Source organism: Sinorhizobium fredii USDA 205, from assembly GCF_001461695.1.
Lineage (GTDB): Bacteria > Pseudomonadota > Alphaproteobacteria > Rhizobiales > Rhizobiaceae > Sinorhizobium > Sinorhizobium fredii.
In genome coordinates this window covers 1-57,671 of the sequence record NZ_AUTC01000120.1, presented here as the reverse complement: position 1 = coordinate 57,671, position 57,671 = coordinate 1, and the positions used below count along the sequence as shown (strand labels likewise).

At 63.3% G+C, this 57,671-nt stretch carries 49 protein-coding genes, 1 pseudogene and 1 riboswitch (1 of these 51 running past the window's edge); of the genes and pseudogenes, 32 read left to right on the top strand and 18 right to left on the bottom strand.

Annotation, left to right across the window (positions count from 1 at the left end; all coding sequences use genetic code 11):
• On the top strand, positions 1-241 hold the end of the coding sequence (locus tag N181_RS12510) for a DMT family transporter (protein WP_014328971.1). 698 nt of this gene lie to the left of the window's left edge; 241 of the gene's 939 nt are visible here — the last part of the coding sequence; its start codon lies off the left edge, out of view; the stop codon is at positions 239-241.
• Between the two features lie 495 nt (positions 242-736).
• Here the strand turns inward: N181_RS12510 and metF are convergent, their stop codons facing one another.
• The 4 genes from metF to N181_RS12490 all read right to left on the bottom strand — a co-directional run bounded on the left by metF (position 737) and on the right by N181_RS12490 (position 5,526).
• Positions 737-1,669, bottom strand: coding sequence for a methylenetetrahydrofolate reductase [NAD(P)H] (metF, locus tag N181_RS12505; protein ID WP_037396990.1), 933 nt, complete (start codon positions 1,667-1,669; stop codon positions 737-739).
• Positions 1,670-1,671: 2 nt separating this feature from the next.
• A complete protein-coding gene (locus N181_RS12500) occupies positions 1,672-2,691 on the bottom strand; it encodes an ArsR/SmtB family transcription factor (RefSeq protein WP_014328973.1) in 1,020 nt (339 codons plus the stop codon).
• A gap of 293 nt (positions 2,692-2,984) precedes the next feature.
• Positions 2,985-4,634 (bottom strand): energy-dependent translational throttle protein EttA, encoded by a 1,650-nt coding sequence (gene ettA / locus N181_RS12495; protein WP_014328974.1) that lies wholly within the window; start codon positions 4,632-4,634, stop codon positions 2,985-2,987.
• 118 nt (positions 4,635-4,752) lie between these two features.
• Positions 4,753-5,526 (bottom strand): ribonuclease T2, encoded by a 774-nt coding sequence (locus tag N181_RS12490; protein ID WP_014328975.1) that lies wholly within the window; start codon positions 5,524-5,526, stop codon positions 4,753-4,755.
• Positions 5,527-5,785: 259 nt separating this feature from the next.
• On the opposite strand from N181_RS12490, the gene N181_RS12485 reads away from it, so the two are divergent.
• Both N181_RS12485 and N181_RS12480 read left to right on the top strand, forming a co-directional pair.
• Positions 5,786-6,739, top strand: coding sequence for an alpha/beta hydrolase (locus tag N181_RS12485; RefSeq protein WP_014328976.1), 954 nt, complete (start codon positions 5,786-5,788; stop codon positions 6,737-6,739).
• A gap of 61 nt (positions 6,740-6,800) precedes the next feature.
• Positions 6,801-8,447, top strand: a complete 1,647-nt coding sequence (locus N181_RS12480) for a thiamine pyrophosphate-binding protein (RefSeq protein ID WP_037396997.1) — start codon at positions 6,801-6,803, stop codon at positions 8,445-8,447.
• 88 nt (positions 8,448-8,535) lie between these two features.
• On the opposite strand, the gene N181_RS12475 is transcribed toward N181_RS12480, so the two are convergent.
• The 3 genes from N181_RS12475 to N181_RS12465 form a co-directional block, all read right to left on the bottom strand.
• The gene (locus N181_RS12475; RefSeq protein ID WP_037397000.1) at positions 8,536-8,742 is read right to left on the bottom strand and encodes a hypothetical protein; all 207 of its coding nucleotides are present in this window, start codon (positions 8,740-8,742) and stop codon (positions 8,536-8,538) included.
• 356 nt (positions 8,743-9,098) lie between these two features.
• Positions 9,099-9,437: a protein tyrosine phosphatase family protein gene (locus tag N181_RS12470; protein ID WP_037397002.1), complete on the bottom strand. Its 339-nt coding sequence runs from the start codon at positions 9,435-9,437 to the stop codon at positions 9,099-9,101.
• 72 nt (positions 9,438-9,509) lie between these two features.
• Positions 9,510-10,352: a DUF4432 family protein gene (locus N181_RS12465; RefSeq protein WP_037397005.1), complete on the bottom strand. Its 843-nt coding sequence runs from the start codon at positions 10,350-10,352 to the stop codon at positions 9,510-9,512.
• 250 nt (positions 10,353-10,602) lie between these two features.
• On the opposite strand from N181_RS12465, the gene N181_RS12460 reads away from it, so the two are divergent.
• The gene (locus N181_RS12460) at positions 10,603-12,024 is read left to right on the top strand and encodes a L,D-transpeptidase family protein (RefSeq protein WP_060563410.1); all 1,422 of its coding nucleotides are present in this window, start codon (positions 10,603-10,605) and stop codon (positions 12,022-12,024) included.
• A 165-nt stretch (positions 12,025-12,189) separates the two neighbouring features.
• Complete coding sequence (locus N181_RS12455; RefSeq protein WP_014328982.1) at positions 12,190-13,479, top strand: NAD(P)/FAD-dependent oxidoreductase; 1,290 nt, start codon at positions 12,190-12,192, stop codon at positions 13,477-13,479.
• A gap of 72 nt (positions 13,480-13,551) precedes the next feature.
• On the opposite strand, the gene N181_RS12450 is transcribed toward N181_RS12455, so the two are convergent.
• The 6 genes from N181_RS12450 to N181_RS12425 form a co-directional block, all read right to left on the bottom strand.
• On the bottom strand, positions 13,552-14,268 hold the full coding sequence (locus N181_RS12450) for a ParA family protein (RefSeq protein WP_037397009.1): 717 nt from the start codon (positions 14,266-14,268) through the stop codon (positions 13,552-13,554).
• A 199-nt stretch (positions 14,269-14,467) separates the two neighbouring features.
• Positions 14,468-15,613, bottom strand: coding sequence for an iron-containing alcohol dehydrogenase (locus N181_RS12445; RefSeq protein WP_037397012.1), 1,146 nt, complete (start codon positions 15,611-15,613; stop codon positions 14,468-14,470).
• Entirely contained in the window at positions 15,610-16,995 is a 1,386-nt protein-coding gene (locus N181_RS12440) for an aldehyde dehydrogenase family protein (protein ID WP_037397014.1), read from the bottom strand. Before N181_RS12440 ends, N181_RS12445 begins: the two co-directional genes overlap by 4 nt.
• 195 nt (positions 16,996-17,190) lie before the next feature.
• Positions 17,191-18,555, bottom strand: a complete 1,365-nt coding sequence (locus N181_RS12435) for a glutamine synthetase family protein (RefSeq protein WP_037397017.1) — start codon at positions 18,553-18,555, stop codon at positions 17,191-17,193.
• A gap of 91 nt (positions 18,556-18,646) precedes the next feature.
• Positions 18,647-20,194, bottom strand: coding sequence for an amino acid permease (locus tag N181_RS12430; RefSeq protein WP_037397083.1), 1,548 nt, complete (start codon positions 20,192-20,194; stop codon positions 18,647-18,649).
• Positions 20,195-20,301: 107 nt separating this feature from the next.
• Positions 20,302-21,075, bottom strand: coding sequence for an N-formylglutamate amidohydrolase (locus N181_RS12425; RefSeq protein WP_037397019.1), 774 nt, complete (start codon positions 21,073-21,075; stop codon positions 20,302-20,304).
• Between the two features lie 168 nt (positions 21,076-21,243).
• On the opposite strand from N181_RS12425, the gene N181_RS12420 reads away from it, so the two are divergent.
• The 6 genes and pseudogenes from N181_RS12420 to N181_RS12395 all read left to right on the top strand — a co-directional run bounded on the left by N181_RS12420 (position 21,244) and on the right by N181_RS12395 (position 27,203).
• On the top strand, positions 21,244-22,122 hold the full coding sequence (locus tag N181_RS12420) for a MurR/RpiR family transcriptional regulator (protein ID WP_014328989.1): 879 nt from the start codon (positions 21,244-21,246) through the stop codon (positions 22,120-22,122).
• A gap of 193 nt (positions 22,123-22,315) precedes the next feature.
• The gene (locus N181_RS12415; RefSeq protein WP_014328990.1) at positions 22,316-23,422 is read left to right on the top strand and encodes an ABC transporter substrate-binding protein; all 1,107 of its coding nucleotides are present in this window, start codon (positions 22,316-22,318) and stop codon (positions 23,420-23,422) included.
• Between the two features lie 113 nt (positions 23,423-23,535).
• Positions 23,536-24,417 (top strand): ABC transporter permease, encoded by an 882-nt coding sequence (locus N181_RS12410; RefSeq protein WP_014328991.1) that lies wholly within the window; start codon positions 23,536-23,538, stop codon positions 24,415-24,417.
• Positions 24,414-25,195: pseudogene (locus N181_RS12405) on the top strand (ABC transporter permease). The gene N181_RS12410 and the pseudogene N181_RS12405 overlap by 4 nt, the downstream one beginning before the upstream one ends.
• An 11-nt stretch (positions 25,196-25,206) precedes the next feature.
• Positions 25,207-26,268, top strand: coding sequence for an ABC transporter ATP-binding protein (locus N181_RS12400; protein ID WP_014328993.1), 1,062 nt, complete (start codon positions 25,207-25,209; stop codon positions 26,266-26,268).
• Positions 26,269-26,487: 219 nt separating this feature from the next.
• A riboswitch (FMN riboswitch) is annotated at positions 26,488-26,639 on the top strand.
• A gap of 90 nt (positions 26,640-26,729) precedes the next feature.
• Positions 26,730-27,203 (top strand): 6,7-dimethyl-8-ribityllumazine synthase, encoded by a 474-nt coding sequence (locus N181_RS12395; protein WP_037397025.1) that lies wholly within the window; start codon positions 26,730-26,732, stop codon positions 27,201-27,203.
• A gap of 91 nt (positions 27,204-27,294) precedes the next feature.
• On the opposite strand, the gene N181_RS12390 is transcribed toward N181_RS12395, so the two are convergent.
• Positions 27,295-28,098, bottom strand: a complete 804-nt coding sequence (locus N181_RS12390; RefSeq protein WP_080577597.1) for a helix-turn-helix domain-containing protein — start codon at positions 28,096-28,098, stop codon at positions 27,295-27,297.
• A 299-nt stretch (positions 28,099-28,397) separates the two neighbouring features.
• On the opposite strand from N181_RS12390, the gene N181_RS12385 reads away from it, so the two are divergent.
• The 5 genes from N181_RS12385 to N181_RS12365 all read left to right on the top strand — a co-directional run bounded on the left by N181_RS12385 (position 28,398) and on the right by N181_RS12365 (position 33,242).
• Entirely contained in the window at positions 28,398-29,477 is a 1,080-nt protein-coding gene (locus N181_RS12385; protein WP_037397031.1) for an ABC transporter ATP-binding protein, read from the top strand.
• Between the two features lie 51 nt (positions 29,478-29,528).
• Positions 29,529-30,689, top strand: coding sequence for a polyamine ABC transporter substrate-binding protein (locus tag N181_RS12380; protein WP_037397033.1), 1,161 nt, complete (start codon positions 29,529-29,531; stop codon positions 30,687-30,689).
• 102 nt (positions 30,690-30,791) lie between these two features.
• Positions 30,792-31,658 carry an ABC transporter permease gene (locus tag N181_RS12375; protein ID WP_037397035.1) on the top strand — a complete coding sequence of 289 codons (867 nt, stop codon included), beginning with the start codon at positions 30,792-30,794 and terminating at the stop codon, positions 31,656-31,658.
• Positions 31,658-32,476, top strand: coding sequence for an ABC transporter permease (locus N181_RS12370; RefSeq protein ID WP_037397037.1), 819 nt, complete (start codon positions 31,658-31,660; stop codon positions 32,474-32,476). The genes N181_RS12375 and N181_RS12370 overlap by 1 nt, the downstream gene beginning before the upstream one ends.
• 4 nt (positions 32,477-32,480) lie before the next feature.
• Positions 32,481-33,242 (top strand): SDR family NAD(P)-dependent oxidoreductase, encoded by a 762-nt coding sequence (locus N181_RS12365; protein ID WP_037397039.1) that lies wholly within the window; start codon positions 32,481-32,483, stop codon positions 33,240-33,242.
• Between the two features lie 52 nt (positions 33,243-33,294).
• On the opposite strand, the gene N181_RS12360 is transcribed toward N181_RS12365, so the two are convergent.
• Both N181_RS12360 and N181_RS12355 read right to left on the bottom strand, forming a co-directional pair.
• Complete coding sequence (locus N181_RS12360) at positions 33,295-33,621, bottom strand: TfoX/Sxy family protein (RefSeq protein WP_037397041.1); 327 nt, start codon at positions 33,619-33,621, stop codon at positions 33,295-33,297.
• Between the two features lie 124 nt (positions 33,622-33,745).
• Positions 33,746-34,717 carry a GlxA family transcriptional regulator gene (locus N181_RS12355; RefSeq protein ID WP_037397044.1) on the bottom strand — a complete coding sequence of 324 codons (972 nt, stop codon included), beginning with the start codon at positions 34,715-34,717 and terminating at the stop codon, positions 33,746-33,748.
• Positions 34,718-34,826: 109 nt separating this feature from the next.
• On the opposite strand from N181_RS12355, the gene bcoG reads away from it, so the two are divergent.
• The 10 genes from bcoG to N181_RS12305 all read left to right on the top strand — a co-directional run bounded on the left by bcoG (position 34,827) and on the right by N181_RS12305 (position 49,454).
• Positions 34,827-35,729: a 3-dehydrocarnitine:acetyl-CoA trimethylamine transferase BcoG gene (bcoG, locus tag N181_RS12350; protein ID WP_037397047.1), complete on the top strand. Its 903-nt coding sequence runs from the start codon at positions 34,827-34,829 to the stop codon at positions 35,727-35,729.
• 234 nt (positions 35,730-35,963) lie between these two features.
• Positions 35,964-37,454, top strand: a complete 1,491-nt coding sequence (locus tag N181_RS12345) for a carnitine 3-dehydrogenase (protein WP_037397048.1) — start codon at positions 35,964-35,966, stop codon at positions 37,452-37,454.
• 227 nt (positions 37,455-37,681) lie between these two features.
• Positions 37,682-38,842 (top strand): acyl-CoA dehydrogenase family protein, encoded by a 1,161-nt coding sequence (locus N181_RS12340; RefSeq protein ID WP_037397051.1) that lies wholly within the window; start codon positions 37,682-37,684, stop codon positions 38,840-38,842.
• Between the two features lie 272 nt (positions 38,843-39,114).
• The gene (locus N181_RS12335) at positions 39,115-41,178 is read left to right on the top strand and encodes an acetate--CoA ligase family protein (RefSeq protein ID WP_037397054.1); all 2,064 of its coding nucleotides are present in this window, start codon (positions 39,115-39,117) and stop codon (positions 41,176-41,178) included.
• 5 nt (positions 41,179-41,183) lie between these two features.
• Complete coding sequence (locus N181_RS12330; RefSeq protein WP_014329001.1) at positions 41,184-41,966, top strand: carnitinyl-CoA dehydratase; 783 nt, start codon at positions 41,184-41,186, stop codon at positions 41,964-41,966.
• A gap of 255 nt (positions 41,967-42,221) precedes the next feature.
• Positions 42,222-43,811: an ABC transporter substrate-binding protein gene (locus N181_RS12325; protein ID WP_014329002.1), complete on the top strand. Its 1,590-nt coding sequence runs from the start codon at positions 42,222-42,224 to the stop codon at positions 43,809-43,811.
• A gap of 2 nt (positions 43,812-43,813) precedes the next feature.
• On the top strand, positions 43,814-44,926 hold the full coding sequence (locus N181_RS12320) for an ABC transporter permease (RefSeq protein WP_037397057.1): 1,113 nt from the start codon (positions 43,814-43,816) through the stop codon (positions 44,924-44,926).
• Positions 44,923-45,750, top strand: coding sequence for an ABC transporter permease (locus tag N181_RS12315; RefSeq protein ID WP_014329004.1), 828 nt, complete (start codon positions 44,923-44,925; stop codon positions 45,748-45,750). The genes N181_RS12320 and N181_RS12315 overlap by 4 nt, the downstream gene beginning before the upstream one ends.
• Positions 45,743-47,374, top strand: coding sequence for an ABC transporter ATP-binding protein (locus N181_RS12310; RefSeq protein ID WP_037397060.1), 1,632 nt, complete (start codon positions 45,743-45,745; stop codon positions 47,372-47,374). The genes N181_RS12315 and N181_RS12310 overlap by 8 nt, the downstream gene beginning before the upstream one ends.
• 82 nt (positions 47,375-47,456) lie before the next feature.
• Positions 47,457-49,454: a CocE/NonD family hydrolase gene (locus N181_RS12305; protein WP_037397063.1), complete on the top strand. Its 1,998-nt coding sequence runs from the start codon at positions 47,457-47,459 to the stop codon at positions 49,452-49,454.
• Between the two features lie 76 nt (positions 49,455-49,530).
• Here the strand turns inward: N181_RS12305 and N181_RS12300 are convergent, their stop codons facing one another.
• Positions 49,531-49,959, bottom strand: coding sequence for an ACT domain-containing protein (locus tag N181_RS12300; RefSeq protein WP_037397066.1), 429 nt, complete (start codon positions 49,957-49,959; stop codon positions 49,531-49,533).
• A gap of 3 nt (positions 49,960-49,962) precedes the next feature.
• On the bottom strand, positions 49,963-50,886 hold the full coding sequence (locus N181_RS12295; protein ID WP_037397068.1) for an alpha/beta hydrolase: 924 nt from the start codon (positions 50,884-50,886) through the stop codon (positions 49,963-49,965).
• A 123-nt stretch (positions 50,887-51,009) separates the two neighbouring features.
• Here N181_RS12295 and N181_RS12290 point away from each other — a divergent pair, with 123 nt between their 5' ends.
• The 6 genes from N181_RS12290 (at position 51,010) to N181_RS12265 (ending at position 57,631) form a co-directional block, all read left to right on the top strand.
• Positions 51,010-51,918 carry a LysR family transcriptional regulator gene (locus N181_RS12290; RefSeq protein WP_037397070.1) on the top strand — a complete coding sequence of 303 codons (909 nt, stop codon included), beginning with the start codon at positions 51,010-51,012 and terminating at the stop codon, positions 51,916-51,918.
• Between the two features lie 144 nt (positions 51,919-52,062).
• The gene (locus N181_RS12285; RefSeq protein ID WP_037397072.1) at positions 52,063-53,223 is read left to right on the top strand and encodes an ABC transporter substrate-binding protein; all 1,161 of its coding nucleotides are present in this window, start codon (positions 52,063-52,065) and stop codon (positions 53,221-53,223) included.
• Positions 53,224-53,427: 204 nt separating this feature from the next.
• On the top strand, positions 53,428-54,426 hold the full coding sequence (locus N181_RS12280; RefSeq protein ID WP_037397075.1) for an ABC transporter ATP-binding protein: 999 nt from the start codon (positions 53,428-53,430) through the stop codon (positions 54,424-54,426).
• Positions 54,423-55,373: an ABC transporter permease gene (locus tag N181_RS12275; RefSeq protein WP_014329012.1), complete on the top strand. Its 951-nt coding sequence runs from the start codon at positions 54,423-54,425 to the stop codon at positions 55,371-55,373. Before N181_RS12280 ends, N181_RS12275 begins: the two co-directional genes overlap by 4 nt.
• Positions 55,363-56,178, top strand: a complete 816-nt coding sequence (locus N181_RS12270) for an ABC transporter permease (protein WP_037397078.1) — start codon at positions 55,363-55,365, stop codon at positions 56,176-56,178. The genes N181_RS12275 and N181_RS12270 overlap by 11 nt, the downstream gene beginning before the upstream one ends.
• A gap of 25 nt (positions 56,179-56,203) precedes the next feature.
• Positions 56,204-57,631, top strand: a complete 1,428-nt coding sequence (locus tag N181_RS12265) for a gamma-aminobutyraldehyde dehydrogenase (protein WP_037397080.1) — start codon at positions 56,204-56,206, stop codon at positions 57,629-57,631.
• Positions 57,632-57,671 lie beyond the last annotated feature (40 nt).

Genomic DNA, 57,671 nt, shown 5'->3' with positions numbered 1-57,671 from the left:
CCTCGGACTGGCGCTCGTCTCCACCGCCTATGCCTACATTCTCTTCTTCCGCATCATGGCGGAGGCCGGCGCCACCAACACGTCGCTCGTCACGCTTCTCGTGCCGCCCAGCGCCATCCTTCTCGGCTATCTCTTCCTCGGTGAGACGCTGCAGGCGGGGGACATTGCCGGAATGGCGCTGATCGCCGCGGGGCTCGCTGTTCTCGATGGGCGCATCCTGCGACCGCGGAAGTCGACCTGACAGCGAATCGGAGACACTGCCCGTACGACTTTGAGACGCTTCACAGACCGTTACACGCGTTTACATTAACCCCATGGAAGCAATTGTGAAAAAAATGTGGCACACGGAATTCTGAAAGAGATTCATATGCTTATGGCTGTGAATATTCGATTCGGAACACACGGATTTCGCGCTGCAGCACAAGTTTCGCTTTGACGCGCCGTTTTTTAGCCCTATGTTTTACCCGTCAACGCAGGGAGGATCCTATGGGACTTACACATTCGTTGAATGTCCTCATGATCAGTGCAGCGTTCGCATTCGTGGCCATCATGCTCTTCGTCTGACGAAAGGCCGCTGAAAGTCCAAGCCGGGGGACTTAAATTTCCGGAAAGTCCAATTCGCAGCAGAACAGGTAAGACAGGCCGCTCCGAGAGCACACGGTCTTGAGCTGCGACATCAGAAAAGCCCGTGAACGACGACCCGTTCATGGGCTTTCCTTTCTCCTGGATCCGAATTTTAAGCCGTCGCTACCGCCCGATAGGACGGTGCGGCCGTATGGTTGGCCGGTCGGCGCCCATAGCCGACCAGGTCACAGACGGCGGCGATGAGTGGCGAGCGGTTCATCGTGTAGAGGTGGAAGTCGCGAACGCCCCGACGCGCCAGATCGACGATCTGTTCGGCAGCTATATGGCTTGCTTCCTTGAAGCGCTCCTCCGGCTGGTCGTCGAGATGGCCGAGCCGCGAGACGATCGCCTCCGGCACCTTTGAACCGCAAAGCCCGGCAAAGCGTATCACCTGGGTGAGATTGTTGATCGGCAGGATGCCCGGCACGACGGGGATCTGGACGCCGGCGCGCCGCACCCGCTCGAGATATCGCTCGAAATCGTCATTGTCGAAGAAGAACTGGGTGATTGCCCGGGTGGCGCCGCTGTCGACCTTGCGCTTCAGCATGTCGATATCGGCCGCGACATCCGAGCTCTCCGGGTGCTTTTCCGGATAGGCGGAGACGGAAATCTCGAAATCGCCGCGGGCGCGGAGCGCGTTCACAAGCGCCGCCGAGCTCTCATAGCCGCCGGGAAAGGGCTGGTAGGCACTGCCGATGCCGCCCTGCGGGTCACCCCTCAGTGCCACGAAATGCCGGACGCCGCAGGCGACGAACTCGTCGATCACCGCATCGACCTCAGCCTTGGGCGCGCCGACGCAGGTCAGGTGCGCTGCCGTGTTCCTCAATCCCATTTCCCCGATCATCCGCTTGACGGTCGTCAGCGAGCGCGCCTTGGTCGAGCCACCGGCGCCATAGGTCACCGTCTGAAACGCCGGCGCGAAGCTCGAGAGATCCGCCACGGTCTGGAAGAGCTGGATTTCCATCTCCTCGTTCTTCGGCGGGAAGTATTCGAACGAAAGCCTGAGATTGCCGCGCTCGGCGGGATAGAGCGTCCGTGCGTTCATTCTCAAATTCCCCCTGCCTGTAGGCGCTGGCGCGGCAAATCGGCCACATCGGCCGCCCGCTGGTCGCGCGCCAACCAAATCGTCACGGTCAGTTTCCCCTCCTCCCCGCCTTCCGGGGCAAGGTCTTTGGTCTTCTCGAGCATCAGGCCGGCCTTCTGCAGCCAATCGGTCATCGTCTGGTGCGCAAAACCAAGGCGGGCGTGAGCGTGATCGTTGCGCAGATATTCAAGACCATGCGGAGCAAAATCGATGATCACGAGCCGCCCACCCGGCACAAGCATACGCGCTGCCTCGGTGATCGCCGCTTCCGGATCTTCCAGGAAGTGCAGCACCTGATGGATCGTCACGAGATCGAAGGAGCGGCCATCGAGCGGCAGATTGAAGATATCGCCGTGGCGGATCGAAGCCTTGGTGATGCCAGCCCGATCGAGATTGGAACGCGCCACCGCCAGCATATCCCGGCTGGCGTCGACGCCGATGCCGCGCCGATAAAGCCCCTCGAAGAGCTGCAGTATGCGCCCGGTGCCGGTGCCGAGGTCGAGCAGGCTGTCGACCGGCTCGTCGCCGACCATCGTCTTCAGAGCCGTCTCGACATCGCCTTCGCTGACGTGAAGACGCCTGAGTTCGTCCCACTCGGCGGCATTGCGGCTGAAATAGGCCTGGGCCTTCTCGGAACGCGCCTTCTTCAAGGCCGCGAGCCGGGTCGAATCCCTGGCAAGAATCGCATCGCCAGGCGCTGCTGCAGCGAGCAGTCCGCGGACCAGCGCGACGCGCCCGCCCTCTTGCCGCAGACGGAAATAGGCCCAGGCGCCTTCCTGGTAGCGATCGATCAGCGCCACTTCGGCGAGCAGCTTCAGGTGCCGGGAAATGCGCGGCTGCGACTGGCCAAGAATTTCGGTAAGGTCGGTAACGGTGAGGTCGCCGGCGGAAAGCAGCGCCAAAAGCCGCATGCGCGTCGGCTCGCCCGCCGCCTTCAAGACGTCGACCAAGGCATCCAAGCCAAGCGATCCAAGGGTAGTCATTGCCGATCCTCATCAACACATAAAGATATGTTTATGTGATTTGAAGACCGCGCGCAAGCGGCATTTGCGCGGAAAGGCAAGGAGATGACGCTGCCGAGACATGAAGGCGGGCGAACCTTCCGGTCCGCCCGCGCAAAGATCAAGCAACCCTGCCATTCCGTCGGCCCCCTCCCTCGAGACGAGGTCAGACGCTGGCCATGAAGCTTCGGTTCACGCCAGTCCGACGACCTCGAACAGCTCCGGAGCGTGCCTAGACCGGCGCCGCAGACGGTGATGCGGCGCCCGGGGATTGTTTATCGCGTCAGGCGCTTATACGTCACCCGCTTCGGATTGACCGAGTCGGGGCCGAGGCGGCGGATCTTGTCCTTCTCATAATCCTCGAAGTTGCCTTCGAACCACTCGACATGGCTATCGCCCTCGAAGGAGAGGATATGGGTGGCCAGGCGGTCGAGGAACATGCGATCGTGGCTGATGATGACCGCGCAGCCGGCGAAGTTTTCGAGCGCATCCTCGAGTGCCGCCAGCGTCTCGGTATCGAGGTCGTTGGTCGGCTCGTCGAGCAGGATGACGTTGCCGCCGGCCTTCAGCATCTTGGCGAGATGTACGCGGTTGCGCTGGCCGCCCGAGAGCGTGCCGACCTTCTGCTGCTGGTCGCCGCCCTTGAAGTTGAAGGACGAGCAATAGGCGCGGGAATTGACCTCGTGCTTGCCGAGTTTGATGACGTCGTTGCCGCCGGAGATTTCCTCCCACACCGTCTTGTTGCCGTCGAGCGCATCGCGGCTCTGGTCGACATAGCCGAGCTGCACGCTCTCGCCGATGCGGAACGCGCCCTCTTCCGGCTGTTCCTGGCCCGTGATCATCCGGAAGAGCGTCGTCTTGCCGGCACCGTTCGGGCCGATGACGCCGACAATGCCGCCCGGCGGCAGCTTGAAGCTCAGCCCCTCGATCAGCAGTTGGTCGTCATAGCCCTTGGAGATGTTCTCGGCTTCGATGACCACCTGGCCGAGCCGCTCGCCGACCGGAATGATGATCTGCGCGTCGCCCGGACGCCGGTCGGCCGCCGCCTTGACGAGCTCGTCATAGGCGCGGATACGCGCCTTGGACTTCGCCTGTCGGGCTTTCGGGCTCGAGGCGATCCACTCCTGCTCACGGCTGATGGCCTTCTGGCGGGTCGCCTCTTCACGGCCTTCCTGAGTCATGCGCTTGGATTTTGCCTGCAGATAGGCGGAATAGTTGCCCTCGTAAGGAATGCCACGGCCGCGGTCGAGCTCGAGAATCCAGCCGGTGACGTTGTCGAGGAAGTAGCGATCGTGCGTGATCATCAGCACGGCGCCCGGATATTCGCGCAGGTGCTTTTCGAGCCAGGCGATCGTCTCGGCGTCGAGGTGGTTGGTCGGTTCGTCGAGAAGCAACAGGTCCGGCTGCGCCAGCAGCAGCTTGCAGAGCGCGACACGGCGCTTCTCACCGCCCGACAGATTGGTGACCTCGGCGTCGCCCGGCGGGCAGCGCAGCGCGTCCATCGCCATCTCGACCTGGCTGTCGAGGTCCCAGAGGTTCTGGCTGTCGATGACGTCCTGGAGCTTCGCGCCTTCTTCCGCCGTCTCGTCGGAATAGTTCATCATCAGCTCGTTGTAGCGGTCGATGATCGCCTTCTTCGCGGCCACCCCTTCCATGACGTTCTCGAGGACGTTCTTCTGCGCGTCGAGTTGCGGCTCCTGCGGCAGATAGCCGACGGTCGCGCCTTCGGCTACCCAGGCCTCGCCGGTATATTCGTGGTCGAGCCCGGCCATGATCCTCAGAACGGTCGACTTACCGGCACCGTTGGGACCGAGAATGCCGATCTTGGCGTCCGGGTAGAACGACAGATGGATGTTCTCCAGGACCTTCTTGTTGCCATAGGCCTTGTTGAGCCCGGCCATGTGGTAGATGAACTGACGTGCCATAAAGGAATGCTCCGCATCGGAAGGAAAATTTGCCCGCTATGTAGGCGAATTATGGTGGCGGGGCAATTGCCAAAGGCCCTGCCCCGCGTCGTTCCTTCGCTGCGATGAGCCTCTCCGTTCAGCCCCGCCCGGCGGCGTCGGCGATCCCTTTGGCGCATTTGAACTCGGTTGGGCCCGCCGCCTTCATGAGGCCCGCGAGGTCCGTCTTACCCGAGAGGTCGCCGGAAAGCCCGATGGTCATTCCCGTGATCACGCTGCGACCGCCAACCGTCTGGCAGCGCATCCGCACCCGGTCGCCGGCCCCCGTCCCAAAACTCCGGTCGAAAGCCGCCTTGATCTGCTGTTCGCCGATCTCCGAACCGATCCTGTCGGCAAAGAGCGCTCTCACCGCCGATGCATTCAGCTCGTCGAGAAGACGAAGCTGTAGGCGGAAATAGTCCTCAGCTTTCCCGGTCTGGCAGGTGCCGCTGCGCAGCCATTGGTGCCGGTCGAGGCCCGATTTCACCCCCGGCATGGCGATGAGCAGCCGCGCCGCGGTCTCGTCCGCCATCACGAGTTTCGGCAGGTCGAGCCAATCGCCCTTGCGGTCTTGCGCCTTCAGCTCCGCCTCCACGCCGCAATAACTCTTCTTCAAAGGCCAAAGGCCGTGGAGCGAGAAATGTGTCGCGTCGAAGCGGTCGGACGTCTGATCCACGCACTCCTTGCGCGTCGGCCGCGTCTCGCAAAAGCCGGGCTGCCAGCTGACTGCCAGCACATATTGCGTCGTGCCGCCATCGGGCACCGTCCTCCTCTCTTCCCCCGAAGCCTCCTCTGCTGCGGCGAGGGACGATAGCCCCAACCCCAGAGCAAGCGTTGCAACTCTCACCACCTGTATCATAGCCCGCACTGCCATAACGGCCTCCCAGTAAAAACAAAACGAGAACAAAATATCAACAAAAGCGGGAAACTTGCAACCCCTAATATGTTTCTCGCGATTCGTTCTGATCTCATGCGCAAGAAGCAACAAGCAGCGATTGCCTTTGCCGGCCAAATCGATTTGATATCTCGCGGGAGTGTTGGGCGGACTGGTGTCGCCCGCCCCGCTCGGAGACGAAACGCCGGCTCGACCTGGCGAGCGCATTTGGGATCTGGCGATTGTTCGGGAGTGAGGCATGTTCGCGCAGGTAAGGACGCTTCAAAGCCCGACGGGCGCGACGCTCGGCTGGCGCCATTGGCCGGCATCCGAGGCGCCGCAGGGCATCCTGCTGATCAGCCACGGGCTTGCCGAACATTCCGGCCGCTACGCCCGCTTCGCCGAAGCCATGGCCAGGCATGGCTTCCATGTCTATGCACACGACCATCGAGGCCATGGCGAGAGCCGCACATCGGATGCGCTGCTCGGGCAATTCGCCCGGCATGGCGGCGTCGAGAAGGTGATCGCCGATCTGCGCATGGTGCGGGAGATGGCCGTTGCCAATCATCCCGGCCTGCCGGTGGTTCTGTTCGGCCACTCGATGGGTGGATTGATCGCGCTCAACGCCGCCGAGACCGATCCTGAACTCTATGACGCGCTGGCCGTCTGGAATTCCAACTTCCGCCCCGGGCTTGCCGGCCGAGGCGCTCAGGCGATCCTCGCGATCGAACGAATGCTGAAAGGCTCGGACGTCCCGAGCCCGCTGCTGTCGAAGCTCACCTTCGGCGCCTGGAGCAAGGCTATCGCCGATCGGAAGACCGACTTCGACTGGCTGTCGCGCGACGCGAGTGAAGTCGCGAAATATATTGCCGATCCGCTTTGCGGCTTCGATGCCAGCGTGTCTCTCTGGATCGACGTTTTCGCGTTCGCCTTTGCCGGCGCGCGGACCGACCGGCTTGCCCGCTTGCCCGCGAAGCTGCCGGTTCACCTGGTCGGCGGCAGCGCCGACCCCTCGACCGTGAATGGCGACGCCATCCGCTGGCTCGGCCAACGCATGAGGGCGCGCGGCATGGCCGACGTGACGGTCACGATCTATCCGGGAATGCGCCACGAGACGCTCAATGAAATCGGCCGCGAGACGGCGACGGAAGATTTCGCCGCCTGGTGCCTTCAGGCGATCGGCTCGAAACGCCGCGTAGGCGAAAGAATATAGTTGCAACCCGGCGTCGGCGCGATCTGAATTCGGTACGAAGAAAGCATTGGGAGGTGCAGGCATGAAAACGGGTGGGCAGCTGGTGGTCGAGGCGCTGGTCGCGAACGGTGTGAAGCGCATCTCCTGCGTGCCGGGCGAAAGCTATCTGGCCGTATTGGATGCGCTCTACGACACCGACATCGACGTCGTCGTCTGCCGCCAGGAGGGCGGTGCGGCGATGATGGCGGACACCTGGGGCAGGCTGACCGGAGAGCCGGGCATTTGCATGGTGACGCGCGGCCCCGGCGCCACCAATGCCTCGGCCGGGCTCCACGTCGCCCGCCAGGATTCGATCCCGATGATCCTTTTCATCGGCCAGGTGCAGCGCGACGCCCGCGAACGCGAGGCCTTCCAGGAGATCGAATATCGCCGCGCCCTCACCGAGGTCGCAAAATGGGTGGGCGAGATCGACGATCCGGCGCGCATCCCCGAATTCGTCACCCGCGCCTTCGCCGTGGCGACCTCCGGCCGTCCCGGACCGGTTGTGCTGACGCTGCCCGAAGACATGCTCACCGAGAGCGCCGAAGCGCCTGCCGCACGCGCCTACCAACCGGTCGAGAGTCATCCGGGACCAGCCCAGATGGCGCGGCTCGCAACGCTCCTTGCCGATGCGAAACGGCCCATCGCCGTTCTCGGCGGCACGCGCTGGTCGGCCGAAAGCGTCGCCGAATTTCAGAGGTTCGCCGAGCGCTGGCAGCTCCCGGTCGGCTGCTCCTTCCGCCGTCAGATGCTCTTCGATCACCTCAATCCGATGTATGCCGGCGATGTCGGCATCGGCATCAATCCGGCACTGGCAAAGGAGATCAAGGAGGCCGACCTCATCCTGCTTCTGGGCGGACGCTTGTCGGAAATGCCGTCCTCCTCCTACACGCTCGTCGACGTGCCCTATCCGAAGCAGACGCTGGTGCATGTCCATCCCGATCCGTCCGAACTCGGTCGTGTCTATCGGCCGGATCTCGCGATCGCCGCGAGCCCGCGCGATTTCGTCGCTTCGCTGGCCGACGTGAAACCAGCCGCCACGCCGGCCTGGGCGCAGCGCACCGACACCATGCACGAGACCTATCTCAGATGGTCGACGCCGCCGGAAACGGGACCCGGTGACGTGCAGATGGGGCCGATCATGAACTGGATCGAGGCGAATACGGCGCCAGACGCGATCTTCACCAACGGCGCGGGCAACTACGCCACATGGCTGCACCGCTTCCACCGTTTCCGCCGTTACGGCACGCAAGCCGCGCCGGCCTCCGGCTCGATGGGCTACGGCCTGCCGGCGGCGGTTGCGGCGAAACGCCTCCATCGCGATCGTGAAGTCATCTGCTTTGCGGGTGATGGCTGTTTCCTGATGCATGGCCAGGAATTCGCGACGGCGGTCCGCTACGACCTGCCGATCATCGTGCTCGTCATCAACAACGGCATCTATGGCACCATCCGCATGCACCAGGAGCGGGACTATCCCGGCCGTGTCAGCGCCACGGACCTGACCAATCCGGATTTTGCGGCGCTCGCCCGCGCCTATGGCGGCCATGGTGAGACAGTCGAGCGTACGGAAGAGTTCGCCGATGCTTTCCTCCGGGCGCGCGCCAGCGGCAGGCCGGCGATCATCGAGATCAAGCTCGACCCGGAGGCGATCACGCCGACGCGCACACTCAGCGAAATTCGCAATGGCTGAGGGGAAGCAAACGGTCAACGCCGGAACTCCACAGGGCGTTCTCGGCACGGATGCGCCGTGGCTCGCTGAACGGGAAGCTCATCGTTCCTTATATTGTCCGGATCATCTCCCACATCCGGCCCGGCTCTCTGACGCCGGTCTGATAGAGCTTGACAATCCTCCTGACGAGTTGGTCGGCCTCCTCGCTGCCGATCGATAAGTTGCGTTCTTCCAGAGCCCTGACGAGAACGCCTTCAAGGATCGCGACGTGGCCGGGAAGGATGGGGTAGTCTCGAAAGCTGTTGAAGGGATCCATGGCCGATCTCCTCTCTACTGCATGTTTCCTTACGTCGGGGGGCCGATCTAAGGTATCAGCAATTCAACGCGCTGCAGGTCTGCCCCTTGAGACGCTCTACGCGCTCTCGAGGGGACTGCGAGCACCAAACAACCATACGACGGGGGCAACAACGGCCTCAGAAACGCGAAAGCGCGCTTGTTTGGGCCAAGCGCGCTCCAAGCGATCGATCTCTTGAGGGTTGCCGGCACCCTCGATCGAACAAATGAATTATAGCACCAATGCCGGCGGCCAACAACAAAATGCGGTGGTTCGGGCTGCGGCCTCCGCTATTGCAGCATAACGCGGAGCGATCGATCGGCAGCCGACGCGCCGCCTCAGCTGCGGATGTGCTGCGTCTGCTGGTAGACGGCCGTCGAGCGGGCGCCGGAACGGCAATAGCCGAGCATCGGGCGCTGGAATTCGTCAAGCGCGTCGACCATGCGGGTCACCGCATCTGCCGTCACGCCCGTCGGACCGACCGGAATATGAGCGATGTCCAGGCCGAGTTCCTGGGCGCGCGCGGCGATCGCGTCGAAGGTCGGCTGGTCGGGAGCTTCGAAATCCGGACGGTGGCAGACGATGGACTTGAAGCCGAGCGCCTTGATCTCGTCGAGGTCCTCGACCGCGATCTGGCCGGAGACCGAGTATTCATCGTTGATCTGGCGAATGTCCATGATGTCGCTTCCTCAAGACTGCGTTGCCTTGGTGTAGGCCGCAGGCCAGGCGGCGTCAATCGCGAAGCGATTTCAGGCGACGCCGAAGGCGAGCGCGTAGTCGTGTGACTGTCCGGGTTCGAGCAGATCGAGCTCGCCGCCGGCCGAGAGGTCCACCCGCTTCGCCAGACGGTGCGATGCCGGCTCGATGCTGACGACATTCGCCGCGCCGCGTTGGCAGCGCCACATCTGCAGGAATGGCAGCGTCTCGGTCAGGAACCGCACATGCAGGGCGCGCCCGTGAAGCCCCGGCAGCGCAGAGAGCGAAACCTCTGCCCAACGGTCTTCGCCGGCGACTGCGGTTCGACAGAAATGGGCGCTCTCCCCTTCCCCGAACCGCCATGCCAGCGAACCGCCCTCCACCGTGGCGCTTTCGATCCGCGTTTCGTCGCCAAGCAACCGTCCGGCGATGTTCATGTGATACATCATCATCGGCGCGAAGGCGGAGGCACCGATATTGACGACGCGGTCCTTGAGCATCACGCCGGCCCCGTTCCCATCCACTTCCCAAACCCGCTCGATCGCCGCTCTGCCACCACAGGCAAGATCGACCTCTGTGAGAGCCGAACAGCGCAAGCCATCAGGCGACATCTCCGTCCGGCTGACCGGCGTCCCGGCGAGCGACCCGTGCAAGGGATAGCGCGTCCCATCATCGCGCCCCTCGACCGGCTCCGGATGACGGATGTGATCGGGACCGCAGGTGAATAAAAAGCCGGCAAGGGCCCGATCGATCCGCGAGTCGCCGTCGGAGGGGATCGCGTCTCCAGGCGACAGGTCGATGCCAGCCGTGACAAAGGCGGCGATGTCAAGCGCCGAGGCGCGGTCGAACAGGATATGGCTGTCCGCGCCGCTATTGGAGTTGATGTTGGTCTGCATTCTCGTCTCCGGCTGCGCCCAGAATCGGGCATGGCGAGAGCATGATAGCGCAGTGACCTACCCTTGGGAGCCGATCCTCAGAGTTGAACCAACTCCGCGGAAAAACGTTATGAATTCAAGGAGGTCTAAGGGCGGTTCCGGTCTTCCAGACGCGATCGAATGTTGCAACGCCTCGCAAGCTCGCCTAACTAGAATTTTAAGGGATCGTTCATGATGAATTCATTTTTTTCACATTAACGTCGGAATCGCTATGTACCGCCGCAAAGCAACCACCATGAAAACAGGTTCTCCCGTGTCAGCGACCCGCACCGGCCTTTCGCTTCTCGCCGCACTCGGCCTTCTGGCCGTGGAGCTCGTGCCTGCACGCGCCCAAGAGGGCTATGGCGGCTATTGGGGAAGCGGCGATGTGATGCTGGTCACTCCCGAAGGCGATATTCTCGACTATATGCCCGGACCGGACGAAGTTCGCGCGGTGCGCGACCGCCGCGGCCGCACGGTGCTTGTCGACCCGTGGGGCAATATCGTCGCCACGGTCGTGCCGAACGACCGACAATACGGCGACGACGGCTATTCCAACCAGCGCGACCGCGGCTACGGCTATTCCGAGCCCGGCGAGTTCACCGGCACCGTGCCGGATTACCGCGACGCCACGCCCGCCCCGGTGGAGCGTGAGGAGCTTCCGAACAGCCTGCCGACACTTGGCGAAGAGCAGGCAGCCTATGATCCGCAATACCAGGAACCGCTGAGCCAGCCGATGCCGCCGGCGATCGAGATGAAGGGCAAATCGCGCGCCGAAATTACCGCCCTTCAGGTTTTCCTCGACCGCGAAGGCTTCTCGCCCGGCGTCATCGACGGAAAGATGGGCTCGAACGTCACCAAGGCGCTCGAGGTTTGGCAGCAGGCGACCGGAGAGAAGCTCGACCCCAACAATACCGAGGACATCCTGGAGCGGCTGCGCTTCAATGGCGGCCTGCCGATCACCACCTACACGATCACCGCCGCCGACGCCGCCGGACCCTATGTCGCCGCGATCCCGGAAGACTATGCCCACAAGGCGCAGCTCCCGCACCTTTCCTTCACCTCGACGACCGAGATGCTCGGCGAGAAATTCCATATGGACGAGGGTTACCTGCGTGAGCTCAACCCGGGCGTCGATTTCTCCATTCCGGGCACCACGATCAAGGTGATCAACCCCGGCCCGAACAAAGCGGGCAAGGTAGCGCGGATCATCGCCGACAAGGGCCGCAAGCAGGTGCTTGCCTACGATGACGCGGGGAAACTTGTTGCAGCCTATCCGGCGACCATCGGGTCGGCCGACACGCCATCACCATCCGGCACCGTGACGGTCGAGCGGATCGCCTTCAATCCGGGATATACCTACAATCCGAAGATCAATTTCCAGCAGGGCGCGAACGACAAGATCCTAACTTTGCAGCCGGGACCGAACGGACCGGTCGGCACCGTCTGGATTGCCCTTTCGAGGCCGACCTACGGCATTCACGGGACACCGGATCCGTCGAAGATCGGCAAGACCCAGAGCCACGGCTGCGTGCGCCTGACGAATTGGGATGCCACCGAACTTGGCAAAAGGGTGAGCCGCGGCGTGACTGTCGAATTCGTCGATGAGCCGGGGGCGCCAATAGCAGCGGATGATTTCGCTCCTTATCAATAGTTCGCCGACGCCCAGTTTAGGCTGAGCCACGCGGGCGGTCGCCCGCCCGTTCGCTTGGCAGTGCCGGTCTTCATGACTTCATGAAACATTGTCATGAAAAACTTTGCTGAGATGGTTTTATCAAAGGCAAGGAACCTCTCAATCATCCGCAAAGGAAGGCCCGCAATGGCGACGGAGCGCCCTCTTCCCAACCTCTGGCACGCAACGGCTCCCGCCGCTCCCGAAACCGGCCCGCTCACGGGCGAAGTGACTAGCGATGTCGCAATCATCGGCGGTGGCTTCACCGGGCTCTCTGCTGCACTTCACCTTGCCGAAATGGGCGTCAGGGCCACGGTGATCGAAGCGCGGATGATCGGTTACGGAGGCTCCGGCCGCAATGTCGGGCTGGTCAATGCCGGCATGTGGGTGAAACCCGACGATCTCATCGCCACGCTCGGCGCCGAGGCCGGAGGGCGCCTTCTGAACGAGTTGGGGGATGGCCCCTCGCTCGTTTACGACCTGGTCGCCCGGCACGGCATTGAGTGCGAAGCGGTCCGCAACGGAACGCTGCATATGGCCGTCGGTCCCGAGGGCTGGAAGGACATCCAGGAGCGCGAGGCCCAGTGGCAGAAGCGCGGCGCGCCGGTGGAGGCGCTTTCGGCCGAAAAGGCACATGGGCTCTCCGGGGCTGAAGGCTTCGCCGGCGCGTTGCTCGACCGGCGGGCCGGCACGATCCAACCGCTCGCCTATGCGCGCGGCCTGGCCCGGGCGGCGCTGGCCGCGGGGGCCGAGATCTACACGGAGACGCCCCTTGTTGCTGCCGAGCGCCGCGGCGACATCTGGAAGCTGACGGCTGGCCGAGGCACGCTTACAGCCCGGCATGTCATCGTCGCCACCGAGGCCTACGGCGCGCTCATTGACGGTGCGCCGTGGAGGACACAAACCGAGGAGCTCACCGTCCTTCCTTATTTTCAGTTCGCCACCAATCCGCTCACGGACGATGTCGCCGGCCGAATCCTGCCGGAGCGCCAGGGCGCCTGGGACACTGGCCTCGTCATGACGTCGTTCCGCATGGACCAGCAGAACCGGCTGATCTTCGGCTCGATCGGCCGCCTCGACGCGATGGCCGTGGGCACGCATCGCGCCTTCGCGGCGCGTTCGGTGCGCAAGCTCTTCCCCTATATCGGCGATTTCCGCTTCGAATATTGGTGGGACGGCCGCATCGGCATGACCACCAATCATCTGCCGGTCATGCATGTGCTTGCGCCGAATGTCGTTTCTGTCAGCGGCTACAACGGCCGCGGCATCGCCCCCGGCACCGTCTTCGGCCGTGCCCTTGCTCGCCATGTCACCGGCGACAACTCGGCGATCCCGCTCGCCGAGACCGCGATCACCCCGGATCCGTGGCGGAACCTGAAATCCGCCTTCTACCACGCCGGCGCCCAGGCCAAGCACTTCGTAGACAGGCGGTTCTGATAGAAAGATTTCGACCGGAACGACCTTCGTCAGTTCCGGTCGGCCTTGGGAGGCAATCGGGCGGAGTGGAATTCAAGCGGCCCGCGGCAAAGCCGAGCGCAACCGAGACATCAGCGCCCGGCGTGGCGTTACAGGCAGCAATTTTTGTACCTCGCTCGCAAGCGCAAATGCGTTTTCGCGTGCCTTGTCGAGATTGCTGACACGGTTCGCGTCCATGGTCTGCAGGGTGCCGCCGCATTCGAAGATTTCGCGATAGGCGGCGCGTTCGATGATCGGCGTGTCGAGGACCGAAACGCCGCGCGAAGCGAGCAGCGCCTTGATCGCCTGCAGCGCCCGCGTCGTGACAAGCGAATTGACCCGCGTCAGGACCACCGAGTGGTTGATGCGCACTCTCGCCTTCCCTTCGATCTGGCGAATGAGCTCGAGGATCTGGACCGCGCCGCGCGCGTCCATGGCGCAGCCCTGCACCGGGATCAGCACTTGGTCGGAAAGCCCGAGTGCCAGCGCAACGATCGCGTCCTTGGCACCCGCAAGGTCGACCACGATGTAGTCGGTCTCGTCCTTAAGTTCGCGGATATGACAGGGAAGCGACGCGGGCGTGATATGCGAGATTACCTCGATATTGGCGATATGGCCGGAGACCTCCGACCAGCTGGTGATCCATCGCTGCGGATCGGCATCCAGGATCACCACTCGGTTGCCCTGCCGGGCCAGTTCCGTCGCCAGGATCAGGGCAGCCGTCGTCTTGCCGGCGCCGCCCTTTGCGTTGGCCAAAGTAATGACCGCCATCTTGTCACCTCATTCTCTCGGTGCGCCGTCGCGTTCGCTTCGGAGCAAGTTCGATTAATAGAACCTTTCAGAACATGGTTAACAAAATGGAAATTTTGGCCGGCAAAGATTAACCAGCGAGCCCCGCGGGTGGCGGGGTGCGCACAAGAAAGCCCGGGAAATCAAGGTTTCCCGGGCTCGCCAAAAATTAACGGAGGTCTCAGATGCACTCGCCAAAGAGCTTTTTCGCCGCGTCCAGCGTCAATTCGACCGGATTGCCGCCGGCGGTCGGGTCGACGATCGCCATCTCCGACATCTCGTCAATGCGGTCGGTGCCGACGCCGAGTGCAGCAAGCTTGTCCGGAACGCCGAGCTCCTCGCGCAGTTGCAGCACATAGTCGTAGAAGCCGTCGAACCCGCCGGCGATGCCGAGATAGGCGGCCGCCCGCCCGATCTTCTCCTCGATCGCCGAGCGATTGAAGCGCAACACCGGCGGCATCACGATGGCATTGGTCATGCCGTGATGCGTGTTGTAGATGGCGCCGACCGGGTGCGACAGCGAGTGGATCGCGCCGAGGCCCTTCTGGAAGGCGACCGCGCCCATCGCAGCCGCGCTCATCATATTGGCGCGGGCCTCGATGTCCGTGCCGTCCCTATAGGCGCGCGGCAGGTATTCCTTGACGAGCCGCATGCCTTCGAGCGCGATGCCGGCCGACATCGGATGGTAGAAGGGTGAAGAATAGGCCTCCAAGCAGTGAGCAAAGGCGTCCATGCCGGTGCCGGCGGTGATGACCTTCGGCATGCCGACCGTCAGCTCCGGGTCGCAGATCGTCACGGCCGGCAGGAACCTCGGATGGAAGATCACCTTCTTCACATGGCTCGCCGAATTGGTAATGACGCTGGCGCGGCCCACTTCGGAACCGGTGCCGGCGGTCGTCGGCACGGCGATGATCGGCGCGATGCCTTCGACGCTGGCGCGGGTCCACCAGTCGCCGACATCCTCGAAATCCCAGACAGGTCGCGTCTGGCCGACCATGAAGGCGACGCATTTGCCGAGATCGAGACCGGAACCGCCGCCGAAGGCGACGACACCGTCATGGCCGCCGTCCTTGAACGCCTTGATCCCGGCCTCGAGATTCTTGTCGTTCGGGTTCGGATCGACGTCCGCGAAGATGGCACGCCCAAGTCCGCCGGCGTCCAGAATATCGAGTGCGCCCTGAGTGATCGCCATCGGCGCAAGCCCGCGGTCGGTGATCAGCAGCGGCTTCTTCATGCCGGCGGCCTTGCAATGGTCGGCAAGCTCCTTGATGCGGCCAGCCCCGAACTTGACGGCGGTCGGGTAGCTCCAGTTGGCGGTGATCGTCATGCTGTGACTTTCTTCAGATGGTAGGATTTCGGACGGGTGAGATTGTGGAAGCCGAGGACCGAGAGCGAGCCGCCGCGGCCCGTCTCCTTGACCCCGGTCCAGCAGAGCGCCGGGTCGAGATAGTCGGCCCGGTTCATGAACACCGTGCCGGTCTCGAGCTCGCGGCCGATCCGGGCTGCGCGCTCGGCATCCCTCGTCCAGAGCGATGCGGTGAGGCCGTATTGACTGTCGTTCATCAGATCGATCGCTTCGGCATCGCTCTTCACCTTCATGATGCCGACCGCCGGCCCGAAGGTCTCCTCGCGCATGAACTCCATCGAGTGATCGACATCGACGAGGATCTGCGGCGCGAGATAGGCGCCGCCATCGTCCTCAGGGAAACGCTTCGGATCGATCAGCGCCTTGGCGCCCTTCGAGACCGCGTCGGCGATCTGGCTGCGCACCGTCGCGGCAAAGCGCTTGTTGGCCATCGGCCCGAGCGTCGTTTCCGGATCGAGCGGGTTGCCGAGCCTGTAATTGGAAACCCAGGCGACGGATTTCTCGACGAAGGCGTCATAAAGCGACTCATGCACATAGATGCGCTCGATGCCGCAGCAGCACTGGCCGGAATTGTAAGTAGCGCCATCCATCAGCGTATCGACGGCGGCATCGAGATCGGCGTCCGCCATCACATAGCCGGGATCCTTGCCGCCGAGTTCAAGGCCGAGGCCGGCAAAGGTGCCGGCCGCCGCCCGCTCGATTGAGCGCCCGCCTTCGACCGAACCGGTGAAGTTGATGAAGTCGAAGCTCCTGGCGGCAATCAGCGCCGCGGTCGTATCGTGGTCCAGGAAAAGGTTCTGGAAGACGTCCGCCGGCACGCCGGCCTCGACGAAGGCCCGCACCATGCGCTCGCCGACCAGGATCGTCTGGCTGGCATGCTTGAGGATCACCGTGTTGCCGGCCATGAGCGCCGGCGCCACCGTGTTGATCGCCGTCATATAGGGATAGTTCCAGGGCGCGATGACGAAGACGACGCCGTGCGGCTCGCGCTCGATGCGCCGCTCGAAGCGGTCGCTCTCCTCGGCGACAAGCGGCTTCAGCGCATCGGCAGCGATCGAGGCGACATAGTTGGAGCGTTCGTTGAAGCCCTTGAATTCGCCGCCATAGCGCACCGGCCGACCCATCTGCCAGGCAAGCTCCGGCACGACCTCGTCGACCATCTCGTTGAGCCGCGCGACGCCGGCGAGCACCAGCTTGACGCGCTCGTCGAGCGGCCGCTTCGCCCAGCTCTTCTGCGCGAGCCGCGCCTGCGCCACCGCCTGCCTGGCGAGTTCCAGCGGCATTGCCGCCCGCTCGGCATAGACCTCGCCATTGACCGGCGAAATGCATCTGATCATCGTCATGATCGTTTTCCTGTTTCTGCTTTCAAAAATAAAAGACCCCTCCCCAACCCCTCCCCACAAGGAGGAGGGGCTAGCTTGCGTCACCGTCCCGCCCAACTCAGCACCTCAGCGCGTTGCGAGGGTTCAGAGGAGCTGCGGAGATCGCCGCGGGTAAGCCCCTCCCCCTTGTGGGGAGGGGCTGGGGAGGGGATTTGTCTACGCTCTTTCAAACCCCCGCGCGACCTCCCAATCGGTGACGCGCCGGTCGTATTCCTCCTGCTCCCACCGGGCAGCACGGGCGTAGTGATCGATGACCTCTTCGCCGAACGCCTCGCGCAGCATTTTCGATTCCGTCAGGGCCTCGGTTGCGGCCCGCAGCGTATGCGGAATTTCGCGCACATCCTTGCCGTGATAGGCATCGCCGACGAAGGGCGCTTCGAGCTCCATCTTGTTCTCGATGCCGGAAATGCCGGCGGCGATCAAAGCGGCGAAGGCGAGATAGGGGTTGAGGTCTGACCCGCCGACGCGGCATTCGATGCGGATCGCCTTGGTTTCGTCGCCGCACAGGCGATAGCCGGCGGTACGGTTGTCCTTGCTCCAGATCGCCTTCGTCGGCGCGAAAGTGCCCGCCATGAAGCGCTTGTAGGAATTGATGTAGGGCGCCAGGAAATAGGTGATCTCGCTCGCATGGGCGAGCAATCCGGCCACATAGTGCCGCATCAGCTCGGACATACCGTAACGACCCTCCTTGTCGTAGAACAGCGCTTCCTTGCCGTCGAGGCTCCAGAGGGACTGGTGAATGTGCGACGAGGACCCGGCGGCGGCGTAGTTCCACTTGGCAAGGAAGGTGATCGCCTTGCCGCGCGACCAGGCAATCTCCTTGCAGCCGTTCTTGATGATCGCGTGGCGGTCGGCCATGGTCAGCGCGTCGGCATAGCGGACGTTGATTTCCTCCTGGCCGGCGGAGGCTTCACCCTTGGAATTCTCGACCGGAATGTCGGCGCCCTGCAGGCCGTTGCGGATCGCCCGCATCACATCTTCCTCCTTGGTGGTCTGGAAGATGTGGTAGTCCTCGTTGTAACCGCTGGCGAGCTGCAGATCGCGGTAGCCGGAGAGCCGCGCATCGTCGTAGGACTGGTCGAACAGGAAGAATTCGAGCTCACTCGCCATGAATGGCTTGAAACCCATGGCCTCGAGACGTGCAACCTGTTTCTTCAGGATGGCGCGCGGCGAATGCGGCACCTCCTCATGTGTATGGTGATCGAGGACGTCGCAGAGAACCAGCGCCGTGCCCTCGAGCCAGGGAATGCGCCGTAGCGTCGCAAGGTCCGGCTTCATCGTATAGTCACCGTAGCCCTTCTCCCAGCTTGTCGCCTTGTAACCCGGCACGGTCTCCATTTCCATGTCGGTCGCCAGCAGGTAATTGCAGCTATGCGTTTCCTTCCAGGCGCTATCGACGAAATATTGCGCGTGAAAGCGCTTGCCCATCAGGCGGCCCTGCATGTCCACCTGGCAGGCGAGCACCGTGTCGATGCGCCCGCTAGCGACATCCTCTTTCAGTTCCTCGAACGAGTAGCTCATGAAAGTAAAATCCCATGTTTCGGCGCGGCGTTCCCATGCCGCCAATACAAAGCGGAGATCGCGTTCGCGATCTCCGCCCTCGCTTTGTTTTCTAGACTTCGCCGACAGCCTTTTCGGCAGCAGCGATCTCCGCCTGGCGGCGCGCGACCTCATCGCCGATCGGCGGCCCGCGGAAGCGGCGGCTCTCGAAACCGAACCAGATGATGCCGGTGACGACGAGGAAGCCGACGGTGATATAGAGCGCCCAGTCGTTCGGCGGCTGAATGCCGAGAACGAAGATCAGCACCATGGCGATGATCGACAGGATTGCGAACAGCTTGAACGTCCCTTCGCCAAGATTCCACGGCCCCATCTTGTCCCACTTCGAGGTTCCCCAGGCAAAGAGGCCGAGCGTGATCGGGATCGCGAAGGAGAAGAACAGGAAGATGACCGTGCAGGAGACGACGATCGTGTAGACCGGCGTTTCACCGATCGAGACGAGCGACGAGCCCCAGACGAACAGCACCGAAAGGACCGAGCCCGTCCAGATCGCTGCAACCGGCGAGCGATGGGTGGGGCTTACCTTCGAGAGTGCCTTGGAGGCCGGCAGGCCGCCATCGCGCGAGAAGGCGAAGATCATGCGCGACACCGAGGTCACTGTCGCCAGTCCGCACAGCCACTGGCTGACGAAGATGGCGAGGTAGAGAATGTCCTTGATGACCGGATGGACCTGCGCGTCCATCGCCCAGAAGAAGACGTTCCAGCCCTGCTTGGCGGCCTCGTCCATGTTCGGGATCATCAGCACGAAGGCGCACAGCATGATATAGCCGAAGAGGGCCGACCAAAGCACCGAGGCGACCATGCCGCGCGGCACCGATTCGGCCGCCTTGACTGTTTCCTCTGACGTATGGGCCGAAGCGTCATAGCCGGTGATCGTGTAGATCGGCAGCAGCAGGCCGAGCAGGAACACCCAGGTTCCGGAAGTCTCAGGCCAGACATTGCCGCCCGCCTCACCCGAATAGTTCGAGAAGGTGAAGAGCCTGCCAATCTCGTAGGAGTCGGCGGCCGCAAGGCAAACGACAGCGAGCAGGATCGCCGTGACGAAGATCAGATAGCCGGAGAAGTCGGTAAGCTTCGCCGTCAGGCCGATGCCCATATGGTTCACGAGCGCCTGCGCCCCGGTGATGATCGCCAGGAAGATGATGCGGGTCGCCGTCGTGTCTTCCAGGCCGAAATAGGGTGTCCCGAACGAACCCATGAAGAAATAGTAGGTGCCGACATTGATGGCGCCGAGAACGGTGACCAGGCCGAGCAGATTGAACCAGGCCGTCAGCCAGCCGGTGAAGCGGTTGCCGAGGATCGATCCCCAGTGATAGAGGCCGCCGGCCGTCGGATAGGCCGAGCTGATCTGCGCCATCGCGACGGCGAAGACCAGCGAGATGAAGCATCCAAGCGGCCAGCCGATACCGATGGCCGCCCCGCCCGCCCCAGCGGTCGCCTGCGCCAGCGAGTTGATACCTCCGGACAGAATGCAGATGATCGAGAATGATACGGCGAAATTCGAGAACTGGCTCATGCGCCGCTCGAGTTCCTGGGCATAGCCCATCGAATGCAGGATGTGCAGATCCTGCTTCTTATCGACTTCGGAATAGTCTGACATCTTTTTCCCCTGTTTCTCCTGACCCGGCGCGCCATTGCGAAAGGTCATGTCACCACCTGTTCCGGCACGGGAACAGGACCGCGGCTTTGCCGCTCCCCTGGGTCTTTTTATCTTTTCGGAAGGGCGGCCACGCTTCTGGCGAGCAGCCCTTCCAGATAGTCGGCCATGACCCTCTGGCCGACTTCGTTCAGAATGAGATCGTTCCTGATCTCGATCATTACATTCGGCAGTCCATGACGGACGCCGTATTCGATCAAGCTGTGCGTTACCCCGTCCGCCGGCCCGTAGGGCTCGTTGCGACGGATGTCGTATGCGACCTCTCCGGTCGTGGCGACCGCCAGCATGCGATCGGCGAGCCGGCTGTCGGCGTCGTGCAGGATCCCGAGCTCGACGCTGCGCGGCTTGCCGAAATAGACCGGTGTGAAGCTGTGCATGGTGATAAGGATGGGAAGCCGGCCCGCCGCCTTGCGGCCGGCGACGAACTCGGACACCGCGTCGCGGAACGGCAGATAGATCTCGTCGACCCGCGCCTGACGTTCCGCGGCCGACATTGCCCGATTCCCCGGCACCTCAAAGACTTCGCTGACCACGGGTGTTGCCGCGTCGGACTCCGGCGGCCTGTTGCAGTCATAGACGAGGCGCGAAAACCGCTGATGAATGAGCGTGCCGTCGAGCTTTTCGGCAAGCAGCTTGGAAACCGCCAATGCGCCGGGGTCCCAGGCGATGTGACTCTCAAGCGCTTCCCTGGAAAGGCCGAGCGTTCCGAGACGCTCGGGCAGACGGCTGGACGCATGCTCGCAGACGAAGAGGAAATCTCCCTTCGCATCAGCATTCTCAATGGCGACCGGGTCGCCCTCTGCCTGCGTCAAAAGCCCCGTCAAATCCGGCCCCCCATCGCCTCGTCGGACGCTGTCGTGAAAAGAATTCTTCACGAATCGGCAGCTGTCAACGAAAATCTGAAACGATCTTTTCAGTTTTCCATTGACTCCGGTTGCGGCAGCGATGTTTAATTTCCTCAAGCTGGCAGAGACCGGCTGAGGGGCATGACATTGAACGGCAACACGGCATCCATGACGGTGTCGGATGTGATCAACGCGAACTTCGCGGCGCTGACGCGCGCCGAGAAGCGCTTGGCGGAGACACTTCTCGACAACTATCCGGTCTCCGGTCTCGGCTCGATCACAACGGTCGCCGAGAACGCCGGCGTTTCGACGCCGACAGTGGCCCGCATGGTGCAGAAGCTGGGTTTTCGCGGCTTTCCCGATTTTCAGTCACGGCTCCACCAGGAGTTGGAGGCGACGATCTCCAATCCGATCGCCAAGCACGATCGCTGGGCGGCGAGCGCGCCGGGCACGCACATTCTCAACCGCTTCGCCGACGCGATCATGGGCAATATGCGCCAGACGCTGTCGCAGATCGAACCCGTCGAATTCGACCAAGCGGCCAACCTCGTCGCCGATCGCAAGCGCAACGTCTATCTTGTCGGCGGCCGCATCACCCGATCGATGGCCGATTACCTGTTCACCCACCTGCAGGTCATCCGCACCGGCGTCACGCGGATTGCCGCCAATCCCAGTTCCTGGCCGCACTATATCCTCGACATGAAACAGGGCGACGTCCTGATCCTGTTCGACATCCGCCGCTACGAACAGGAAATGGAGACGCTCGCCCGTTCGGCCCGCAATCGCGGTGTCGAGATCATCCTCTTCACCGACCAATGGGGTTCGCCGGTCGCCAAGTCCGCGTCCAAGGTCTTCCGCGCCCAGATCGAGGTGCCTTCGGCCTGGGACAGTTCGGTCATGCTGCTGTTGCTCGTCGAAGCTCTGATCGAAGCGGTGCAGAGCTCGAATTGGGACGAAACGAGGGACCGAATGAAGACGCTGGAGGGCCTCTTCGATTCGACCCGCATCTTTCGCAAGCCAGGCTAGGAGGTACCGGTCGAATTCTGAATGTCCGGATGAAGAATTGAGGGTGCAAGGCGCGCCGTGCACCCCTTGGTAGACAAGTCCACCCAAAGCGGCCTTCTCGCCGCAAACGGGAAAAAGGCCTGTCACACAAGTTTCATCGCGCCGCTTTAACAGCATCGCCGAAATTGACTGAAAACCGATAAGGAGAACACCAGTGATTTCAAAGACTCAACGCCTGCTCTCGCTCTCGACCGCCATCCTGCTGGCAACCACCGCAGTGGCCGCCGCCGAGCCGAGCGAAGAGCTTATCGCCGCCGCCAAGAAGGAAGGCATGTTGACGACCATCGCTCTGCCCCACGACTGGTGCGGCTATGGCGACGTCATCGCCTCCTTCAAGGCCAAGTATCCGGAAATCCAGGTCAACGAACTGAACCCGGATGCCGGCTCGGCTGACGAAGTCGAAGCCGTCAAGGCAAACAAGGGCAATACCGGGCCGCAGGCGCCCGATGTTGTTGACGTCGGCCTCGCCTTCGGCCCGCAAATGAAGACCGAGGGCCTGCTGCAGCCATACAAGGTCTCCACCTGGGACGAGATCCCGGACACCGTCAAGGATGCGGAAGGCTACTGGTACGGCGACTACTACGGCGTGATGTCCTTCCTCGTAAACAAGGACCTCGTTGCCAATTCGCCGAAGGACTGGGCCGATCTGCTGAAGCCGGAATATGCTGGCCAGGTCGCCCTCGCCGGCGATCCGCGCGCCTCGAACCAGGCGATCCTCGGGGTTCTCGCCGCCGGCCTCGCCAAGGGCGCGAAAGCCGGGAAGGAAGCCGGTGAAGCCGGCCTTGGCTATTTCGCCGAACTGAACAAGGCCGGCAATTTCGTTCCGGTCATCGGCAAGTCCGGAACGCTGGCCCAGGGCTCGACCCCCATCATCGTTGCATGGGACTACAACGCCCTCGGCTGGGGCAAGACGCTGAATGGCAACCCGCCGACCGAAGTCGTCGTTCCGGCAAGCGGCGTTCTGGCCGGGGTCTACGTTCAGGGCATCTCGGCCTATGCGCCGCACCCGAATGCAGCCAAGCTGTGGATGGAGCACCTCTATTCCGACGAAGGTCAGCTCGGCTGGCTGAAGGGCTTCTGCCACCCGGCCCGCTTCAACGCGATGGTCAAGGCCGGCAAGGTTCCGAAGGAACTGATCGACGCCCTGCCGCCAGCGGCTGCGTATGAAAAGGCCTACTTCCCGACGCTGGAAGAAGTCGACACGAACAAGGCCGCCGTGACCGGCGGCTGGGATTCCGTAGTCGGCGCAAACGTCCAGTAAGCGTTTCGGCAATCAAGCCGCTCCGGCCGGTTTTCCGGCCGGAGCGGATACGATATTCATAGGAAATTCAATGAATGACCGCGTCTGTAACGCGGCTTCTCGGGGCGAACGGAATGTCAACTGCTCACACCGGCGCCAGCCCGCCTGCGCGTCGCCTTCCGCTTCACTGGCTAGGCATCCTGCCCTTTGCCGTTTTCGTGACGCTTTTTCTCATTCTTCCGACGATGAAGATCGTGGTCGGCGCCTTTCAGACACCGGACGGCAGCTTCACGCTCGACAATATCCAGGGTCTTTTCACGCCTTCGATCCTCGCGGCCTATTGGATCTCCATCAAGATCAGCATCGCCTCGGCGCTTCTCGGCTGCCTGATCGGCTTTGCCGTCTCCTCGGCCGTCGTTTTCGGCGGATTGCCGAAATGGATTCGCGGACCGCTGCTGACCTTTTCCGGCGTCGCTTCCAACTTTGCCGGTGTCCCGCTGGCCTTCGCCTTTCTTGCGACGCTCGGGCCAGTCGGCATCCTGAGCGTCTTCCTGCGCTCGGAGCTTGGCGTCGATCTGAGGGCGCTCGGCTTCAACCTCCTGTCCTTCTGGGGCCTGACCGTTACCTACCTCTTCTTCCAGATCCCGCTGATGATCCTTATCATCACGCCCGCGCTCGACGGGTTGAAGCGCGAATGGCGCGAGGCGGCCGAAATCCTTGGTGCTACCGGCTTGCAATACTGGCGGATGGTCGCCTTCCCGATCCTGCTTCCCTCAATTCTTGGTACCCTGGCGCTTCTCTTCGCCAACGCCTTCGGCGCCGTCGCAACCGCCATTGCGCTGACCGGCTCGTCCCTGTCGATCGTGCCCATCCTGCTCTTCGCCCAGATCCGCGGCGATGTGCTCGGCAACCCGCACCTCGGCTACGCGCTCGCCTTCGGCATGATCGTCGTCACGGGCATCGCCAACGCGATCTACATCTGGCTTCGCGCCCGCAGCGAGAGGTGGCTGAAATGAGGAAGATCTGGGCCTGGGGCGCTCTCCTTTTCGGCATCCTCTATTTCACTCTACCGCTCGTCGGCATGACCAACTTCTCGCTGAAGATGCGGCGCGGCGAATATTCCTTCGACGCCTATGCGAAGGTTTTCGGCGATCCGCGCTTCCAAGAAACCTTTACCTATTCCGTGGCACAGGCGCTCTTCACCATCGTCTTCGGCATTCTGCTGGTCGTGCCGACGGCCTATTGGGTCCGGCTCAAGCTGCCGCGGTTGCGTCCCTACATCGAGTTCGTGACGCTGCTGCCACTGGTTATCCCGGCAATTGTCATCGTCTTCGGCTATATCCGGCTCTACAACACGTCGAGCTGGCTGCCGCTGACAGGCTCCGCTTTCGGCACCGACATACTCCTGATGTTCGGCTATGCCACGCTCGCACTGCCATACATGTATCGCGCGGTGGACACCGGCCTCAGGACAATCGACGTCGCTACGCTGACCGAAGCCGCCCAGAGTCGGGAGCCGGATGGGCAACGATCCTGGCGCGGATCATCCTGCCGAACGCGCTCGTCGCAGTGCTCTCCGGCGCCTTCCTGACCTTCGCCATCGTCATTGGCGAATTCACCATGGCAGCCCTGCTGAACAAGCCGGCCTTCGGCCCCTACATGCAGCTCCTCGGCGCCAACCGAGCCTATGAGCCGGCGGCGCTCGCCGTCATCGCATTCGGCATCACCTGGGGCTGCCTCGGCCTCATCCAGCTCGTCTCGCGCTTCCAGAAAAGCGCGCCTCCCAAGGCCTGAGGACCATACGCATGAGTTTCCTGTCACTGACCAACATCAAAAAAACCTTCGGCCCCGTGCAGGTCGTGCACGACTTCAACATGGTTATCGAGAAGGGTGAGTTCGTCTCCTTCCTCGGCCCGTCCGGCTGCGGCAAGACGACGGTTCTGCGCATGATCGCCGGCTTCGAGACGCCCTCCAACGGCAAGATCGTCATCAACGGCACGGACCAGGGCACCTTGAAGCCGAACCAGCGCAACATCGGCATGGTCTTCCAGGCCTATGCGCTATTCCCGAATATGAACGTACAGGACAACGTCGCCTTCGGCCTGAAGGTCGCGGGCGCCTCCAAGGCGGACATCGATGCACGGGTGAAGCAGATGCTCGGGCTCATCAAGCTCGAGCACTTGGCGGACCGCTTCCCCTATCAATTGTCCGGCGGCCAGCAGCAGCGCGTCGCGCTTGCCCGCGCGCTTGCCGTCAAGCCGCAGGTGCTGCTGCTCGACGAGCCGCTCTCCGCGCTCGATGCGAAGATCCGCATTTCGCTGCGCGAGGAAATCCGGCAGATCCAGCAGCAGCTCGGCATTACCACAGTGTTCGTGACGCACGACCAGGAGGAGGCCCTGTCGATCTCCGACCGCATCGTCGTCATGAATGCCGGCCGTGCCGACCAGATCGGCACCCCATTCGAGATCTACAACACGCCGGCAACGCGCTTCGTCGCCTCCTTCGTCGGGACGTTGAACATTATCGAGGGCAAGGTCGCGGACCCGGCGGCGGGCGCCGTGACGATCGGCGATCAGCGCATCTCGCTGAAGGATTCGATTGCCGGCATGAAGGGTGGCGACAGCATCTCGCTGGCGCTACGTCCGGAGGCAGGCTCCATCGCCGAGGGCGCCACGGGCGATACGACCCTTGCCGGCGAGGTCGTTTCCACGAGCTTCCTGGGTTCGGTCATCCGCACCCGGCTGCGCGTCGGCGGTGACGTCATCTCCTTCGACATGTTCAACAATCCGGGCGTGAGCCCGCCGGTCTCCGGCGACAACGTCACGCTGCGCTTTGCCGCCAAGGACCTGCTGGTCATTCGCGAGTAGCCACGGTCGGAAATGAACTGCCGCGGCCTACTGCATGTCTCCTTAAATCGACCTCGATTTAAGGACAAAGACATGCAGCACTTCAAAGTGCTACAGCGACCTTTGCGCGCCTGATAAGGCGCGCGGCGCTGTAGGCAATGCCTGGAAAAATCTGTCGTGATTTCTCGCTTTTTCGTCGGAGCCTGCGTTTGACGGGCGCCGATCTCTCTATATAGTCGCACGCGTTCTCAGGGCGGGGTGAAATTCCCCACCGGCGGTAGCGAGGCGAAGCCTCGAAGCCCGCGAGCGCCTTGGAGCTCAAGCTCCAGGGGTCAGCAGATCCGGTCAGATTCCGGAGCCGACGGTCACAGTCCGGATGGAAGAGAGCAAGCAGTGCGGGCCCCTTCGCGTGGGTTGTCGCGCATGCATGTTCGCCCGACGGGATCTTTGGAAAAAACGCCAACCCTGAAAGGCTTGAGACCATGACCATTCTTTCCCACCCCTCCGCTAAGATTGCGATCGTCCGCGCCCGCTGGCACGCCGATATCGTCGACCAATGCGTGAACGCCTTCGTCGCCCAGTGGGCGAAGCTCGGCGGCAACGCGGCCGACGTCGAGATCTTCGATGTGCCGGGAGCCTTAGAAATTCCGCTGCACGCGCAGAAGCTCGCGAAGACCGGTCGGTACTCGGCGATCCTCGGCACCGCCTTCGTCGTCGATGGCGGCATCTATCGCCACGACTTCGTTGCCGGAACCGTGCTGGACGGCATGATGCGCGTCCAGCTCGATACGGATGTGCCGGTGCTCTCCGCTGTCCTGACGCCGCACAACTTCCAGGAAAGCGAGCCGCTGATCGCCTTCTTCCGCGATCACTTCGTCGTCAAGGGCGAAGAGGCAGCCAATGCCTGCGCGCAAATCCTCGACGCGCGCGCCAAGCTGGCGCTCGTCAACGCCTGAAAAACCCTCTCTCGATCCGAAGCAAGGGCGCGGCCGGCAGGCCGCGCCCTTTCCCTGCGCCGAGGACACTCAGTGCAATCGCCAAAGGGTATCAGTGGCCGAGACTCGTGATGTAGAGCGACAGCAGTTGCGTCTGAGATGAAATGCCGAGCTTGCGATAGACGTTTCTGCGATGAACCTTGACGGTGCCGGTCGAAATGCCGAGTTTCAATCCGATCGACTCCGACGAATGACCCTGCAGCACCAGTTCGATGATCGCCGCTTCCCGATCGGTGAGGTTGAGATGCCGCCAGACTCCGTCGGCGGGCGGATGTAGGGCCTTGCGCCGTCTGCGGCCGGTTTTCGCGAGTGCCGCATCGAAGCGGCGATCAAGGTTGGCCCAATGATGGCGGACAAATGCGGCCACCAGCGGTTCGGCCTTCTTGAGCAGGGCGAATTCGGCGGCGCTGAAGGTGCCGGTCGCCTCCCGCCGCATCAGCGACAGAACGACGGTGACTTGTTCGCTGACCGGCACGAAGAAGCCGACCTCCTCCGCAAGCCCGGTCTGAACATAATAGGTACGGTAATATTCGCTGGAGAAGAAACGATCGGGCGCCAGTTCCCGCATCCGCCACACACCCGGCTTGGGCGCGCAGGCGGCGTGATAGAAGGGATCGAGCAGGTACGGACCTGCCTGGTAGAGGCTGACGAACAGCACATGGTCCCTGGCGTCGAAGGTGCTGTAGAGATCGATCGGACGCTCCTTGCCGCGATAGGCAAAGACGACGACGTAGTCAAAAGTCATCAGGCTCGACATCAGCCGGCGGAACGCTTGCCCGACCGCCTCGTCGTCCATCGATGCGCCATTCATCAGCGGCGCCAAGGCCTGGAAAAGCCTCTCAACGTCGATAACCAATCGCCCTCCCGGCTCGCTCCCCATTCCGGACTGCCTGCGGCGCAGCGCGTCGGATCAGACGCGCAAAGGTCGCTGTAGCCCTTTGAACTGCTGCATGTTTCTATTTTTGGGTCGGACATGATCCAAGGATACATGCCGTAGACGGGATATACTCCTCTCACAAGGCATGCCGAGTTGAAATACCTCTCTCGGGGTATATACCGGGGCGGCTTCCTTTGACTAGGCTGCTTGGCAATGACGGTGGAAGTCGAGGCGCAAGAGCCGTGCCCGATTCGTAAAAACAGCCGCAGGGAACAGACGTGACATCCGCTTCGACGAACGACATCGAATTCCGTTCGGTCGCCAAACGCTATGGCAGCGTGACGGCCGTGTCGGGCATCAACCTCGCGGTTCCCAAGGGCGCTTTCGTCGCGTTGCTCGGCCCTTCAGGCTGTGGCAAGACCACATGCCTGCGCATGATCGGCGGCTTCGAACAGCCGAGTGAGGGCATGGTCTACATCGGTGAGCAGCCGATGAACGGCGTGCCGGCCTATCGCCGCCCTGTCAATATGGTTTTCCAGCAGTATGCGCTGTTCCCGCATCTCGATGTCGAGCAGAACGTCGCTTACGGGCTGAAACAGATGCGCCCCCGCATCGGGGTAGCCGAGGTCGCAAGCCGCGCCCAGGAGGCGTTGGAGATGGTCCGACTCGGCGGTTTCGGCAAGCGTCGCATTCACGAGATGTCCGGCGGACAACAGCAGCGCGTGGCGCTTGCCCGCGCCATCGTCAACAAGCCGAAGGTGCTGCTCCTCGACGAGCCGCTTGCCGCGCTCGACAAGAAGCTGCGCACCGCGATGCAAATCGAGCTCCAGAGCCTGCAGCGCGAGCTCGGTATTACCTTCGTGCTGGTCACCCACGACCAGGAAGAGGCTCTTTCCATGAGCGATCTCGTCTGTGTCATGAATACTGGGCGGATCGTCCAGGTCGGCCCGCCGCAGGAAATCTACGATCGCCCGTCAAGCCTCTTCGTCGCCGATTTCGTCGGCAAGACCAACCGCATTGCGGCGACGATCGAGCCTGGTGCGAACTCGGTGCGGCTGGCGAATGGCGTCGGCCTGGCCAAGCCGGCCCGCGCCAATGGAACCGCAGGCGCGGCCATGGTGGCGCTGCGCCCGGAGTCGATACGCCTCGTGCGCGACGCTACCGCAACGCTGCAAGGCACGGTGACCCACCGCATCTTCCTTGGTTCATCGGTCGAATACTCGGTCGAGGTCGACGGCCTCGGCGATTTTCTGGTGACGGCCGACCGCCGCAGCATCGACGAGAGCGACCTCGCCGAACCCGGAGAAAGGATCGGGCTCCGCTTCGACCCGAATGCGATGCATGTCTTTCCGGCCTGAACGGGCCGGTGCTCTGCCATCAATGCATGCCAACGATAAGGGAACAGCATCATGACCAAGTGGTACAGAGAGAATGCCCCGATCACTGCGGACAGGCTGGCCGAAGAGCTGATGCGCCTGAAGCGCGGTTCGGTGACCCGCCGCCATTTCCTCGGCGTCACCGGGCTCGGCCTCGCGACCGCCGTTCTGGCACGTCAGCCCGCTCTCTTCAATTCAACGGCTTTCGCCGAAGACCTCGGCACGCAGATGTCGATCGCGACCTGGCCGAACTATCATGACCCCGCCACCTTCGAGGCCTTCAAGGCCGCGACCGGCGTCGCCGTCGAAGTCAACGTCTTTGGCTCGAACGAGGAGATGCTCGCGAAGCTCCAGGCGGGCGGCACCGGCTGGGACCTCTTCGTTCCGACCAACTACACGATCTCGACCTATGCAAAGCTCGGTCTGATCGACGAGCTCGACCTGTCGAAACTGCCCAACTACGACCCCTCGGCAGAAAATCCGCGCTTTGCCAACGAAGGCACTATCGACGGCAAGACCTACGCCGTGCCGAAGAACTGGGGCACGACCGGCATTGCCGTGAACAGCGACAAGATCAAGAAGCCGGTGACGAGCTGGAAGGATTTCTTCGAAGTGGCGATGACCGAGGCGGATGGCCGCGCCATGGTGCACGACTATCAGCTCACCACCATCGGCAATGCACTGGTGTCACTTGGCTATTCTTTCAATTCGATCAAGCCGGACGAGCTCGCCAAGGCGGAGGAAGTCCTGATCAAGGTCAAGCCGCATCTCTATGCGATCAACAGCGACTATCAGCCGGCGATGCGCGCCACCGATGCCTGGATGACCATGTGCTGGACCAATGACGGGGCTCAGCTCAACCGCGACATGCCGGAAATTCAGTTCGTGCTTGGCAAGGACGGCGGCGAGATCTGGTCGGACTTCTACGCAATCCCGAAGAGCGCGGCCAACAAGCCGGCCGGCTATGCGCTGCTGAACTACCTGATGACGCCGGAAAACGCCGTAAAGGAGCACATAGCCAACGGCGCCCCGACGACCGACAGCCGGGTGCTGAAGCTTCTATCGGCCGAGGTCACCTCGAACAAGATCGTCTATCCCGAAGAGGCAGCTCTGACTCCGCTCGAATTCGGCGCCGCAGTAACGCTGACAGATCCCGGCCGTGCCGAACTGATGGCGCGCTTCAAGGCGGCCTGACCCGGGAAATTGCCCTCACCCTGACCCTCTTCCCGCCAGCGGGGAGAGGGTCGCGGCAGCGGATGAGGGGTCTTCATCGAAGTATACTCTGACGGACTATCCATGCGCGCAGCAATGAACACGAAGAGGAACCTGGTGACAGCGGCGCTTATTGCGCCGGCGGCCGCATGGCTTTTCGTGTTCCTCGTTCTCCCCTTCATTGCCATGCTCGTCTTCGCCTTTGGCGAACGAGCCCCGGAGGGCGGATATCAGGCGGCCTTTACCTTCGCCCAATTCGCCAATCTGCCGGCGCGCGCGACCGCCTTCTGGAACACCTTGCTGCTTGCGCCGGCAGGCGCCCTGCTCTGCCTCGTGGTCGCCTATCCCACCGCCTACTACCTGGCGGTCAAGGCCAACCCGCGCTACCGCCTCATGCTGGTCTCGCTCGTCGTCGTGCCGTTCTGGACGAGCCTCCTGGTGCGCACCTACGCCTGGATGTACATCCTTGGCTCGCGCGGCATCCCCAATCTGCTGGCGCTGATCGGCATCGAGGACGTGCGTCTGCTCAATACGCCGGGCGCCGTCCTGCTGGGCATCGTTTATGGCTACCTGCCGCTGATGATCATGCCGATCTATGTAAGCCTAGAAATGCTCGACCGACGGCTCCTGGAAGCCTCCGCCGATCTCGGCGCCAAACCGGTTTCGACCTTCTTCGGCGTAACCCTGCCCCTTTCCTTGCCAGGCGTAATGACCGGTGTCGCCCTCGTGACCATCCTGCTCCTCGGTGAATATCTGATCCCGCAGCTTCTCGGCGGCGGCAAGGTCTTCTTCATCGGCAACGCGCTGGTCGATCTCTTCCTGCAATCGCGCAATTGGCCCTTCGGCTCGGCGATCGCCGTGACGCTCGTCGCCGTCGTCGTCGTCGTGCTGATGGTGGCCATGCGGATCGCCTGGAAGGTCGCCGGAACCAGACAGGTGGATCTCGTCTGATGCGCGCCTTCATCTCGTCCGTATATCTCTTCCTCTATGCGCCGATCGCGCTGGTCGTGCTGTTCTCCTTCAACGCCGGACGCAGCGCGAGCGAATTCACCGGCTTCTCGACTGCCTGGTACGGCAAGGCGCTTGGCAACACCTTCCTGGTCTCGGCCCTGCAGAACAGCCTGATGATCGCCTTCACCAGCGCAGCACTCGCCGCGGTCTTCGGGACCATGGCGGCGCTCGGCATGGAGCGCCTTGGTGCACGCATGCGCGCGCTCTTCGACGCGCTCTTTGCCGCAGCAATCGTCGTACCCGGCGTGGTCATCGGCATCGCCACGCTCGTCGCGCTCGTCGCCGTTTTCTCCTTCCTCAATCCGGCACTTGCAATCCTCTGGCCGGGCGACCGGCCGCCCCAACTCGGCCTCGGCTACGGCTCGATCATCGCCGCCCACGGGCTTTTCTCGATGGCGCTCGTCACCATGATCGTCAAGGCGCGCATCGCCAGCCTCGGCCGCGACATCGTCGAGGCCTCTAGCGATCTCTACGCGACGCCCCTCACCACCTTCCGTCTGATCGTCCTGCCGCAAATCCTGCCGTCGATCCTTGCCGGCTTCCTGCTCGCCTTCACCTTCTCCTTCGACGATTTCATCATCGCCTTCTTCGTCGCCGGCTCGAAGACGACCCTACCGATCTATGTCTTCGCCTCGATCCGCCGCGGCGTAACGCCGGAGATCAACGCGATCGCGACGCTGGTGCTCGTCGCATCGCTGCTCCTGATCCTGACCGCGCGCATTCTGATGCGCGAAAAGAGAAGCAAATCCGGGGAGTGAAACCATGATTTTGAAAGATCGGGTCGCGATCGTGACCGGAGCAGGCTCCGGAATCGGTCAGGCCGGCGCCGCCATCATGGCGCGTGAGGGAGCCTATGTCGTGGTCATCGACCGCAGCCGGGACGCGGGAGAGGCGACCGTCGAAACCATCGTTACCAAGGGCGGCCGCGCCGAAGCCCTTGCCATCGATGTCATGGATGACGACGCGCTTTCCGACGGCATCGCCGACGTGCTGCACCGCCACGGCGGAATCGACATCCTGCACAATCACGCCGGCGCGCAAGTCGCCGGCACTCTGGAAGATGTCGACGTTGCGGGCTTCGACCGCTCCTGGGGCCTCAATGTCCGCGCCCATTTCATGGCCGCCCGCCTGGTCATGCCGTCGATGAAGGCGGCCGGTCGCGGGGTGATCGTCAACACCTCCTCGTCCTCGGGCGTGCTCTACGACCGCGAGATGATCGCCTACACCACGACGAAGCACGCCGTGATCGCCATGACACGGCAGATGGCCGGCGACTATGCGAAATACGGCGTGCGGGTGAATGCACTCTGCCCCGGCTGGGTCGACACGCCCTTCAATGAGCCTTTCATCAAACAGATGGGCGGGCGTGGTGCGATCGAAGCCTATATCCGCGAGAAGGTGCCGCTCGGCCGCTGGGCGAGCGTCGACGAAATCGCCGAGTCGATCCTCTTTCTCGTCTCCGATCGATCATCCTATATGACCGGCCAGATCCTCGTGGTCGACGGGGGCGAGACCGTCGTCTGACACGTCGGGCCGTATCCTGCTCCACTTCGCCGGAGAGATGAGGGCCCCTTCGTTACTTCGGCGGCAGCGAGAGCACATAGTCGAGCGCCGCATTCAGCAGGCGCCTGCGCAGCTCGTCGTCGCCATAGGCCTCGGCGCGCGCACGCACCCAGCCATGCATTCGGCGCTCGCCCATCACCATCGGGGCGATGCCCGGTAGTGCCAGCGCCCAGCCGTCATTGCCCTTGCCGAGCCTTGCCAACATCCCATCCTCGCGCGCACCGCAGACGAGATTGCCATGCACCAGAAAAGCCAAGCCGCCGAACATCGGCTTTTCGGAAAGCCCCGGCCGCTCGCCGAGTTCCTGCCTGACCAACTCCTCAAGCCCGAGATCGCGCATGGCTTCCTCACCCTCTTGCCGTCGAAGCTCCGCATGGCTGATTCAATTTCCAACGAACCGGCGACAGTCCGCTGATTCGATTCATGAAAACACCGCCGCTCGATCACCCTCTGAAGTCGTTGAATCAACTCTTGAGCTTCAGCCGCCGGCGCGTCTCGCTGGGGCTTTCGCGGTAGTGAGCGCGATAGCTGCGAGAGAACGACGATGATGAGTTGAAGCCGGAAATCGCCGCAATGTCCGCGAACTCCATCCGCGTCTCGATTACCTTGCGCCGCGCCGCATTGAGGCGCAACGCCAGATAATGCTCGTGCGGGGCGACCCCCATCGTTTCCCGGAAAAGGTCCTGCAGGTGGCGGGCGCTGACGCCGACCCGACGCGCCAGCCGCTGAAGGGTGAGTGGCTGCTCGACGGTGTCCTCCATCAGCTTGACCGCCGCACCGACCCGCGCGTCGAGAATGCGCATATTGCCGATCGCCGGCATCTGCAGCAGGTCGCCGCGGGTACGTTCCTGCTCGTAGATGAAGAGGCGCGAAACCTCGAGCGCCAGCGAATAGCCGTGCGCGCGGCGGATGAGTTCCAGCATCAGGTCGAGCGTCGGCAGCGAGCCGCCGGTGGTGATGCGCTTGCCGTCGATGACGAAACGCTCGCGCACCATCGTCACCTGCGGATAGGTGCTGGCGAAATCCTCGAAGTCTTCCCAGTGGGTCGTGGCGGAGAAATTGTCGAGCAAACTCGTTTCGGCAAGCAACCAGGAACCGGATTCAATCCCCGCCATCAGCTCCCGATACCGCGCCGTCTGCGACAGCAGCATCTTGAGCTGCGGGGTGGCGCTGCGCTGCCAGTTGTAGCTCGACAGCACGAAGAGCGGCGCCGTCTCGCGCTGCGGGCGGAAGGGACCGGTCACCGGGATCGGGATGCCGCTTTTCGTCTCGATCGCCGCGCCGTCCGGGCTGAACATCGCCCAGGTGTAAAGCGTCCGCCCGGCGATGCGGTTGGCGGCGCGCAGCGGCTCGACGACCGAGGCGACCAGAATGAGATTGCTCTCCGGCAGGATCAGCAGATCGATATGCTGCGCTTGCGAAACGCCGCCGTCCATTGCGAAACTTCCTCCCCTTCCCGCCGATAATGTATAAGATTGTTCCGCTAATGGAAAGCAACGTCGCCCTTTCTGGCTCGTAATGGGTGCAACGAAAAGGGAGACAGCTATGCCGCTCAGCATGAACCGCGAGGTTTTCATCACCTGCGCAGTCACCGGTTCGGGAGACACCGTTTCGAAATCGAGCCACGTTCCGATCACGCCGAAGCAGATCGCCGAAGCGGCAGTCGAAGCCACCAAGGCTGGTGCTGCGATCGTCCACTGCCATGTCCGCGATCCGGAAACGGGCGCGCCGGCCCGCCGCCTCGACCTCTACAAGGAAGTGACCGACCGGATCCGCTCCGCCGATATCGACGTGGTCCTGAACCTCACCGCCGGCATGGGCGGCGATCTCATCTTCGGCAATGTCGAAAGCCCCCTCCCGCTCAACGAGAAAGGCACGGACATGGCCGGCGCTACCGAGCGCGTCGCCCATGTCGCCGAATGCCGGCCGGAGATCTGCACGCTCGACTGCGGCACCATGAACTTCTCGCTCGGCGACTACGTCATGACCAACACGCCGTCGATGCTGCGCGAGATGGCCCGCCAGATGACGGCGCTCGGCGTGCGCCCCGAGATCGAGGCTTTCGACACCGGCCATCTCTGGTTCGCCAAGCAGCTCGTCGAGGAAGGCCTGATCGAGGATCCGGTGCTGATCCAGCTCTGCATGGGCATTCCATGGGGCGCGCCGGACGACCTCAACACCTTCATGGCGATGGTCAACAACGTTCCTTCGAACTGGACCTTCTCGGCCTTCTCGATCGGCCGCAACGCGCTCGCCTATCCGGCCGCGGCGATCCTCGCAGGCGGCAATGTCCGGGTCGGCCTGGAGGACAACCTTTATGTCGGCAAGGGTCAGCTCGCGACCAACGGCCAGCTCGTCGAGAAGGCCGTTTCGGTGATCGAGGGCATGGGCGCCAAGATCATCGGGCCGGCGGAGGTCCGCGAAAAATTGAAGCTGACGAAGCGGTAACAAAGACCCCTCCCCAACCCTCCCCACAAGGGGGAGGGCTTAACCTGCGGCAACGTCCGTCCCCGAAAGAGGCGTCAGCTTCGGCTAAGATGTCCGGTTCGGGGAAAACCGGAGAGGCAGGTGGGCAGTTCGAGAGGGACAGAGAGGATCCGGAGCCACCCATCCCTCCCCCTTGTGGGGAGGGTGGCCCGAAGGGCCGGGAGGGTTCCCACGGAAGAACGGGACGGAGAGGAAATGACCATCATCACCAAGGCTGCCTGCGTCGGCGGCGGCGTCATCGGCGGGGCCTGGGCGGCGCGTTTCGTGCTCGCCGGCATCGACGTCAACATTTTCGACCCGCACCCGGAAGCCGAGCGCATCATCGGCGAGGTCATGGCCAATGCGGAGCGGGCCTATGGCATGCTGACCATGGCGCCGCTGCCGCCGCGCGGCAAACTGACCTTCTGCAAGAGCATCCAGGAAGCCGTCCAGGACGTTGACTGGATTCAGGAAAGCGTCCCGGAACGGTTGCCGCTGAAGCGCGGCGTCATCACCGAGATCGCTGCGGCTGCCAAGCCGGATGCGCTGATCGGCTCGTCGACCTCCGGCCTGCTGCCGTCCGACCTGCAGGCCGAGATGAAGCATCCCGAACGCATGTTCGTCGCCCACCCCTACAACCCGGTCTATCTGCTGCCGCTGGTCGAACTCGTCGGCGGCAGGAAGACCTCGCCGGAGACGATCAAGCGGGCTGAGGCAGCCGTCGCCGAAATCGGCATGAAGGGCGTCGTCATCGCCAAGGAAATCGAGGCCTTCGTCGGCGACCGGCTGCTCGAGGCGCTCTGGCGCGAGGCGCTCTGGCTGATCCAGGACGATATCTGCGATACCGAAACGCTCGACGATGTCATGCGCTATTCCTTCGGCATGCGCTGGGCGCAGATGGGTCTCTTCGAAACCTATCGCATCGCCGGCGGCGAAGCCGGCATGCGCCATTTCCTTGCCCAGTTCGGCCCCTGCCTCAAATGGCCCTGGACCAAGTTCACCGACGTCGTCGATCTCGACGATGCGCTTGTCGAGAAAATCGGCGCTCAATCGGACGCCCAGGCCGCCGGCCGGTCGATCCGTGAGCTCGAACGCATCCGCGACGAGAACCTCGTCGGCATCATGCAGGCGCTGAAAGCCGGCAATGGCGGCGAAGGCTGGGGCGCCGGCAAGCTGCTCGCCGACTTCGAAAAGCGCCTCTGGGCGAAGGGCGGCAATCAGTCGGAGAGCTATGACGCTTCCGGTCCGCTGCGCCTCGTCGAGACCAAGGTCAATGCCGCCTGGGTCGATTACAACGGCCACATGACCGAGCACCGCTACCTGCAGCTCTTCGGCGACACGTCGGATGCGCTGCTCCGGCTGATCGGCGTCGATTTCGCCTATGTCGAGGCCGGCCACAGCTACTACACCGTCGAGACGCATATCCGCCATCTCGGCGAGGCCAAGCTCGGCCAGGCACTCTATACGACGTTGCAAATTCTCGCCTCCGACGAGAAGCGCATTCACTTCTTCACGCGGATCCACGACACCGCCTCGGGCGAGGTGATCGCTACGGCCGAGCAGATGATGCTGCATGTCGACGCCAAGGCCGGCAGGTCGGTACCGGCGCCGGCCGAGGTGCTGGCGAAGCTGCAGCCGATTGCGGAAGGGCATACGAAACTCGCCGCGCCGGAGGGCGCCGGGCGACACGTCGGGCAGAAACACTGAGACGACAAGGTGGCGGCCCCCTCATCCGGCTGCCGCCACCTTCTCCCCGCAGGCGGGGAGAAGGGACATGCTGCAACCGCTCGCTTCCTTCGCGGACGAGAGCGGCAGCGATCAAAGTCCCCTCTCCCCGCGCGCGGGGAGAGGCTTAGGGTGAGGGGCAAGTTGCATGCACGGACCGACGGGGAGATCGGCTCAAGACAAGCAAACAAGAAATACGAGGGAGAACAATGAATTTCGCACTGACCGAAGAACAGCAGATGATCGTCGACACGGTCCGCAGCTTCGTCGAGACCGAGATCTATCCGCACGAAAACGAGGTCGAGCGCACCGGCGTGGTGCCACGCGAGCTCGGCCAGGACATCGCCCGCAAGTGCAAGGAACTCGGCTTCTTCGCCTGCAATTTCCCGGAAGAGGTGGGCGGCGCCGGGCTCGATCACCTGACCTTCACGCTGGTCGAGCGCGAACTCGGCCGCGGCTCGATGGGCCTGACCGTCTTCTTTGGCCGCCCTTCCGGCATCCTGATGGCCTGCAACGACGAACAGCGCGAGCGCTATCTGCTGCCCGCCGTCCGCGGCGACAAGTTCGACGCGCTCGCCATGACCGAGCCGGACGCCGGCTCCGATGTGCGCGGCATGAAATGCTTTGCCAGGCAGGACGGCGACGACTGGATCGTCAACGGCACCAAGCACTTCATCAGCCATGCCGATATCGCCGACTTCGTCATCGTCTTCATTGCCACCGGCGAGGAGCAGACGCCGCGCGGCCCGAAGAAGAAGATCTCCTGCTTCCTCGTCGACCGCGGCACGCCCGGCTTCGAAATCCGCGACGGCTACAATTCCGTTTCGCATCGCGGCTACAAGAATTGCATCCTGACCTTCGATGATTGCCGCCTGCCCTCCGCGCAGATCCTCGGCGAAGTGCACAAGGGCTTCGACATCGCCAATGACTGGCTCTATGCGACACGCCTGACGGTTGCCGCCACCTCGGTCGGACGGGCTCGCCGCGCCTTCGATTACGCGCTCTCCTATGCGGCCGAGCGCAAGCAGTTCGGCAAGCCGATCGGCGCCAACCAGGGCGTCTCCTTCAAGCTCGCCGACATGATCACCGAGATCGACGCCGCCGACCTTCTGACTTTGTCGGCCGCCTGGCGGCTCGACCAAGGCCTGCCCTCGAACCGCGAGATCGCCTCGGCCAAGGTCTTCGCCACCGAAATGCTCGCCCGTGTCACCGACGAGGCGATCCAGATTTATGGCGGCATGGGTTTGATGGACGACCTGCCGCTCGCCCGCTTCTGGCGCGACGCCCGCGTCGAGCGCATCTGGGACGGCACCTCGGAGATCCAGCGGCATATCATCAGCCGCGATCTGCTTCGGCCGCTGGGGGCTTGAGGGATGGCCGAGATTCCGCAAGTTACCCCCCTCTGCCCTGCCGGGCATCTCCCCCACAGGGGGGGAGATCAGCAAGACGCAGACACCCAATTTCCTTTTCAGAGAACCGTCTCGTCCGCGCGCCGAAGAATATTCCAGCATTCCGCGACGGTCGCCGACTGGCAACGACAGCGCCCCCACCAATCTCCCCCCTTGTGGGGGAGATGCCCGGCAGGGCAGAGGGGGGTGTGCTACGTATCTCGCCCCTTCGGCGCATTCGACGGGGGCACAGCATGACCACCCCTCCCCGCTCCCTCGACCGCCTCATCCGCCCTCGCTCCATCGCCGTCTTCGGCGGAAAGGAGGCGCGCCGCGTCATCGAGCAATGCGACAGGATGGGCTTTGCCGGTAAAATCTGGCCCGTTCATCCGCGCGAGGAGGAAATCCTCGGCCGCCGCTGCTATCGCTCCGTCGCCGACCTGCCGGAAGCCCCGGATGCCTCCTTCGTCGGCGTCAACCGGGCGCTGACGATCGAGATCATCCGCGACCTTGCGGCGCGTGGCGCCGGCGGCGCCGTCTGCTACGCCTCCGGCTTCCGCGAGGCGGCGAGCGAACTCGCCGACGGCAACGACCTGCAGGAGGCGCTGGTCACCGCCGCCGGTGACATGCCGATCGTCGGACCCAACTGCTACGGCTTCATCAACATGCTGGACGGGGCGCTTCTCTGGCCGGACCAGCACGGCATGCTGCGCGTCGAGAGCGGCGTGGCGATCCTCACCCAATCCTCCAACATCGCCTGCAACATCTCCATGCAGAAACGCGGGCTGCCCCTCGCCTACGTGATGACCGCCGGCAACCAGGCGCAGACCGGGCTTTCCGACATTGCCTGCGCCGTGATCGAGGATCCGCGCGTCACCGCCGTCGGGCTGCATATCGAAGGCTTCGACAGCGTCGCGGCGCTGGAGCGGCTCGCAGCCCGCGCCCGCGAGTTGCGCAAGCCGGTCGTGACGCTCAAGGTCGGCAAGTCGGAGGCTGCGCGGCTTGCGACGGTTTCCCACACGGCTTCGCTTGCCGGCAACGACCGCGTCTCCTCGGCGCTGCTCGCCCGCCTCGGCATCGGCCGCGTCGACACGCTGCCGGAACTCCTCGAGACCCTGAAGCTCCTGCATCTCCACGGTCCGCTTGCGAGCGCCGACATTTCCTCGATGAGCTGTTCCGGCGGCGAAGCCTCGCTGATGGCGGATGCCGGCGTCCGGCGCGAGGTCAACTTCCGAGCGCTCAAGGACGAGCAGCGCCAGCCGCTGCGAGAAAGCCTCGGCGACATGGTGACGATCGCCAATCCGCTCGACTACCACACCTTCGTCTGGGGCAATCGCGAAAGGCAGACCGCCGCCTTCACCGCCATGATGCGGGGCGGTTACGCGCTGAACCTGATCGTACTCGACTTCCCGCGCCTCGACCGTTGCCATGCCGAAGATTGGGTGACGACCTGCGATGCGGTCATTGACTCGGCGAAGGCAACGGGTGCCGTCGCCGGCATCGTCGCAAGCCTCGGCGAGAACATGCCGGAAGAAACCGCACTCTCCTTGATGGCAGCAGGCGTCGTGCCCTTCTTCGGCATCGACGAAGCACTCGCCGCCGCCGAAACGGCTGCCGCTATCGGCGCCGCCTGGGCGCACCCGGCCCCGCCGCCCCTCATCAAGGCGGCAGCGGCCGGCGGCGATGCCATCACATTGACGGAGGCTGAAGCGAAGGCCGAGCTCTTCGCGGCCGGTGTGGCGGTCCCGAAGGGCGAGACCGCCGGAACGCCGAAAGAAGCGGCAGATGCTGCCGAAATCCTCGGCTTCCCCGTCGTGCTCAAGGGCCTGGGCGTCGCGCACAAGACCGAAGCCGGAGCCGTCAGGCTCAATCTCACGAACCGCGAAGAAGTGCTCGCAGCCGCGGAGGCAATGGCATCGGTCGCCTCGGGCTATCTCGTCGAGAGAATGATCGCCAAGCCGGTCGCCGAATTGATCGTCGGGGCGATGCGCGATCCCGTCGCCGGCCCGGTGCTAACCATCGGCGCCGGCGGCATCCTCGTGGAATTGCTAGACGATTCCGCAATCCTGACGCTACCCGCCACCGAAGCGATGATTGAAGCGGCAATTGACGGCCTGAAGGTCCGCAAACTGCTCGATGGCTACCGCGGCGCCCCGAAAGGCGATGTCGCAGCGCTGATAAAGACTGTCGCAGCCGCGGCATCCTATGTCGTTGCAAACGCTCCCAAAATTGAAGAACTCGATATCAATCCTATAATGGTGTTGCCGGATGGCCATGGAGCCGTTGCCGCCGATGCCCTGATCCGCCGGAGGAAATGACGCCTATGACCGGACCGATCCTCACCCGCCGCCAAGGCGGCATTCTCGAAGTCACGATCGACCGGCCGAAGGCGAATGCCATCGACCTCAAGACCAGCCGGGTCATGGGCGAAATCTTCCGCGACTTCCGTGACGATCCGGCGCTCCGGGTCGCGATCATCACCGGCGCCGGGGAAAAATTCTTTTGTCCCGGTTGGGACCTGAAGGCGGCGGCCGAGGGCGATCCTGTCGACGGCGACTATGGCGTCGGCGGTTTCGGCGGCATGCAGGAACTGCGCGACCTCAACAAACCGATCATCGCCGCCGTCAACGGCATCTGCTGTGGCGGCGGTCTGGAGATCGCGCTTTCGACAGACCTCATCCTCGCGGCAGAACACGCGGCCTTCGCCCTGCCGGAGATCCGTTCGGGCACGGTCGCCGACGCCGCCTCGATCAAGCTGCCGAAGCGCATCCCCTACCACATCGCCATGGACATGCTTCTGACCGGGCGCTGGCTCGAAGCCGCGGAGGCGCATCGATGGGGTTTCGTCAACGAGATCCTGCCGGCAGGACGGCTGATGGAACGCGCCTGGGAGCTTGCGCGCCTGCTCGAGAGCGGGCCGCCGCTCGTCTATGCGGCCATCAAGGAGGTCGTCCGCGAGGCCGAGGGCCGCGATTTCCAGACGACGATGAACAAGATCACCCGTCGCCAGTTCAAGACGGTCGACGTGCTGTATTCGAGCGAGGATCAACTGGAAGGAGCACGCGCCTTTTCGGAGAAGCGCGATCCGGTCTGGAAGGGAAGGTAAAAGCCGGCTGCGAGAAGCCCGCAGGAACGCAGTCCATAAGGGCTGCTTATGGAAAGAAGTGATTATTTAGGACGTTACAAGCTTCAACCGAGCGGATAGCCTTATGGTTGAAGCCTGGAGCGCCCCCGGACAGGAGGGAGGACAGAGGAAAGAACCCACGCGGTACAGTGCCTTGGGCCATCCGAAGATGGCGATACGCAGTCTCTACCAATCACAATGAACGGCGAATGCCGACTAACGAAAGGGAACAGGGGAATGAGCGATTACAAGGATTATCTGACACGACAGGTCATGCTGGGCAAAATCAACCGCCGCGAGTTTCTCGGGCGCGCTGCGGCCTTCGGCATTGCCGCATCGACCGCAAGCACGCTGTTTGCGGTGAGCGCCGCGGCGCAGGAGCCGAAGCGCGGCGGTCATCTTAAACTCGGCCTCGAGGGCGCGGCCGCAACCGATTCGAAAGACCCGGCAAAGGCGCTTTCACAATTCCTGTTCGTCGTCATCAGGACCTGGGGCGACCTGCTCGTCGAAAGCCACCCGACGACCGGCGCGGCCGTGCCGGCGCTTGCCGAGTCCTGGGAGCCCTCCGCCGACTCGATGACCTGGACCTTCGCGATCCGCAAGGGCGTCAAGTTCCACGACGGCAAGGAACTGACGGTCGACGACGTCGTCAAGACGCTACAGCGTCACACGGACGACAAGTCGGAGTCGGGCGCGCTCGGCGTCTTGAAATCCATCAAGGAAATCAAGGCCGACGGCGGCAAGCTCGTGCTGACGCTGAGCGAAGGCAATGCCGACCTGCCGCTGCTGCTTTCGGACTATCACCTCGTTATCCAACCGAACGGCGGCATGGACAACCCCGACGCCATGATCGGCACCGGGCCCTACAAGGTCGCGAGCTTCGAACCGGGCGTGCGCGCCACTTTCGAAAGGAACCAGGACGACTGGCGTACGGATCGAGGCTATGTGGATTCGGTCGAACTGATCGCCATGAACGATGCGACGGCGCGCATCGCGGCGCTTTCTTCCGGCCAGGTCCACTTCATCAACCGTATCGATCCGAAGACCGTCAGCCTCTTGAAGCGCGCCCCGACCGTCGAAATCCTCACCACGTCCGGCCGCGGCCACTACGTCTTCATCATGCATTGCAACACGGCGCCGTTCGACAACAACGACCTTCGCATGGCGCTGAAGCTGGCGATAGACCGCGAGACCATGGTCCAGCGAATCCTCGGCGGTTACGGCAAGATCGGCAACGACTTCCCGATCAACGACACCTATGCCCTCTTCCCGGAAGGCATCGAGCAGCGCGTCTATGACCCGGACAAGGCCGCCTTCCATTACAAGAAGTCGGGCCATAGCGGGCCGGTGCTGCTGCGCACCTCCGACGTCGCCTTCCCGGGTGCCGTGGATGCCGCCGTTCTGTACCAGGAGAGTGCCAAGAAGGCCGGCATCGAGATCGAGGTCAAGCGCGAGCCGGGCGACGGCTACTACACCAACGTCTGGAACGTTCAGCCGTTCTCGACCTCCTACTGGGGCGGGCGCCCGACCCAGGACCAGATGTACTCGACCGCCTATCTCTCGAACGCCGACTGGAATGACACCCGCTTCCAGCGTGAGGACTTCGACAAGCTCCTGCTCAAAGCGCGTGCCGAACTGGACGAGGCCAAGCGCACGGACATGTACCGCACCTTGGCGATGATGGTGCGCGACGAAGGCGGCGTGATCCTGCCGATGTTCAATGACTTCGTGAACGCATCCACCAAGCAGGTGAAGGGCTACGTCCACGATATCGGCAACGACATGTCGAACGGCTATGTCGCAACCCGGGTGTGGCTGGACGCTTGACCATGGAGAGCGGACCGATCACTGGTCCGGTCCCGACCGATGGGGTCGCGGGTGAAACACTCCCGCGCTCCGCCGATCTTTCCGGAGTGCCAGCAAAGCCCAACCCCGCCGCCGCCTCGGGCGCGATCGGCGGTGCGTTCTGGCGGCGTTTCGTCTTTCGCCGCCCTCTCGTGGCGCTGATCCTTCAGCGCCTCGGCCTCAGCGTCGGCCTGCTCTTCGCCGTGTCGCTGATGATCTTCGGTGGTATCGAGGCGCTGCCCGGCGATTTCGCCACCACCTATCTCGGCCAGTCGGCAACGCCACAGGCGGTCGAGAATATCCGCAAGGATCTCGGCCTCGACCGGCCGTGGAGCGAGCGTTACCTCACTTGGCTCGGCGGGGCCGTGAAGGGCGATTTCGGCACCTCCTGGGCGAGCAAGAATTCGGTCAGCGAACAGATCGGTAAAAGGCTTGGCAACTCCCTCTTCCTTGCCTTTTTCGCTGCGCTCATCTCGGTGCCGCTCGCCGTCGGGCTCGGCATGCTGGCGGTGCAATTCCGCAACCGACTACCGGACAAGATCATCAACGTGATTTCGCTGGCGGCGATCTCTCTGCCGGAGTTCTTCATCGGCTATCTTCTGATCTTGTTCTTTGCCGTCCAATTGGGCGTCGCCACCTTCCCGGCGACGGTCTATGACAGCATGACCCTCACCGAGCGGCTCTCGGCGATCGCGCTTCCGGTCGCCACCCTCGTGCTCGTCGTCCTCGCCCACATGATGCGCATGACGCGAGCGGCGATCCTCAACGTCATGTCGTCCGCCTATGTCGAAACCGCCGAACTCAAGGGTCTCGGAACCTTCCGCATCATCGCCCGTCATGCGGCCCCCAATGCCGTGGCGCCGGTCATCAACGTCATCGCGCTGAACCTCGCCTATCTGGTCGTCGGCGTGGTCGTCGTCGAGGTGGTGTTCGTCTATCCCGGCATGGGGCAGTACATGGTGGATGCGGTGACGGTGCGCGACATGCCCGTCGTGCAGGCCTGCGGGCTGATCTTCGCGGCGTTCTACATCTTCCTCAACATGGCGGCCGACATTCTCGCCATTCTCGCCAACCCGAGACTGAGGCACCCGCGATGAATCTCAGATCTATCCCCATCAGCGCCTGGATCGGCATCATTGGCATTGCGCTTTGCCTGCTTTGCGCGATCTTCGCGCCCTTCATCGCGCCTTTCGGCGAACGCGATGTCGTCGGCGAGATCTGGATGCCGGCCGGCGGCGATTTCCTGCTCGGCACCGACAATCTCGGGCGCGACCTGCTGTCGCGCATGATCTACGGCGCCCGCACCACCATTTTCGTGGCGCTGGTGGCGACCGTGATCTCCTTCGCGCTCGGCATGATCCTGAGCTTCGCGGCGGCCGTCACCGGCGGCTTCGTCGACCAGCTCCTCTCGCGCTTCAACGACCTGATGATGGCGGTGCCGACTCTGATCTTCGCCCTCGTCGTGCTCGCCGTCCTGCCGCAGCATCTCTGGATCCTGATCCTGGTGATGGCGGTGCTCGATTCCACCCGTGTCTTCCGCATCGGCCGCGCCGTCGCCCTCGATATCGCGGTGATGGAATTCGTCGAGGCCGCGAGGCTTCGCGGCGAAGGCTCGCTCTGGATCATCTTCCGGGAGATCCTGCCGAACACGCTGTCGCCGCTGCTTGCCGAATTCGGCCTCCGCTTCGCCTTCTCGATCCTGTTCCTCTCCACCCTCTCCTTCCTCGGCCTCGGCATCCAGCCGCCGGCCGCCGACTGGGGCGGCATGGTCAAGGACAACAAGGACGGCATCATCTTCGGCATCTCCGCCGCACTGGTCCCGGGCGCGGCGATCGCCACCCTCGCCATCTGCGTCAACCTCGTCGTCGATTGGCTGATGAAGCGTACCTCGAGCCTGAAAGGAGGGCGCGGCGATGCCTGAGCTTCTCTCCGTCAAGAACCTGAAGATCGAGGCGACGAGCTATCCGCCCGGCGAGCCGCCGAAAGTGGTGACGCTCGTCGAAGGCGTCTCCTTCGACCTCGCGAAAGGCAAGGTGCTGGGCCTCATCGGCGAGTCCGGTGCCGGCAAGTCGACGATCGGCCTCTCGGCACTCGCCTATGGCCGCGGCGGCGTGCGGATCACCGGCGGCGAAGTGCTGCTCAACGGCAAGGACATTTTGAAGCTCGACCGCGGCGGCATCAATTCGGTACGCGGATGTCACGTCTGCTATGTGGCGCAATCGGCGGCGGCGGCCTTCAATCCGGCCCACAAGCTCGGCGACCAGGTAATCGAGGCGTCGCTCCGCCACGGCATCATGTCGAGAGAGGAGGCGAAAAAACGCGCCCTCTATCTTTTCCGGGTGCTCGGCCTTCCCAACCCGGAGACCTTCGGCGGGCGCTACCCGCACCAGGTTTCGGGCGGCCAACTGCAGCGCGCCATGACCGCCATGGCCCTCTGCCCCAACCCGGAACTGATCGTCTTCGACGAGCCGACCACGGCGCTTGATGTCACGACGCAGATCGACGTGCTGGCGGCGATCAAGCACGCCATCGAGGAGACGCATACGGCGGCGCTCTACATCACCCACGATCTCGCCGTGGTCGCCCAGATCTCCGACGACATCATGGTGCTCCGCCACGGTAAAACCGTCGAATACGGCACGACCAAGCAGGTGATCGAAGCACCTAAGGAAGACTATACAAGGGCGCTTGTCAGCGTCCGTCAGGCGAAGCGCAACGAAGCCCCGGACCAGTCCGGCACCCTGCTCAAGATCGAGCATGTCCATGCCGCTTACGGCAATGGCTTCAAGGTGCTGCACGACGTGTCGATGCACCTGTCGAAGGGCCAGACGCTGGCCATCGTCGGCGAATCCGGCTCCGGCAAGTCCACCCTCGCTCGCGTCATCACCGGGCTGTTGCCGCCGACGGAGGGCCGCATCACCTTTGACGGCAAGGAACTCCCGAAGGCGTTGAAGGGCCGCACGAACGACGAACTGCGCCGCATCCAGATGATCTACCAGATGGCGGATACGGCCATGAATCCGCGCCAGACCGTGCGCGACATCATCGGCCGGCCGCTCTCCTTCTACTTCTCCATGCACGGCGCCAAGAAAACCGAACGCGTCAAGGAATTGCTCGACCAGATCGAGATGGGAACGCGCTTCCTCGACCGCTATCCGGCCGAACTGTCGGGCGGTCAGAAGCAGCGCGTCGCGATCGCCCGGGCGCTCGCCGCCAAGCCGGAACTCATCCTCTGCGACGAGCCGACCTCGGCACTCGATCCGCTGGTGGCGGAGGGCATCCTGAATCTGCTCATGAAGCTCCAGGAGGAAACCGCTGTTTCCTATGTGTTTATCACCCATGACATCGCGATCGTGCGGGCAATCGCCGACAGCGTCGCGGTGATGCATCGCGGGCGGCTGGTGCGGTTCGGTCCGAAGTCGAAAGTGCTCTCGCCGCCTTTCGACGACTACACCGACCTGCTCCTGAAGTCGGTGCCGGAAATGGAAATCGGCTGGCTCGAACGGGTGCTGAAGACCAGGCGCATGGAGAGTGCGGGGAATTGACCCGGAGAGCGGGGCGCCTCGCCCCGCACGCCCTCCAATCCGCTGTTGATCGCTCGACCGCAAGAAATCAGGAGAAACATTCGTGTCCGATCGCAACTTCACCATCATCGAGAACGAATGGATCACACTCAGTGACGGAACCCGCCTCGCCGCACGCATCTGGATGCCGGAGGGCACGGAGCAAAATCCGGTGCCGGCGGTGCTCGAGTATCTGCCTTATCGCAAGCGCGACGGAACCTGCGCCCGTGATGAATCGACCTATCCCGTCTTCGCGGCGGCCGGCATTGCCGGCGTGCGCGTCGATATCCGCGGCTCCGGCGAATCCGAAGGGGTGATCGACGGCGAATATACACCGCGCGAGCTTTCCGATGGCTGCGAGATCGTCGAATGGATCGCCGCGCAGCCCTGGTCGAACGGCAAGGTCGGCATGATGGGCATCTCCTGGGGCGGCTTCAATTGCCTGCAGGTGGCTGCCCTGAAGCCGCCGGCCCTTAAAGCGGTGATCTCGATCGCCTCGACGGTCGACCGCTACAATGACGACATCCACTACAAGAACGGTTGCCATCTTTCGGCGCAGCTTTCCTGGGCGGCGACCATGCTTGCCTACCAGTCTCGCTCGCCCGATCCCGAACTCGTCGGCGAAGGCTGGAAAGAGCTGTGGCTGGAGCGGCTGGAGAACGAGCCCTTCTTCCTCGAGGAATGGCTCGAGCATCAACGTCGCGACGATTTCTGGCGTCACGGCTCGATCTCGGAGGATTTCGACGGCTTCCCGATCCCCGCGCTTGTCATCGCCGGCTGGGCCGACGGCTACCGCAACACGCCGATCAAGGCGATCGAAGGACTCGGCGAAAAAGCTAAGGCGCTGATCGGACCCTGGGTTCACAAGTACCCGCATTTCGCCTGGCCGAAGCCGCGCGCGGACTTTCACAGCGAGGCGATCCGCTGGTGGAACCGCTGGCTCCGCGACGAAAAGAACGGTGCGGAAAGGCTGCCGCAGATGCGCGCCTATATTCTCGACGGTCCGAAGCCGGCCCTGAGGCGCAACGAAGATCCGGGCCGCTGGATTGCCAAGGACGTCTGGAGCGCACCGGAGACGCGCACCTTCGCAATCTCGAGCGATGGCCGCCTGGTGACCGGCTCCACGGCCAAACGAGGGATGGGCGACATCTACATCCGCTCGCCGCTCGATTCCGGCACCGCCGCCGGCGAATATTTCACCCTGAAGCCGGATGCCGAGATGGCCGGCGACCAGCGCAGCGACGACGCAGGTTCCCTCACCTTCGACAGCCGACCCCTGCTCGAGGCGGAGGACTATCTCGGACAGCCGGTCCTGACCTTGGACGTCTCCTGCGGCGCCGACACGGCCAACCTTGTCGCGCGTCTCGTCGACATTCATCCAGATGGCACGGCAACCCGCGTTGCCTTCGGCGTGCTCAACCTCGCCCATCGCAACGGCAATACGAAGCCGCAGCCGATGCAGAAGAACCACAAGACGCGTATCACGCTGGTGCTCGACGCCTGCGGCTACCGCTTCCGCGCCGGTCATCGCATCCGCCTGTCGCTCTCGACCTCCTATTGGCCGATGATCCTGCCGCCGCCGACCGATCCGGGCCTGACGATCGACACCGGAAGCCTGTCACTGTCACTGCCGCTCCTCGGCGACCACCGCGAGATCGTCGTGCCGCAGCCGGCCGACCCCAATCCGCTGCCCACCTATCTCGAGCATTCGCCGGCGAAAACGCGCCGCACGGTCGAACGCGACATGACAAAGGGCGTGACACACTACCGCATCTATGAGGATACCGGCCTCGTCGAACATCCCGACACGGGCAACGCGACGCAGGACATCCGCGACGAGGTTTGGTCGATCGCGCCCGGCGATCCGCACTCGATGACCGGCGTCTCGACCTGGACCTGCATCGCCAAGCGCGACGAGCAGTCCCTGAGGACCGTCTCGACCTCCCGGCTTGGCTGCAGCGAAACCGAGTGGATTACGTCTGCCAAGGTCGAGGCCTTCGAGGGTGAGGAGAAGATCTTCGAGAAGACTTTCGAGAAGCGGATCCGGCGAGACTTCATGTAAGTCGTCCACACACACGGATGCCTCGGCCCTTCATCCCGCTGCCGCAAGTCCCCTCTTCCCGTCAGAACGGGGAGGGTCAGGGTAAGGGGCAGTTTACCCCTCCATTGTCCCCGCGGCTCAAAGCCCGCAGCACCGCCAGCGCCCGCTCCGCATCCGCCGCCGGCACGAAGATGTGGTCGTGGTAATAGGCCGCCACCACGTTGGCGCTAATATTCGCACGGGTGAGCGCTGCAGATACGGACGCCGTCAACCCCACCGCCTCCAGCGCGGAATGAACGCTGAGCGTGATCAGCCGCAGAACCGGGCCGTAGGAAAGCCCCGCCGCATCCGCGCTTGACCGTTCGAGGATAAGCGTCAGCCCTTCCGCCTCGCGGAAGGTGCCGATGGGATCGAGGGCAAGCCAAGGTGCGACGCCACCGTCAACGGCGCAGTAGACATACTCGCCTTCGCCCAGGATCGGCTTCATCTCACCAAGCAGGCGCCGCAGATCGGTCTCTCCGCCCATGCGTCAAGCTGTCCCGACCAGCCGCGCCACGCCATGGACGAGGTGGTCGAAGCCTTCGCGTGCTCCTGGACTCATGTGCCGCGCCCGGAGCCAGGCATGGATCATCTGGGGCTCCTCCCGGTAAGTGACGTCCACGCCCGCCAGTGCCAGGCGCGCGGCATAGGTTCGCGCGTCGTCGCGCAATGGGTCGAAATGCGCGGCGGTGATGTAGGCCGGCGGCAGCCCGGCCAGATCATCCGCCCTCAACGGATGCGCAAGAGGGCTGTCGGCCGGTGCCTTCTGCACCTCGCGATAATAGGCAACGTCCGTCGTCGAAAGACCCGGAGCCTCCGCCATCTCGACATAGGAACCGCTGACAAGATCGCCGCCGAGGCCGGGATAGATCAACGCCTGGCCGCCAATGCCGGAATGCCCCTCGGCTTTCGCCTTGAGGACGATGCCAGCGACGAGATTGCCGCCGGCACTGTCGCCCACGACGACGAGGGGGCGGTCGTCGGCAAGCAGGTTTTCGAGCACCGCATAGCAATCCTCGAAGGCCGCTGGCCAGACATGCTCCGGCGCCAGCCGATAATCGACCGAGACCAGCCCGGCGCGCGCGCCGTGAGCGAGTTCGGCACAGATAGCGTCATGGCTTTCCAGCGACCCGACGACGAAGCCGCCACCATGAATGTAGAAAATCCGGGTGTCGGTCGCGACCTCCGCCGGTCTGTAGTGGCGGATAGGAATGCGTCCGGCCACGACCTCGTCGCGCCGCGTCAGCCCCGCCGGCGACGGGGCGTCGAACTCGGCGCAGAGGGCATCGTACCATCGCCGCTGCTGCGCGACGGAAGCGTTTACCGCGTCGGCCGGATAAAACGCCTCACAACGCTCATGAAAGGCGAGAATGCCGGGCTCCATCGGCATCGGTCTTGATCGTCCTGAATCCATCTTGTGCTCCCCCGAGCGCACCTTAGCACCGTCCCTTCGTCACGCACGACGAAATGCGCCAAACCATGGCGTGGTGTGCCGCCTGACTTGCCATCCTCTTGCGGCCCGGTGTTTATTCACTCCATGGCATTCACACTCCGGCAGTTGCAATATTTCGTCGCCGTCGCCGAGCAGGGCTCGGTGACCCGCGCGGCGCAGAACCTGTCGATCTCGCAGTCCTCGATCACCGAAGCGATCAAGGAACTGGAGTCCGATCTCGGTGTCGAGCTTTTCGACCGCCATCCGCGCGGTCTGTCGATCACCCATAACGGTCACCAGTTCCTCCGCCACGCGACGAAGATCCTCGCCGATGTTTCGGATGCGCGGCGCAGTTTTTCTGACAGCCGCGAGGAGCGTGGTGGCAAGCTCAATCTCGGCGTCACCTCGCTCGTCGCCGGCTACGTGCTCTCGGACCTGCTCGCCCGTTATCGCCGCGCCTGCCCGGGTGTCGAGGTCAGCGCCATCGAGGACAACGGCTCCTATCTCGAGCACCTGCTGATCGGCGGCGAACTCGATGTCGCCGTCATGGTGATCTCCAACCTGCGCGACCGCATGGCGCTGCAGGCGGAAATCCTCGAAACCTCGCCCTACCGGCTCTGGCTGCCGATCGGCCATCCGCTTGTCAGCGCCGACATCATCTCGGTCGAGGATATCGCCAAGGAACCTCTGATCATGCTGACGGTCGACGAGATCGAGGAAAACACCGGCAAGCTGCTCTCTGCGCTCGGCGCCCGCCCGCATGTCGCCTTTCGCACCCGCTCGGTCGAGGCGGTCAGAAGCCTGGTCGCGACCGGCGCCGGCATCGCCCTCTTGCCTGACCTCGTCTACCGGCCCTGGTCGCTGGAAGGCGACCGGATCGAGAGCCGCGACGTTTCCGGCGCGCTGCCCGTCGTTCAGGTCGGCATGGTCTGGCGCAAAGGCTCGAGCCTGCCGCAGTCGGCGCGCGATTTTGTCGGCATCGCCGAAGCCCTGCGCAGCGCGCGCCCTCGCTAGCTCCGGCCCTGCCCATCATCATCCGATATCGGAAAATCCGATACTGACATTCTGATTAATGAATTTGCGAATGCGGAGAAATAGAGGCACGCTTCATCTCAGGGAAAAAGTCCGCGAAATGCGGCGCAAACTGGGGAGACTTCGATGAAGCAGATCTTGAAATCCTGCACAGCGCTTACCCTTACGCTCGGCCTCGTTGCCCCGGCGCTTGCGCAGGAGCCGCTGAAGGAGCTCGGCCAGGGTGAAGGCCAACTGTCGATCGTCGCCTGGCCCGGCTACATCGAGCGCGGCGAAACCGACAAGAGCTACGACTGGGTCACCGAATTCGAGAAGAAGTCGGGCTGCAAGGTCAGCGTCAAGACCGCCGCCACCTCCGACGAAATGGTCGCGTTGATGAACGAAGGCGGCTTCGACCTCGTCACCGCCTCGGGCGACGCCTCGCTTCGCCTTGTCGCCGGCAAGCGCGTCCAGCCGATCAACACCGCCCTCATTCCGAGCTGGACGACGATCGACGAGCGCATGCAGAACGCACCCTGGCATACGGTCAACGACGTTCATTACGGTACGCCCTATGTCTGGGGCCCGAACGTGCTGATGTACAACACGGAAGCCTTCAAGGGGCAGCCGCCGAAAAGCTGGAACGTCGTCTTCGAGGAGATGACGCTCCCGGACGGCAAATCCAACAAGGGCCGCATCCAGGCCTATGACGGCCCCATCCATGTCGCCGATGCCGCCAACTATCTGATGGCCCACAAGCCCGAGCTCGGCATCAAGGACCCTTACGAGCTCAATGAAGAGCAGTACAAGGCCGCCCTCGATCTGCTGCGCGTCCAGCGCACCCTCGTCGGCCGCTACTGGCACGACGCGATGATCCAGATCGACGACTTCAAGAATGAAGGCGTCGTCGCCTCCGGCACCTGGCCGTTCCAGGTCAATCTTATGCTGGCAGAAAAGCAGCCGATCGAGTCGGTATTCCCTGAAGAAGGAGTGACGGGCTGGGCGGACACGACCATGCTGCATGCCGACAGCGAACATCCGAACTGCGCCTATATGTGGATGGAGCATTCGCTCTCGCCGAAGGTCCAGGGCGATGTATCCGCCTGGTTCGGGGCGAACCCCTCGGTTGGCGCCGCCTGCAAGGGCAACGAGCTTCTGACCGATGAAGGCTGCCAGGCCAATGGCTACAACGACTTCGACAAGGTCAAGTTCTGGAAGACGCCGGTTGCCAAGTGCGCAAGCCAGGGCGAATGCGTGCCCTATCATCGCTGGGTCTCCGACTATATCGGCGTGATCGGCGGACGGTAAGCCGCCGCTTTCCCTCCTCCTTGTGAGGAGGGCGGCCCGCAGGGCCGGAAGGGGTTTTCTCAAGTCCCCTCCCCAACCCTCTCCCAGAAGGGGGAGGGAGTTCGTCTCCGTATGCCGCGTTTGCCACGAGTCCCCTTCGCCCCGCCTGCGGGGAGAAGGTGCCTGGCAGGGCGGATGAGGGGCAAAAACCTCTGGAGTGCCCTAATGACCACCGCCGTCCTCTTCGACAACATTTCCCGCCATTTCGGTGCGGTGCGCGCCGTCGATCGCGTCAACCTTTCGATCGCCGAGGGCGAGTTCTTCGCGATGCTCGGGCCCTCCGGCTCGGGCAAGACGACCTGCCTGAGGTTGATGGCTGGCTTCGAGCAGCCGACCGCCGGGCACATCGAGATATTTGGCGAGACGGCAGAAGGCGTGCCGCCCTATCGCCGCAGCGTCAACACCGTGTTCCAGGACTATGCCCTGTTTCCGCATCTCTCCATTCTCGACAACGTCGCCTACGGCCTGATGGTCAAGGGGATCGGCCGCGAGGAAAGGCGAAAAGCGGCGGAAGATGCGCTCGCCATGGTCAAGCTCCCCGGCTACGGAACACGCCGGCCCGGTCAGTTGTCCGGCGGCCAGCGCCAGCGCGTCGCGCTGGCCCGCGCCCTCGTCAACAAGCCCAAGGTGCTGCTTCTCGACGAGCCGCTCGGCGCGCTTGACCTGAAGCTGCGCGAACAGATGCAGGAGGAACTGAAGAGCCTGCAGAAATCGCTCGGCATCACCTTCGTCTTCGTCACCCACGACCAGGGCGAGGCATTGTCGATGGCCGACCGCGTTGCCGTCTTCAACGAAGGCCGCATCCAGCAGCTCGGCCGCCCGGAGGACGTCTACAACCAGCCGAAGACCCGTTTCGTCGCCGACTTCGTCGGTTCGTCGAACGTGCTCACGGCCAAGCTCTGCCAGAGGCTCGGGCTGCAAGCCTCCTTCGCCAGCCTGAGGCCGGAGGCGGTGGCGATCGCGCCGGCGGCGGACGGCGCGCTCAGCCTCTCCGGCACCGTCGCCGGCCGCAGCTTCCTCGGCGCGACCAACCGCATCGTGGTCGATGTCGACGGCAACCGCATTGCCGTCGCCAGTCCCGCTGCACACAGCGTCCCTGCGATCGGCAGCCCGGTGACGATCAGCTTTGCCGCCCGCGACCTTCACCCGATGGAGGACGCATGACGATTGTCGCCGAAACCTTCGTCCTTCCTGAGCGCCGCAGCCCGGCCGGCCGTCTCTCGGACTTTTTCTGGCGGCACCCGCATGTGCTGCTGACGGTGCTGCTCGGTCCGCCCCTGTTGTGGCTCGGCGTCGTCTATCTCGGCTCGCTTTTCGCGCTGCTCCTTCAGAGCTTCTTCTCGATCGACGAGTTTTCCGGCCTCATCAATTACGAGTTCACGCTGGCGACCTACCGTCAGCTTCTCAGCGAAGCCAATCTCGATATCATCCTTCGCACCGTCTCGATGGCGGCGCTTGTGACACTCTTCTCGGCCTTCATCGCTTTCCCGATCGCCTATTACGCAGCCCGCTATGCGCGCGGCAAATGGAAGGCGCTCTTCTATCTCGCCGTCATGTTGCCGCTCTGGTCGAGCTACCTCGTCAAGGTTTATGCCTGGAAGCTGATCCTTGCCAAGGAAGGCATCCTCACCTGGATCTTCGAGAAGCTGAACCTCCTCTGGTTGCTCGATGCCTGGCTGGCGCTGCCGATCGTCGGCGGCAATTCGCTCTCGGTCAGCTACACGGGCACCTTCATCGTCTTCGTCTATGTCTGGATGCCCTTCATGATCCTGCCGATCCAGGCGGCGCTGGAGCGCGTGCCGGCAAACCTCATCGAAGCCTCGTCCGACCTCGGCGGCACGCCGGCACAGACCTTCCGCCATGTGCTTTTCCCGCTGGCGCTGCCCGGTGTCGTCGCCGGTTCGATCTTCACCTTCTCGCTGACGCTCGGCGACTACATCATCCCGCAGATTATCGGCTCGTCGCGGCTGTTCATCGGCCAGGCCGTCTATGCCCAGCAGGGCACGGCCGGCAACATTCCTCTCGCCGCAGCCTTCACCGTCGTGCCGATCGTCATCATGGGTGCCTATCTCTGGATGGCCAAACGCATGGGGGCCTTCGATGCGCTCTGAGAAATCGAACCGCGCGCCCCTTGGCCTGAAGGTCGCCGCAGCCGCCGGCCTTGCCTTCATGCACGTGCCGATCCTGCTGATCTTCCTCTACGCCTTCACGACGGAGGAAAAGACCTATCAATTCCCGCCGCCGGGGCTGACCACCCAATGGTTCGCGGTGGCCTGGGACCGGCCGGATGTCTGGGCCGCCCTCACCCTCTCCGTCAAGGTCGCCGCGATCGCCACCGGTGCAGCGCTCGTCCTCGGCACGCTTTGCGCCGCCGCGGTCAGCCAGACGCGCTTCTTCGGCCGCGAGACGGTGTCGCTGCTGGTCATCCTGCCGATCGCACTCCCCGGCATCATCACCGGCATCGCGCTGCGCTCGGCTTTCTCGATGGCGGACATCCCGTTCTCATTCTGGACGATCGTGCTCGGCCACGCGACCTTCTGCATTGTCGTCGTCTACAACAACGCCGTCGCCCGCTTCCGGCGGATCTCCGGTTCGCTCATCGAAGCCTCGATGGACCTTGGCGCCGACGGCTTCCAGACCTTCCGCTACGTCATCCTGCCGAACATCGGCACGGCGCTGCTTGCCGGCGGCATGCTGGCCTTCGCGCTTTCCTTCGACGAGGTGATCGTCACGACCTTCACCGCCGGGCAGCAGTCGACCCTGCCGATCTGGATGCTGGAGGAATTGATCCGCCCGCGCCAGCGGCCGGTGACCAACGTCGTCGCGATGATCGTCGTCATCGTCACCTTCCTGCCGATCCTCGGCGCCTACTACCTCACCCGCGACGGCGACCAGATCGCCGGCGCCGGCAAATGACATCGAACATCAAGGGAGAACAGACATGGACACCCAACTCCTGATCGGATCGCGCTTCGAGGCCGGAACCGAGGCCGAAGAGCACATCCTGAACCCGCGGACGGGCGCCAGGATCATCGACCTCGCCGAAGCCTCCCATGCGCAGATCGACACCGCCGTCGACGCGGCAGAGCGCGCCTTCGTCACCTGGTCTGAGACGACGCCGGCCGAGCGTTCGAGCCATCTCCTGAAAATCGCCGATGCGATCGAGAAACACGCCGACGACTTTGCCGCGCTCGAAGCCCTGAACTGCGGCAAGCCGATCAATGCGGTGAAGAACGACGAGCTGCCGGCGATCATCGATTGCTGGCGTTTCTTTGCCGGCGCGGTGCGCAACCTGCATGGGCCGACGGCCGGCGAATACCTGCCGGGCCACACCTCGATGATTCGCCGCGACCCGATCGGCATCGTCGGCTCCATCGCGCCCTGGAACTATCCCTTGATGATGATGGCCTGGAAGCTGGCACCGGCGATCGCCGGCGGCAACACCGTGGTCTTCAAGCCCTCGGAGCAGACGCCGCTGACCGCCCTGAAGCTGGCGCGGCTCTTGGCCGACATTCTCCCCGAGGGAGTCGTCAACGTCATCACCGGCCGTGGCGAAACGGTCGGCAATGCGTTGATCAACCATCCCAAGGTCTCGATGGTGTCGATCACCGGCGACATCGCCACCGGCAAGAAGGTGCTCACCGCCGCGGCGAAGACGGTCAAGCGGACCCATCTCGAACTCGGCGGCAAGGCGCCGGTCATCGTCTATGACGACGCCGATCTCGAGGCAGTCGTCAACGGCATCCGCACCTTCGGCTATTACAATGCCGGCCAGGACTGCACCGCCGCCTGCCGCATCTATGCCGAAGCCGGCATCTACGAGAAGCTCGTCGCCGACCTCACAAACGCCGTTTCCACGATCCGCTACAACCTTGCGGACGACACCGAGAATGAGATCGGGCCGCTGATCTCCAAGCGCCAGCGCGATCGCGTCGCGAGCTTCGTCGAGCGGGCGGCGGACCAGAAGCATATCGAGATCACCACCGGCGGACGCACAGGCAGCGCGGAGGGTTTCTTCTTCCAGCCGACCGTCGTTGCCGGCGCGACGCAGGAGGACGAGATCGTCCGGCGCGAAGTCTTCGGGCCGGTCGTTTCCGTGACGCGCTTCACCGGCAAGGACGACGTCGTCGCCTGGGCGAATGACAGCGACTATGGCCTCGCCTCCTCCGTCTGGACGAAGGATATCAGCAGGGCGATGAAGGCCGCCTCACGGCTGCAATATGGCTGCACCTGGATCAACACCCATTTCATGCTGACCAATGAAATGCCGCACGGCGGCGTCAAGCAGTCCGGCTACGGCAAGGACATGTCCGTCTACGCGCTCGAGGATTACACCACCGTTCGCCACATCATGATCAATCACGGCTAGGCTGTAGTGACAATTTAATCATTTGAGCCAGAGCATGATG

What these genes read in the sequence shown, in the direction of transcription:
- metF (WP_037396990.1), bottom strand. Translation starts at nt 1,669, where the DNA reads ATGAACGCACGGACGCTCTATCCCGCCGAGCGCGGCAATCTCAGGCTT.
- N181_RS12500 (WP_014328973.1), bottom strand. Translation starts at nt 2,691, where the DNA reads ATGACTACCCTTGGATCGCTTGGCTTGGATGCCTTGGTCGACGTCTTG.
- ettA (WP_014328974.1), bottom strand. Translation starts at nt 4,634, where the DNA reads ATGGCACGTCAGTTCATCTACCACATGGCCGGGCTCAACAAGGCCTAT.
- N181_RS12490 (WP_014328975.1), bottom strand. Translation starts at nt 5,526, where the DNA reads ATGGCAGTGCGGGCTATGATACAGGTGGTGAGAGTTGCAACGCTTGCT.
- N181_RS12485 (WP_014328976.1), top strand. Translation starts at nt 5,786, where the DNA reads ATGTTCGCGCAGGTAAGGACGCTTCAAAGCCCGACGGGCGCGACGCTC.
- N181_RS12480 (WP_037396997.1), top strand. Translation starts at nt 6,801, where the DNA reads ATGAAAACGGGTGGGCAGCTGGTGGTCGAGGCGCTGGTCGCGAACGGT.
- N181_RS12475 (WP_037397000.1), bottom strand. Translation starts at nt 8,742, where the DNA reads ATGGATCCCTTCAACAGCTTTCGAGACTACCCCATCCTTCCCGGCCAC.
- N181_RS12470 (WP_037397002.1), bottom strand. Translation starts at nt 9,437, where the DNA reads ATGGACATTCGCCAGATCAACGATGAATACTCGGTCTCCGGCCAGATC.
- N181_RS12465 (WP_037397005.1), bottom strand. Translation starts at nt 10,352, where the DNA reads ATGCAGACCAACATCAACTCCAATAGCGGCGCGGACAGCCATATCCTG.
- N181_RS12460 (WP_060563410.1), top strand. Translation starts at nt 10,603, where the DNA reads ATGTACCGCCGCAAAGCAACCACCATGAAAACAGGTTCTCCCGTGTCA.
- N181_RS12455 (WP_014328982.1), top strand. Translation starts at nt 12,190, where the DNA reads ATGGCGACGGAGCGCCCTCTTCCCAACCTCTGGCACGCAACGGCTCCC.
- N181_RS12450 (WP_037397009.1), bottom strand. Translation starts at nt 14,268, where the DNA reads ATGGCGGTCATTACTTTGGCCAACGCAAAGGGCGGCGCCGGCAAGACG.
- N181_RS12445 (WP_037397012.1), bottom strand. Translation starts at nt 15,613, where the DNA reads ATGACGATCACCGCCAACTGGAGCTACCCGACCGCCGTCAAGTTCGGG.
- N181_RS12440 (WP_037397014.1), bottom strand. Translation starts at nt 16,995, where the DNA reads ATGACGATGATCAGATGCATTTCGCCGGTCAATGGCGAGGTCTATGCC.
- N181_RS12435 (WP_037397017.1), bottom strand. Translation starts at nt 18,555, where the DNA reads ATGAGCTACTCGTTCGAGGAACTGAAAGAGGATGTCGCTAGCGGGCGC.
- N181_RS12430 (WP_037397083.1), bottom strand. Translation starts at nt 20,194, where the DNA reads ATGTCAGACTATTCCGAAGTCGATAAGAAGCAGGATCTGCACATCCTG.
- N181_RS12410 (WP_014328991.1), top strand. Translation starts at nt 23,536, where the DNA reads ATGTCAACTGCTCACACCGGCGCCAGCCCGCCTGCGCGTCGCCTTCCG.
- N181_RS12400 (WP_014328993.1), top strand. Translation starts at nt 25,207, where the DNA reads ATGAGTTTCCTGTCACTGACCAACATCAAAAAAACCTTCGGCCCCGTG.
- N181_RS12395 (WP_037397025.1), top strand. Translation starts at nt 26,730, where the DNA reads ATGACCATTCTTTCCCACCCCTCCGCTAAGATTGCGATCGTCCGCGCC.
- N181_RS12380 (WP_037397033.1), top strand. Translation starts at nt 29,529, where the DNA reads ATGACCAAGTGGTACAGAGAGAATGCCCCGATCACTGCGGACAGGCTG.
- N181_RS12375 (WP_037397035.1), top strand. Translation starts at nt 30,792, where the DNA reads ATGCGCGCAGCAATGAACACGAAGAGGAACCTGGTGACAGCGGCGCTT.
- N181_RS12370 (WP_037397037.1), top strand. Translation starts at nt 31,658, where the DNA reads ATGCGCGCCTTCATCTCGTCCGTATATCTCTTCCTCTATGCGCCGATC.
- N181_RS12365 (WP_037397039.1), top strand. Translation starts at nt 32,481, where the DNA reads ATGATTTTGAAAGATCGGGTCGCGATCGTGACCGGAGCAGGCTCCGGA.
- N181_RS12360 (WP_037397041.1), bottom strand. Translation starts at nt 33,621, where the DNA reads ATGCGCGATCTCGGGCTTGAGGAGTTGGTCAGGCAGGAACTCGGCGAG.
- N181_RS12355 (WP_037397044.1), bottom strand. Translation starts at nt 34,717, where the DNA reads ATGGACGGCGGCGTTTCGCAAGCGCAGCATATCGATCTGCTGATCCTG.
- bcoG (WP_037397047.1), top strand. Translation starts at nt 34,827, where the DNA reads ATGCCGCTCAGCATGAACCGCGAGGTTTTCATCACCTGCGCAGTCACC.
- N181_RS12345 (WP_037397048.1), top strand. Translation starts at nt 35,964, where the DNA reads ATGACCATCATCACCAAGGCTGCCTGCGTCGGCGGCGGCGTCATCGGC.
- N181_RS12340 (WP_037397051.1), top strand. Translation starts at nt 37,682, where the DNA reads ATGAATTTCGCACTGACCGAAGAACAGCAGATGATCGTCGACACGGTC.
- N181_RS12335 (WP_037397054.1), top strand. Translation starts at nt 39,115, where the DNA reads ATGACCACCCCTCCCCGCTCCCTCGACCGCCTCATCCGCCCTCGCTCC.
- N181_RS12330 (WP_014329001.1), top strand. Translation starts at nt 41,184, where the DNA reads ATGACCGGACCGATCCTCACCCGCCGCCAAGGCGGCATTCTCGAAGTC.
- N181_RS12325 (WP_014329002.1), top strand. Translation starts at nt 42,222, where the DNA reads ATGAGCGATTACAAGGATTATCTGACACGACAGGTCATGCTGGGCAAA.
- N181_RS12320 (WP_037397057.1), top strand. Translation starts at nt 43,814, where the DNA reads ATGGAGAGCGGACCGATCACTGGTCCGGTCCCGACCGATGGGGTCGCG.
- N181_RS12315 (WP_014329004.1), top strand. Translation starts at nt 44,923, where the DNA reads ATGAATCTCAGATCTATCCCCATCAGCGCCTGGATCGGCATCATTGGC.
- N181_RS12310 (WP_037397060.1), top strand. Translation starts at nt 45,743, where the DNA reads ATGCCTGAGCTTCTCTCCGTCAAGAACCTGAAGATCGAGGCGACGAGC.
- N181_RS12300 (WP_037397066.1), bottom strand. Translation starts at nt 49,959, where the DNA reads ATGGGCGGAGAGACCGATCTGCGGCGCCTGCTTGGTGAGATGAAGCCG.
- N181_RS12295 (WP_037397068.1), bottom strand. Translation starts at nt 50,886, where the DNA reads ATGGATTCAGGACGATCAAGACCGATGCCGATGGAGCCCGGCATTCTC.
- N181_RS12290 (WP_037397070.1), top strand. Translation starts at nt 51,010, where the DNA reads ATGGCATTCACACTCCGGCAGTTGCAATATTTCGTCGCCGTCGCCGAG.
- N181_RS12285 (WP_037397072.1), top strand. Translation starts at nt 52,063, where the DNA reads ATGAAGCAGATCTTGAAATCCTGCACAGCGCTTACCCTTACGCTCGGC.
- N181_RS12280 (WP_037397075.1), top strand. Translation starts at nt 53,428, where the DNA reads ATGACCACCGCCGTCCTCTTCGACAACATTTCCCGCCATTTCGGTGCG.
- N181_RS12275 (WP_014329012.1), top strand. Translation starts at nt 54,423, where the DNA reads ATGACGATTGTCGCCGAAACCTTCGTCCTTCCTGAGCGCCGCAGCCCG.
- N181_RS12270 (WP_037397078.1), top strand. Translation starts at nt 55,363, where the DNA reads ATGCGCTCTGAGAAATCGAACCGCGCGCCCCTTGGCCTGAAGGTCGCC.
- N181_RS12265 (WP_037397080.1), top strand. Translation starts at nt 56,204, where the DNA reads ATGGACACCCAACTCCTGATCGGATCGCGCTTCGAGGCCGGAACCGAG.